Source organism: Luteitalea sp. (genome assembly GCF_022842525.1).
GTDB lineage: Bacteria > Acidobacteriota > Vicinamibacteria > Vicinamibacterales > Vicinamibacteraceae > Luteitalea.
In genome coordinates this window covers 57,356-115,026 of the sequence record NZ_JALHPM010000001.1, presented here as the reverse complement: position 1 = coordinate 115,026, position 57,671 = coordinate 57,356, and the positions used below count along the sequence as shown (strand labels likewise).

The 57,671-nt window shown below is 68.7% G+C and carries 47 protein-coding genes, 1 tRNA gene and 1 pseudogene (1 of these 49 cut by a window edge); 23 read left to right on the top strand and 26 right to left on the bottom strand.

What is annotated here, in order from left to right; genetic code table 11:
* From atpA to rpmH, 15 genes and pseudogenes are all read right to left on the bottom strand, one after another.
* Positions 1-1,436, bottom strand: partial view of a F0F1 ATP synthase subunit alpha gene (gene atpA, locus Q0C41_RS00510; protein ID WP_291980472.1) — the 5' portion only. It extends 82 nt beyond the left edge of the window; 1,436 of the gene's 1,518 nt are visible here — the first part of the coding sequence; it begins with the start codon at positions 1,434-1,436; its stop codon lies beyond the left edge, outside the window.
* A gap of 41 nt (positions 1,437-1,477) precedes the next feature.
* Positions 1,478-2,020 carry an ATP synthase F1 subunit delta gene (atpH, locus tag Q0C41_RS00505; RefSeq protein ID WP_291980471.1) on the bottom strand — a complete coding sequence of 181 codons (543 nt, stop codon included), beginning with the start codon at positions 2,018-2,020 and terminating at the stop codon, positions 1,478-1,480.
* Positions 2,017-2,769 carry an ATP synthase F0 subunit B gene (locus tag Q0C41_RS00500; RefSeq protein WP_291980470.1) on the bottom strand — a complete coding sequence of 251 codons (753 nt, stop codon included), beginning with the start codon at positions 2,767-2,769 and terminating at the stop codon, positions 2,017-2,019. The genes atpH and Q0C41_RS00500 overlap by 4 nt, the downstream gene beginning before the upstream one ends.
* Positions 2,770-2,777: 8 nt before the next feature.
* Entirely contained in the window at positions 2,778-3,200 is a 423-nt protein-coding gene (locus Q0C41_RS00495) for an ATP synthase F0 subunit B (RefSeq protein ID WP_291980469.1), read from the bottom strand.
* Positions 3,201-3,378: 178 nt separating this feature from the next.
* Positions 3,379-4,353: pseudogene (selD, locus tag Q0C41_RS00490) on the bottom strand (selenide, water dikinase SelD); the annotation flags it as partial.
* Positions 4,354-4,523: 170 nt separating this feature from the next.
* Positions 4,524-5,432, bottom strand: a complete 909-nt coding sequence (locus Q0C41_RS00485) for a ParB/RepB/Spo0J family partition protein (protein ID WP_291980468.1) — start codon at positions 5,430-5,432, stop codon at positions 4,524-4,526.
* Between the two features lie 11 nt (positions 5,433-5,443).
* Complete coding sequence (locus Q0C41_RS00480; RefSeq protein ID WP_291980467.1) at positions 5,444-6,232, bottom strand: ParA family protein; 789 nt, start codon at positions 6,230-6,232, stop codon at positions 5,444-5,446.
* Between the two features lie 678 nt (positions 6,233-6,910).
* Positions 6,911-7,546 carry a 16S rRNA (guanine(527)-N(7))-methyltransferase RsmG gene (rsmG, locus tag Q0C41_RS00475; protein ID WP_291980466.1) on the bottom strand — a complete coding sequence of 212 codons (636 nt, stop codon included), beginning with the start codon at positions 7,544-7,546 and terminating at the stop codon, positions 6,911-6,913.
* A gap of 57 nt (positions 7,547-7,603) precedes the next feature.
* Positions 7,604-9,490: a tRNA uridine-5-carboxymethylaminomethyl(34) synthesis enzyme MnmG gene (gene mnmG / locus Q0C41_RS00470; protein ID WP_367079065.1), complete on the bottom strand. Its 1,887-nt coding sequence runs from the start codon at positions 9,488-9,490 to the stop codon at positions 7,604-7,606.
* Positions 9,491-9,502: 12 nt separating this feature from the next.
* Entirely contained in the window at positions 9,503-10,861 is a 1,359-nt protein-coding gene (mnmE, locus tag Q0C41_RS00465; protein WP_291980464.1) for a tRNA uridine-5-carboxymethylaminomethyl(34) synthesis GTPase MnmE, read from the bottom strand.
* A gap of 14 nt (positions 10,862-10,875) precedes the next feature.
* Positions 10,876-11,334: a R3H domain-containing nucleic acid-binding protein gene (locus Q0C41_RS00460; protein ID WP_291980463.1), complete on the bottom strand. Its 459-nt coding sequence runs from the start codon at positions 11,332-11,334 to the stop codon at positions 10,876-10,878.
* A gap of 17 nt (positions 11,335-11,351) precedes the next feature.
* Entirely contained in the window at positions 11,352-13,028 is a 1,677-nt protein-coding gene (yidC, locus tag Q0C41_RS00455; protein ID WP_291980462.1) for a membrane protein insertase YidC, read from the bottom strand.
* A gap of 29 nt (positions 13,029-13,057) precedes the next feature.
* Positions 13,058-13,300 (bottom strand): membrane protein insertion efficiency factor YidD, encoded by a 243-nt coding sequence (yidD, locus tag Q0C41_RS00450; RefSeq protein ID WP_291980461.1) that lies wholly within the window; start codon positions 13,298-13,300, stop codon positions 13,058-13,060.
* Entirely contained in the window at positions 13,297-13,662 is a 366-nt protein-coding gene (gene rnpA, locus Q0C41_RS00445) for a ribonuclease P protein component (RefSeq protein WP_291980460.1), read from the bottom strand. Before rnpA ends, yidD begins: the two co-directional genes overlap by 4 nt.
* A gap of 13 nt (positions 13,663-13,675) precedes the next feature.
* Complete coding sequence (rpmH, locus tag Q0C41_RS00440; RefSeq protein WP_291980459.1) at positions 13,676-13,822, bottom strand: 50S ribosomal protein L34; 147 nt, start codon at positions 13,820-13,822, stop codon at positions 13,676-13,678.
* Between the two features lie 555 nt (positions 13,823-14,377).
* Here rpmH and dnaA point away from each other — a divergent pair.
* The 4 genes from dnaA (at position 14,378) to gyrA (ending at position 22,404) form a co-directional block, all read left to right on the top strand.
* Entirely contained in the window at positions 14,378-15,721 is a 1,344-nt protein-coding gene (gene dnaA, locus Q0C41_RS00435) for a chromosomal replication initiator protein DnaA (RefSeq protein WP_291980458.1), read from the top strand.
* Positions 15,722-16,012: 291 nt separating this feature from the next.
* On the top strand, positions 16,013-17,113 hold the full coding sequence (dnaN, locus tag Q0C41_RS00430) for a DNA polymerase III subunit beta (protein ID WP_291980457.1): 1,101 nt from the start codon (positions 16,013-16,015) through the stop codon (positions 17,111-17,113).
* A 148-nt stretch (positions 17,114-17,261) separates the two neighbouring features.
* On the top strand, positions 17,262-19,790 hold the full coding sequence (gene gyrB, locus Q0C41_RS00425; RefSeq protein ID WP_291980456.1) for a DNA topoisomerase (ATP-hydrolyzing) subunit B: 2,529 nt from the start codon (positions 17,262-17,264) through the stop codon (positions 19,788-19,790).
* A 4-nt stretch (positions 19,791-19,794) separates the two neighbouring features.
* Complete coding sequence (gene gyrA, locus Q0C41_RS00420; RefSeq protein WP_291980455.1) at positions 19,795-22,404, top strand: DNA gyrase subunit A; 2,610 nt, start codon at positions 19,795-19,797, stop codon at positions 22,402-22,404.
* A gap of 41 nt (positions 22,405-22,445) precedes the next feature.
* Here the strand turns inward: gyrA and Q0C41_RS00415 are convergent, their stop codons facing one another.
* Entirely contained in the window at positions 22,446-24,743 is a 2,298-nt protein-coding gene (locus Q0C41_RS00415) for an ATP-dependent helicase (RefSeq protein ID WP_291980454.1), read from the bottom strand.
* A gap of 123 nt (positions 24,744-24,866) precedes the next feature.
* On the opposite strand from Q0C41_RS00415, the gene Q0C41_RS00410 reads away from it, so the two are divergent.
* Complete coding sequence (locus Q0C41_RS00410) at positions 24,867-25,319, top strand: four helix bundle protein (protein WP_291980453.1); 453 nt, start codon at positions 24,867-24,869, stop codon at positions 25,317-25,319.
* A 41-nt stretch (positions 25,320-25,360) separates the two neighbouring features.
* Here the strand turns inward: Q0C41_RS00410 and glmS are convergent, their stop codons facing one another.
* Genes glmS through rsmI form a run of 3 tightly spaced genes read right to left on the bottom strand, consistent with a single transcriptional unit; the run spans position 25,361 to position 29,451 of the window.
* A complete protein-coding gene (glmS, locus tag Q0C41_RS00405; protein ID WP_291980452.1) occupies positions 25,361-27,205 on the bottom strand; it encodes a glutamine--fructose-6-phosphate transaminase (isomerizing) in 1,845 nt (614 codons plus the stop codon).
* A 15-nt stretch (positions 27,206-27,220) separates the two neighbouring features.
* The gene (gene glmU / locus Q0C41_RS00400) at positions 27,221-28,618 is read right to left on the bottom strand and encodes a bifunctional UDP-N-acetylglucosamine diphosphorylase/glucosamine-1-phosphate N-acetyltransferase GlmU (RefSeq protein ID WP_291980451.1); all 1,398 of its coding nucleotides are present in this window, start codon (positions 28,616-28,618) and stop codon (positions 27,221-27,223) included.
* The gene (gene rsmI / locus Q0C41_RS00395; protein WP_291980450.1) at positions 28,615-29,451 is read right to left on the bottom strand and encodes a 16S rRNA (cytidine(1402)-2'-O)-methyltransferase; all 837 of its coding nucleotides are present in this window, start codon (positions 29,449-29,451) and stop codon (positions 28,615-28,617) included. Before rsmI ends, glmU begins: the two co-directional genes overlap by 4 nt.
* Positions 29,452-29,557: 106 nt before the next feature.
* Here rsmI and Q0C41_RS00390 point away from each other — a divergent pair, with 106 nt between their 5' ends.
* Together Q0C41_RS00390 and Q0C41_RS00385 are read left to right on the top strand one after the other, a co-directional pair.
* On the top strand, positions 29,558-31,219 hold the full coding sequence (locus tag Q0C41_RS00390; RefSeq protein ID WP_291980449.1) for a DUF885 domain-containing protein: 1,662 nt from the start codon (positions 29,558-29,560) through the stop codon (positions 31,217-31,219).
* 47 nt (positions 31,220-31,266) lie between these two features.
* Complete coding sequence (locus tag Q0C41_RS00385) at positions 31,267-31,593, top strand: FmdB family zinc ribbon protein (RefSeq protein WP_291980448.1); 327 nt, start codon at positions 31,267-31,269, stop codon at positions 31,591-31,593.
* A 36-nt stretch (positions 31,594-31,629) separates the two neighbouring features.
* Here the strand turns inward: Q0C41_RS00385 and galU are convergent, their stop codons facing one another.
* Positions 31,630-32,496 (bottom strand): UTP--glucose-1-phosphate uridylyltransferase GalU, encoded by an 867-nt coding sequence (gene galU, locus Q0C41_RS00380; protein WP_291980447.1) that lies wholly within the window; start codon positions 32,494-32,496, stop codon positions 31,630-31,632.
* A gap of 141 nt (positions 32,497-32,637) precedes the next feature.
* Here galU and serS point away from each other — a divergent pair, with 141 nt between their 5' ends.
* The 5 genes from serS (at position 32,638) to Q0C41_RS00355 (ending at position 37,281) form a co-directional block, all read left to right on the top strand.
* Positions 32,638-33,918, top strand: coding sequence for a serine--tRNA ligase (gene serS, locus Q0C41_RS00375; protein ID WP_291980446.1), 1,281 nt, complete (start codon positions 32,638-32,640; stop codon positions 33,916-33,918).
* 250 nt (positions 33,919-34,168) lie between these two features.
* On the top strand, positions 34,169-35,695 hold the full coding sequence (gene adh / locus Q0C41_RS00370; protein WP_291980445.1) for an aldehyde dehydrogenase: 1,527 nt from the start codon (positions 34,169-34,171) through the stop codon (positions 35,693-35,695).
* On the top strand, positions 35,695-36,066 hold the full coding sequence (locus tag Q0C41_RS00365) for a DUF779 domain-containing protein (protein ID WP_291980444.1): 372 nt from the start codon (positions 35,695-35,697) through the stop codon (positions 36,064-36,066). Before adh ends, Q0C41_RS00365 begins: the two co-directional genes overlap by 1 nt.
* 58 nt (positions 36,067-36,124) lie before the next feature.
* The gene (pdxH, locus tag Q0C41_RS00360; protein WP_291980443.1) at positions 36,125-36,772 is read left to right on the top strand and encodes a pyridoxamine 5'-phosphate oxidase; all 648 of its coding nucleotides are present in this window, start codon (positions 36,125-36,127) and stop codon (positions 36,770-36,772) included.
* Entirely contained in the window at positions 36,769-37,281 is a 513-nt protein-coding gene (locus tag Q0C41_RS00355) for a DinB family protein (protein ID WP_291980442.1), read from the top strand. Before pdxH ends, Q0C41_RS00355 begins: the two co-directional genes overlap by 4 nt.
* On the opposite strand, the gene Q0C41_RS00350 is transcribed toward Q0C41_RS00355, so the two are convergent.
* The 3 genes from Q0C41_RS00350 to Q0C41_RS00340 are packed head-to-tail and all read right to left on the bottom strand — an operon-like array spanning position 37,278 to position 39,063.
* Positions 37,278-38,102: an arginase family protein gene (locus Q0C41_RS00350; protein ID WP_291980441.1), complete on the bottom strand. Its 825-nt coding sequence runs from the start codon at positions 38,100-38,102 to the stop codon at positions 37,278-37,280. The two genes, Q0C41_RS00355 and Q0C41_RS00350, sit on opposite strands and share 4 nt — an antisense overlap.
* A complete protein-coding gene (locus Q0C41_RS00345) occupies positions 38,099-38,305 on the bottom strand; it encodes a hypothetical protein (RefSeq protein WP_291980440.1) in 207 nt (68 codons plus the stop codon). The genes Q0C41_RS00350 and Q0C41_RS00345 overlap by 4 nt, the downstream gene beginning before the upstream one ends.
* A 23-nt stretch (positions 38,306-38,328) precedes the next feature.
* Positions 38,329-39,063: a GAF domain-containing protein gene (locus tag Q0C41_RS00340; RefSeq protein WP_291980439.1), complete on the bottom strand. Its 735-nt coding sequence runs from the start codon at positions 39,061-39,063 to the stop codon at positions 38,329-38,331.
* Positions 39,064-39,150: 87 nt separating this feature from the next.
* Between Q0C41_RS00340 and Q0C41_RS00335 the strand changes: the two genes are divergently transcribed.
* From Q0C41_RS00335 to Q0C41_RS00320, 4 genes are all read left to right on the top strand, one after another.
* Positions 39,151-39,240, top strand: a tRNA-Ser gene (locus Q0C41_RS00335).
* 191 nt (positions 39,241-39,431) lie between these two features.
* Positions 39,432-40,871, top strand: coding sequence for a 3-isopropylmalate dehydratase large subunit (leuC, locus tag Q0C41_RS00330; protein ID WP_291980438.1), 1,440 nt, complete (start codon positions 39,432-39,434; stop codon positions 40,869-40,871).
* Positions 40,868-41,476, top strand: coding sequence for a 3-isopropylmalate dehydratase small subunit 2 (locus tag Q0C41_RS00325; RefSeq protein ID WP_291980437.1), 609 nt, complete (start codon positions 40,868-40,870; stop codon positions 41,474-41,476). The genes leuC and Q0C41_RS00325 overlap by 4 nt, the downstream gene beginning before the upstream one ends.
* Before the next feature lie 6 nt (positions 41,477-41,482).
* Positions 41,483-42,757, top strand: coding sequence for a putative sensor domain DACNV-containing protein (locus Q0C41_RS00320; RefSeq protein WP_291980436.1), 1,275 nt, complete (start codon positions 41,483-41,485; stop codon positions 42,755-42,757).
* Between the two features lie 32 nt (positions 42,758-42,789).
* Here Q0C41_RS00320 and Q0C41_RS00315 read toward each other — a convergent pair whose 3' ends face one another.
* Positions 42,790-43,701, bottom strand: coding sequence for a LysR family transcriptional regulator (locus Q0C41_RS00315; RefSeq protein ID WP_291980435.1), 912 nt, complete (start codon positions 43,699-43,701; stop codon positions 42,790-42,792).
* A 120-nt stretch (positions 43,702-43,821) separates the two neighbouring features.
* Here Q0C41_RS00315 and Q0C41_RS00310 point away from each other — a divergent pair, with 120 nt between their 5' ends.
* From Q0C41_RS00310 to Q0C41_RS00285, 6 genes are all read left to right on the top strand, one after another.
* Positions 43,822-45,021: a 2-isopropylmalate synthase gene (locus tag Q0C41_RS00310; RefSeq protein ID WP_291980434.1), complete on the top strand. Its 1,200-nt coding sequence runs from the start codon at positions 43,822-43,824 to the stop codon at positions 45,019-45,021.
* A 498-nt stretch (positions 45,022-45,519) separates the two neighbouring features.
* Positions 45,520-46,752 carry an ISL3 family transposase gene (locus Q0C41_RS00305; protein WP_291980433.1) on the top strand — a complete coding sequence of 411 codons (1,233 nt, stop codon included), beginning with the start codon at positions 45,520-45,522 and terminating at the stop codon, positions 46,750-46,752.
* A gap of 223 nt (positions 46,753-46,975) precedes the next feature.
* Complete coding sequence (gene leuB, locus Q0C41_RS00300; protein WP_291980432.1) at positions 46,976-48,037, top strand: 3-isopropylmalate dehydrogenase; 1,062 nt, start codon at positions 46,976-46,978, stop codon at positions 48,035-48,037.
* A 65-nt stretch (positions 48,038-48,102) separates the two neighbouring features.
* On the top strand, positions 48,103-49,011 hold the full coding sequence (locus tag Q0C41_RS00295) for an amidohydrolase family protein (RefSeq protein ID WP_291980431.1): 909 nt from the start codon (positions 48,103-48,105) through the stop codon (positions 49,009-49,011).
* Positions 49,012-49,065: 54 nt separating this feature from the next.
* Entirely contained in the window at positions 49,066-50,283 is a 1,218-nt protein-coding gene (locus tag Q0C41_RS00290; protein ID WP_291980430.1) for an FAD-binding oxidoreductase, read from the top strand.
* A 9-nt stretch (positions 50,284-50,292) separates the two neighbouring features.
* A complete protein-coding gene (locus Q0C41_RS00285) occupies positions 50,293-52,050 on the top strand; it encodes a cation:proton antiporter (RefSeq protein ID WP_291980429.1) in 1,758 nt (585 codons plus the stop codon).
* On the opposite strand, the gene htpG is transcribed toward Q0C41_RS00285, so the two are convergent.
* Both htpG and Q0C41_RS00275 read right to left on the bottom strand, forming a co-directional pair.
* On the bottom strand, positions 52,024-53,958 hold the full coding sequence (htpG, locus tag Q0C41_RS00280; RefSeq protein WP_291980428.1) for a molecular chaperone HtpG: 1,935 nt from the start codon (positions 53,956-53,958) through the stop codon (positions 52,024-52,026). The genes Q0C41_RS00285 and htpG overlap by 27 nt on opposite strands.
* Positions 53,959-54,002: 44 nt before the next feature.
* Complete coding sequence (locus tag Q0C41_RS00275) at positions 54,003-57,263, bottom strand: SNF2-related protein (protein ID WP_291980427.1); 3,261 nt, start codon at positions 57,261-57,263, stop codon at positions 54,003-54,005.
* 82 nt (positions 57,264-57,345) lie between these two features.
* Between Q0C41_RS00275 and Q0C41_RS00270 the strand changes: the two genes are divergently transcribed.
* The gene (locus Q0C41_RS00270) at positions 57,346-57,657 is read left to right on the top strand and encodes a hypothetical protein (protein WP_291980426.1); all 312 of its coding nucleotides are present in this window, start codon (positions 57,346-57,348) and stop codon (positions 57,655-57,657) included.
* The last annotated feature ends 14 nt before the right edge of the window (positions 57,658-57,671 follow it).

Sequence of the window (57,671 nt, the reverse complement as noted above, 5' to 3'; positions counted from 1 at the left end):
TTCTGCTCGGTGATGCCGGAGAGGATGCCCGGACGCCGCGACTCGAGATAGCCGTAGAAACCGTCTTCCCACGCACCGACGTCGGGCAGCTCCACCTTGTCGAGGTAGCCGCGCGTCGCGACGAACAGGATGGCGACCTGCTTGGCCACCGACAGCGGACGGTACTGCGGCTGCTTCAGCACTTCCACCAGACGCACGCCGCGATGCAACTGCTGCTGCGTCGTCTTGTCGAGGTCGCTGCCGAACTGCGCGAAGGCCGCGAGGGCGCGGTACTGCGCCAGGTCGAGTCGGAGCGATCCGGCCACCTTGCGCATGGCCTTGATCTGCGCCGAGCCGCCGACGCGCGACACCGAGTTGCCGACGTTGATGGCCGGACGCACGCCCTGGTGGAACAGGTCGCTCTCGAGGAAGATCTGGCCGTCGGTGATCGAGATGACGTTGGTCGGGATGTACGCCGACAGGTCGCCGGCCTGCGTCTCGATGATCGGCAGCGCGGTCAGCGATCCGCCGCCCATGCTGTCGTTCAGCTTCGCCGCGCGCTCGAGCAGGCGCGAGTGCAGGTAGAACACGTCGCCCGGGTACGCCTCGCGACCGGGAGGACGCCGCAGCAGCAACGAGATCTCGCGGTACGCCATCGCGTGCTTCGACAGGTCGTCGTAGATCACCAGGGCGTGACGACCGCTGTCGCGGAAGAACTCGCCCATCGTGCAGCCGGAGTACGGGCTGATGTACAGCATCGGCGCCGGGTCGGACGCGCCCGCCGCAACGACGATGGTGTAGCGCATCGCGTCGTTCTCTTCGAGCGTGCGCACGACCTGGGCGATCGTCGACTGCTTCTGGCCAATCGCCACGTAGATGCAGATGACGCCGGTGTCCTTCTGGTTCAGGATGGCGTCGACCGCGACGGCGGTCTTGCCCGTCTGGCGGTCGCCGATCAGCAGCTCGCGCTGCCCACGGCCGATCGGCACCATGCCGTCGATGGCCTTGATGCCGGTCTGCAGCGGCTCGCGCACCGGCTGACGATCGACGACGCCCGGCGCGATGCGCTCGATGGGCGACATCTGCGACGTCAGGATCGGGCCCTTGCCATCGACCGGCTGGCCGAGGGCATTGACGACGCGGCCGAGCAGTTCGTCGCCGACGGGCACCGAGATGATGCGGCCGGTGCGACGCGCCTGGTCGCCTTCGCGAATCAGCTTGTAGTCACCGAGGAGCACCGTGCCCACCGAGTCCTCCTCGAGGTTCAGCGCGATGCCGAACACGCCGTGGGGGAACTCGATCATCTCGCCGGCCATGGCGCGCTCGACGCCCTGGAGGCGCGCGATGCCGTCGCCGATGGACAGCACCGTGCCGACCTCGGCCACGTCCACCGTGGACTGGAGGCCGCCGATCTGCTCGCGGATGATGCGGGAGATGTCGTCTGCTTTGATGGTCATGGTTCAGCGTTCGGTGTGAAAACCGCGGTACGCCCGAGGGGTCAGCCCTGCTGGACGAACTGCTCCTTGATGCGGGCGAGTTGCCGCGCGATGGTGCCGTCGTACACGACACTGCCGACGCGCGTGAGGGCACCACCGATGACGGCCGGATCGACGCGTGCCGAGAGGGTCACCTGCTGGCCCGTCGCCTGGGACAGGACCTCGCGCAGTTGGTCGATCTGCGCTGCGTCGAGCGCCACCGCGGTGGTCACCTCGGCATCGACGCGGCGCTCCTGCTTGTGTACCTGCGCCTTGAGCTCCTTCACGATGCCGGCCAGGCCGTCCATCTGATGACGCTCCGCGATCAGTTGCAGGGTGTGCCCCGCCGCCGGCCCGATGCCAAGCGCCGTGGACAACTGCCCGACGATGCCCCGCTTGGCGTCGCCGGTGACAAAGGGGGACAGCAGCGCCTTGCCGAGATCGGCGTGCTGCTCCACGAGCGCGGCGAAGGCGGTCAGGCCATCGAGCGTGAGGCGGGCCGTGCCGGCCTCCTGCGTCACCTCGTAGAGCGCGCGACCGGCGCGACGAGCATCCTGGGGCGTCACTGGACGTTCCTCATCTGGGCGGCGTACTGATCCACGAGCCCCGCCTGCTCGGCCGGGGTCAGCGTGGCCTTCAGGCGGGCCTCGGCGACACCCACGGCGAGCGTGGCGGCGTGCTCGCGCAGGTGCGCGCGCGCCTGGCGGGTCTGCGAGGCGATCTCGCGGCGGGCCTGCTCGACGAGGCGGTCGCGCTCGGCTTCCGCGGTGGCGCGGATGCGCGCACGCTCGGACTCGAGCTCCTCGCTGCCACGGCGACGAAGGGCATCGAGCTCGGCGGGCAGCGCGGCCAGCCTGGCTTCGATCTCGCCGAGGCGGGCGGTCGCGGTGGTGCGCATCTCGGCGGCATCCACGAGGTCCTTGCGAATCTGGGCATCGCGAGCGGCGAGGTGATCGGCAAAGGGCTTGCGGCCGAACCAGTACAGGACACCGGCGAGAATCGCGAAGTTGGCGATGCGGGCCAGCGTCACCCAGAGGCTTTCGCCGTGGGCCTCGCCATGCTCGCCGGCGGCGGCGCCATGCGCATCAGCCGCCGCGTGGTCGCCGGCCGGGGTTGCGGCGTGATCAGCGGCAGGCGCCGCATGATCGGCGGGCGGCGCCGGTGTGTCGTGTGCCGGCGTCTGCGCCGACGCCGTCGCCGGCTCGGCGTGTTGCGCCAGCGCGACCGGTGTGGCGATGGCGAGCATCCCCCCCACCAGACCCGCCGCGACCATCCGTTGCCGCATCCTGCGCTCCCCCATCTCCCTCTTCGTCATCGTCGACATCAACGCGTCCGGCCGGCGAGGCGATCGGCCAGCTGGTGACCGAGGTGCTGGGCGTCCTGCTCGAGCTGACCGCGGGCCTGCGCCGTGTCGGCCGCGAGCGTCAGGCGCGCCTGCTCGAGTTCGCGGTCGGCCTGCGCGCGGGCGTCGGCGACCATGGCTGCCCGCTCGTCCTGGCCGGTCTTGCGCATGTCGTCGAGCTCGCGGTAGAAGGCAGCACGGGCGGCGGTCGTCTTCGCGTCGAACTCCTCGCTGGCACGGCGCGCCTCGGCCGCACTGCGCTCCGCGAGCGCACGCGCCGACTGCACCGCATCCTCACGCGCATGGATCACGCGAAGGAGTGGCTTGAAGAACAACTGCTGCAGGATGGCCGTGAGCAGCAGTACGAGCGCGATGACCCACAGGACCGACAGGTCCGGTAACACGGTGCCTCCGGGAGTAACCAACAAGGACGGGGCGCACCCCGCCGCAGGCAAGACACGGGCACAGGGGCAAATCGGCGTGCCCGCCGAAACACTGATTTATACCACTATTTGCAAAATCGGTGCAATACGGTGCGCCTCTGCGTCGTATCTGCGGGCCGCGTGCTCGGGCGCGGACGCGTCAGCGAAGGCGGACGCGTGTCGTCCCGGCGGGCCCCAGCACGCTGCCGATGACGGCTGCGTCCACCCCGGCCGAGATGAGGGCGGCCAGGACGCGCGGGGCGGCCCCCGGGTCCACTGCGGCCAGCAGCCCTCCCGACGTCTGGGGGTCGAAGGCCAGGGCGACCAGATCCGCCGGGACGTCGCCTTCGTCGATCAGCGCGCCGAAATGTGCGCGGTTGTTGACCAGTCCGCCGGTGCGGTTGCCAAGGGCGAGCGCGAGGGCCCCCGGCAGCGCCGGTACGGCGGCCATGTCGATGACCAGAGTGACGTCACTGGCCGTGGCCATCTCGCAGCCGTGGCCGGCCAGGCCGAATCCGGTGACATCGGTGCAGCCGTGGACGGCTCCGCTGTCGATCAACACGTCAGCCGCGGCGCGGTTGGTCTGCTGCATCGAGGCCAGGGCCCCGGCGAGCACGGCCTCGTCGGTGCGCCCGAACTTGGCCGCGGTGGCGACGATGCCCGTGCCGATCGGCTTGGTGAGCACCAACACGTCGCCGGCTCGGGCCCCGCCGTTGGTCCACACGGCGGTCGGGTCCACGAGCCCGGTCACGGCATAGCCGAACTTGACCTCGGTGTCCTGGACGGTGTGTCCGCCGAGCAGGGCCACGCCGCACTCCTGCAACACCGACAGGCCACCCGCGAAAATCGCCTTGACGATGGCCTGGTCGAAGTCGCGGGCGGGAAAGGCCGCAATCGCCAGCGCGGTGATCGGTCTTGCGCCCATCGCGTAGACGTCACTGATCGCGTTGGCCGCAGCGATGCGCCCGTACGCGTACGGGTCGTCGACGATGGGCGTGAAGAAGTCGACCGTCTGCACCAGCGCCACGTCCCCGACGACGAACACACCGGCATCGTCCGCGTCCCGGAAATCGACCAGGACACGAGGATCGGACGGCACGGGCAGATCGCTCAGCACCTGAGCGAGCTCGCCAGCGGCGAGCTTGCTCGCTCAACCGGCGCAGGCGGCGTAGTCGGTCAGTCTCTTCATCGGTTCAGTGTCCGGCCTTGGGCCTTGGGCCTTCGGCGTGTGGGTCCTGGCGAGTGGGTAGGGCCGGCTCTCCGAGCCGGCCGACACGCCGCCATCGCGTTCAGCGTTTCAGCGTGTCACCGTTCGACGAGGTACTCGTACAGGCGAATCAGCTCGTCCTCGTTGACGAAATCGATCTCGACGCGCCCGCCCTTGCCCCGGCGATGGATGTTGACGCGGGTGCCGAGCACGACACGGAGACGCTCCTCGGCCTGCCGTGTGTGGACGTCTTTCTCGGGGACGTCGGGCTTCGGTTCGTCGGACGGGGGCTCGGACAACTTTCTGGCGAGCGCCTCGGTGGCGCGCACCGACAACCCGGCCGAGATCACCTGGTCGACGGCCTTGAGCAACGCGGCCGCATCCTCGACGGCCAGCAGGGCTCTCGCGTGGCCCATGGAGAGTTCCCCGCCAGCGACACGGGCGCGCACCTGCTCCGGCAGGCGGAGGAGGCGGAGGTGGTTGGCCACCGTCGCGCGGTCCTTGCCGACCGCGACGGCGATCTGCTCCTGGGTGAGGCCCGACTCCTCGCCAAGGCGCTTGTAGGCCAGGGCCTCCTCGATGGGATTGAGATCCTCGCGCTGGATGTTCTCGATGAGCGCGGTGCGCAGCAGGTTCTCGTCGCTGACGTCGGAGACGTGGACCGGCAGCTTCAGCAATCCGGCGATCTGCGCGGCGCGCCAGCGGCGCTCGCCGGCGACGATCTCGAACCGGTCGCCACGGCGGCGCACCACGATGGGCTGCACCAGCCCGGTGCTGCTTATGGACTCGGCCAGTTCCTGCAGACGAGCCTCATCGAAGCGCGTCCTCGGCTGCAACGGGTTGGGGTCGATCAGATCGAGATCTACCTCCCGTTGTAGTTGCTTGGCATCGAACCCCGCCACGGCGGCAGGCGCTGGAGCCGGGACGGGTGAGGCAGCGGGCTTCTCGGGAATGAGGGCGCTGAGCCCCCGGCCGAGGGCGGGTCGACGATCGGGTTTCTGGGCCACGGGTGTCCTGGTCAGGCCTTGGTCGCGGCGGCGCGACGAGGCACGGCGCCGTTGCGGGTCAGCAGTTCGTGCGCAAGCGAGACGTAGGCCTCGGCTCCGCGGGAACGGGGGTCGTAGAGCAGCACCGGCAGGCCATGACTGGGAGCCTCGGCCAGGCGGACGTTGCGCGGGATGACGGTGTCGAACACCTTCGACTCGAAGAACTCGCGAATCTCTCGCGCCACCTGCGCGCCCAGATTGGTCCGATCCCCGTACATCGTCAGGACGACGCCCTCGACGTCGAGGGTCGGGTTGAGATCCTGGCCGATGCGGGACAGCGTGGCCATCAAGTCCGCCAGGCCCTCGAGCGCGAAGTATTCGCAATGCAGCGGAATGAGCACGGTGTCGGCGGCGACCAGCGCGTTGAGCGTGAGCAGGCCGAGCGAGGGCGGCGTGTCGATGAGGATGAAGTCGTAGCGGTCGCGGAGCGGCGTGATGAGGCGCTTGAGGCGCTGCTCGCGCGCGTCCATGGTCACCAACTCCACCTCCGCGCCGGCGAGGTGACGGTCCGCGGGCACGAGATGGAGGTGATCGACGGCGGTCTGCAGGACGGGGAGTTCAGCGGCGCCGACGAGCGCCTCGTAGACGGTGTGCTCGGAACCGGCCTTCTGCCCCAGGCCGCTCGTCAGGTTGCCCTGCGGGTCCATGTCGATGACGAGCACGCGCTGATCGGCCATCGCCAGCGACGCGGCGAGGTTGATCGTCGTGGTCGTCTTGCCGACGCCACCCTTCTGGTTGGACACCGCGATGATCTTGCTCATGGCCGGATTGGAGGCGTCGAGGGGTCACGATGCCGCGCGCTGGCCGGGGAGCGGTCACGACGCGATGGCGGGCAGCGACCGACCCGAAGCGAAACGGCAGGATACCACTGGCGAACGGCCCTTGACGGCCCTCCTGCGGGGCCTGGTAAATGGAGATCCTCGCCAGCCCATGGGTTGTGCTCAGCTGTCTAGGGCAAGACAGTTTTAACAGGCTCAGGGTTCAAGGCTCAGGGCTCACGCATTGGCCTTGGGCCTTGGGCCTTGGGCACTGGGCCTTGGGCACTGGGCCTTGGGGCTTTGGGGCTGGGGGCTTTGAGTCAGTCGAGCGCTGGGCCTTGGACACTGGGGCGTGGGGCTGGGGCGTGGGGCTGGGAATTGGGGCTGGCGCTGGCCGGTGGTGTTTAGCGGGCCGGCAAAAGAAGCAACAGAGCCGGTGCGTGGGTGATTGTTCCACGTGGAACAATTCTCAAGCGAACCAGGCGACGGCGCTGCCCAGTCGATGACAAGGCGGTTGGCTGCATGAGCGCGTCCCACACCTTGTCCACGTCAGGAGTGGAGTGTTCCACGTGGAACACCAGCGATACCGGGCAGGCCCCAAGGAAGTCCAAGCCTGGCGACCTTGAGAGCAGCACCCAGGTCCGACAGGCGGTCAAGAGACGCGATGTTCCACGTGGAACATCACGTGTGCTTCCGGATCAACAGGAGCCTGCTGTCCAGGGCGGTCACCAGCGGCATTTCCCGCTCAATCTCCAGGGGCGCAAAGACCTCTGGTTGCGGTTGTCCGCCACTGAGGAACCACAGCTGCTGCCCCTGCCGGCGCAGGGCGGCTCCGAACAACTGCACGTGCTCGATGTCGGCCCGAACAGCCCGGATCGAGATGACATCCACGGATCCATGCATGCCAGGGCGAGACAACACCTGCTCGAAGCGGCCTGTCTCGACGGAGGCCTCCACCAGGCCAAGATGGCGCACGACCTCGCGCAGGAACACCGACTTGCGGGTCTTGACCTCGATCATGGTGAGCGCCAATTCCGGGCGGGCCACCTTGAGAGGAATCGCCGGCGAACCGCCTCCGGACCCGATATCGACCAGTACGCGGGCCGACGCATCGATGGCGGCCGACGCGACAACCGGCTCCACGATGAGGCGGTCCACCGCGTTGTCCGGTTCGTCCAGCGCCGTGAGGTTCATGCGCGCGTTCCAGCGCCTCAGCAGCGCCAGGTACTCGCCCAGTTGATGGAGCTGCGCGTCGTTGACTCTCGCCCCGGCACCCTGCAGCCGGTTCGCGATACGAGTGGTGTCGTCGTTCATCATGTGCACGCGGGTCGAACGCCAGACGAACCCTGCCTCCAGGCTGGAAGGCGGGACGTCTCAGTCCGCCGAGGTCCCTCCAGAAGAGATGCCGTCGCTGACTGCACGAGACGCTCCGGACCGGCGCGCAATCGCCACGGAGATGAGGGACAGCGCGGCCGGGGTGATGCCCGGAATGGACGATGCCAGCGCCACGGTGGCGGGGCGCGCCTCGGCGAGGCGCAGTTGAAGCTCGCGAGACAGACCGGGGAGCCCGTCGAACGAGAACTGCGCTGGTACTCGCTGCGATGCATACCGCTCGGCCCGAAGCACGTCCCGCTCCTCCCGCCGCAGATAGCCGACGTACCGGCAGTCTGCGTCCAGCGACGCGATGTCCAACGAGGGCGTCAGGGGGTCGAGGTCGAGCGCGAGACCACCCTCCCCTGCCACAAGGGCAGAGAGGCGGATCTCCGGATTTCGCAGGGCCTCCGACGCAGGTACGCGACCACCAGACGGCACGCGCACCAGTGTGCTCGCGAGCGTCACCGTGTTCCGTTCGTATCTGGCCTTTCGCGCCTCGAACCTGGCCCAACGGTCGTCCGTGACCGTCCCAAGCTCTCGACCCACCGGCGTCAGGCGGAGATCGGCGTTGTCGATGCGCAGGCGCAAGCGATGCTCCGCCCTGGACGTGAACATCCGGTAGGGTTCGAGACAGCCCCGCGTGACCAGATCGTCGACCAGGATGCCGATGTACGCCTCATGGCGCCCGAGCACGACGGGCGGACGGTCCGTCGCTCGCAGGCCGGCATTGGCCCCAGCCACCCACCCCTGTGCGGCCGCTTCCTCGTAGCCAGACGTTCCGTTGATTTGGCCCGCTAGATATAGCCCCACAACGCTCTTCACCTCCAACGTATGGTGGAGAGCCGTCGGCTGCACGAAGTCGTACTCCACCGCATAGCCAGGACGCATGAGCTCGGCGGACTCCAGCCCAGGCAACGCCCGGACCACATCCTGTTGGACCTCTGCCGGAAGGCTCATCGAGTATCCGTTGACGTAGACCTCGTCCACGTCCAGCCCCTCTGGTTCGAGGAACAGTTGATGCGTCTCCTTGTCGGGGAATCGCATGATCTTGTCCTCGAGCGACGGGCAGTACCGCGGGCCCGTCCCCGTGATCTGGCCGTTGTAGAGCGGAGACAACGCGATGTGCGTGCGCACGAGCGCATGCACCGCCGCGGTCGTCCGCACCGTGTGGCAGCAGATCTGCGGCAACGGCAACGACTCGGTCGCAAAGGACAACGGTACGGGCTCGGCATCACCCGGTTGCTCGTCGAGCACCGTGAAGTCGATCGACCGTCGGTGAATCCGCGGCGGCGTCCCGGTCTTCAGGCGCCCACCCGGCAACCCGAGGGCACGAATCGACGCGGCCAGCTCCACGGCCGCTGGTTCGTCGTAGCGGCCCGCCCGGCGCGTCAGCGGCCCGACGTGCACCAGGCCGTCCAGAAACGTCCCGGTCGTCACCACCACCTGCGCGGCCGTGATGACGTGACCGCCCTGCAAGCGGACGCCTCGGACGCGCCCGCCTTCGACGATGACGGCCGATACGTGTCCATAGGCCAGCGTGATCCCGGGGGCCTGCTCGAGTCTCGTGCGGACGGCGGCCGCGTACCGTCGCTTGTCGGCCTGTGCCCTCGGCGCCCAGACCGCCGGTCCACGACTCCGGTTGAGCAAGCGGAACTGGATGCCCGTGGCGTCGATCGCCTCGCCCATCAGCCCACCGAGCGCATCGATCTCCCGGACGAGGTGTCCTTTCGCCGTGCCACCGATGGCCGGATTGCACGGCATCTGCCCGATGGTCTCGGCAGACAGCGTACAGACCACCACGGCCGCGCCGAGACGCGCCGCGGCCCAGGCGGCCTCGACACCGGCATGACCGGCGCCAATCACCACGACATCCGCACGCGAAGGCAGGGGCTCAGGCATTCACTTGCCGATACAGAACGTCGCGAAGATCGTCTCCAGCACGTCTTCCGCGCTCTCCACTCCACGCAGATCGGACAGCGCTCTCAGCGCATCGCCCAGATCCGCCAGCACGTACTCCTCGGACCCGCCGGCTGCCGCGGTCTCTTCGGCGCGGGCGAGCGCGGCCGCGCACTCCCCTACCAGCGAGCGGTGACGCGCCCGCGTCAGCGTCTCGCCTTCCCACGTCACGCGCCCGAGCACTCCGGCGAGCGCCTCGCCGAGTCGGTCGATGCCGGTGCCTTCCGTGGCGCTCACCGGAATCGCGTCAGGCGGCGCCCACTCCGGACGGGCGGCGGCGGAAGCACCCCACACGTCCACCTTGTTCAGCACGCACACGCGGCCCCGGCCGTCGAGCGACTCCCAGAGCGACCGACCCTCCTCGAGCGCGTCCACGCCCGCCGACGGATCGACCACCACGATCACCAGGTCGGCGGCAGCCATGCTCTGCTCTGCCCGTGCCACCCCTTCGCGCTCGACGTGATCGTCGGTGTCGCGCAGTCCGGCCGTATCCGCCAACGTCACCGGCACCCCGCCAAGGGCGATCGACTCGGTCAGCAGGTCCCGCGTCGTCCCCGCCGTGGGCCCGACGATGGCGCGTGCGCGTCCCAGCAAGGCATTGAACACGCTCGACTTGCCGGCATTGGGGCGGCCCGCGACGACAACCAGGGCCCCGTCATGAAGGCGACGCCCGGCTGAGGCCGATCCGAGGAGACGCACGCATGTCTCCTGGAGCATCCGCAGCCGACCGACGACCGCCTCCGGTGCGATGAAATGAAAGCCTTCGTCGGGAAAATCCAGGGAGGCCTCGAGCAAGGCCCGCAAGGCGGCGATCTCGTCGCCCATGGCGCGAATCGCCTCGCTCAAGGTGCCGTCGAGGTGGGACGACGCCACCCGCACCTGCGCGGGGGTCGTCGCCGCCACCAGGTCGGCCACGGCCTCGGCCTGCAGAAGGTCGAGGCGCCCGTGGAGGTAGGCCCGATAGGTGAACTCGCCGGGACTGGCAAGGCGGGCCCCGGCCTCGAGGCAGGCCTGCAGCACGGCATCCACGATGACAGGGCTGCCGTGCGTGGTGATCTCCACGGCATCCTCGCCGGTGAACGAATGCGGCGCGACGTAGGTGGTGATCACCGCCGAGTCCGAGAGGTCGCCCGGCAACCGCAGCCTCGTGTGGGTGGCCACGCGCGGACGAAAGACCGGCCGACCGCTCAGACGCCTGGCGACGTCGAGCGCACCGTGTCCACTCAACCTCACGAGCGCGAGCGCGCCGCGCCCGGGAGGTGTGGCCAGCGCGACGATGAGGGACCCGGTCTCCGGGGCCATCGCACCGGAAGCCGTCAGCGCGGCGAGATGAGCACGGTCTTCACGAGACCATCGCCCTGGCTCTCGGACGTCACGTCCGGATCGAGCGACACCTCGAGGTGCACGAGCCGACGCGAATAGGAATTGAGCGGACCCATCTCCTGCGGTTGCCGCGTCATCTTCGCCCGCTCGATCATGAACTTGGCCATCTGCCGCAGCTCGGCGTCCTTGCCCTTCCGGAAGTCGAGGCAGTCGACCACGATGCGACCATCGCGCCCGGTCTGGTCGCGCCAGATGCTGTTGACCAGGTGCTGCAGCGCGTCGAGCGCTTCGCCCTTCCGCCGCACGAGGATCTCCCCTTCCTCGCCGCTGATGTCGACCCGCACGCCGTCCGCGGTGACCTGGGGCGTGACCGTCACGGTCAGGCCCATCGCCGTGACGACGTTGCGGACGAACTCGCCAATCTGCTCGTGAAGATTCGGGTCGTTGGTCATGGCTGCTGGTCCGGAGCTCAGGCGCGTGCCGGCTTCGCCGGTGCACCGACGATGCGGTTGGTAAGGTACTGCTGACCGATCGTCAGCAGGTTGCTGGTGAGCCAGTAGATGACCAGACCGCTCGGCGCCCAGAGGAAGAAGAAGGTGAACATCAGCGGCATGATCATCATCACGCGCTGCTGGGCCGGGTCCATGCCGGCGGCCGGCGTGATCCACTGCTGCCACAGCATCGTCAGGCCCATGATCACCGGGGTGATGTACAGCGGATCGTGCTGCGACAGATCCTGAATCCACAGGGTGAAGGGCGCGCCGCGCAGCTCGATGGCGACGCTGAGCAGCGCGTAGAAGGCAAACAGCACCGGCATCGTCAGGAGCATCGGCACGCAGCCGCTGGCGGGATTGACGCCGGCGGTCTTGTACAGCTCCATCATCTCGGTGTTCATCCGGGCCTTGGCCGGGTCGGTCGCCTTCAGGTGCGCGTAGCGCTCCTGGATGGCCTTCACCTTCGGCTGGATGTCCTGCATCTTGCGCATCGACACCACGCTCTTGTGACGGAGCGGGAAGATGGCGATGTTGATGAGGAACGTCAGCACGATGATCGACCAGCCGTAGTTGCCGACGAAGCGGTTGACCCACTTGAGCGCCCGCAGGAGCGGCACCACGAGCCAGGCAAACCAGCCGAAGTTGATCGTGCGCACGAGCTGCTGGTCCGACTGCTGCAGCTGGTCGAAGTCCTTCGGCCCGAAGTAGAACTTCACCTCGCTCGGCGGCTGGGCGAAGCTGAGGGCATACGACACGAGGGTGCGGGGCCCGGCCGTCGTCTGCACCGGGTGGGTGGCGTACTCGACGCGCGTCTGGCGATCGAGGAGGGCGGCGCCGAGGAAATAGTGGTCGTCGCTGCCCGCGTACTCGAGGTTGCCGTCGAACACCCGCTGCTCGGCCAGGCTGTCGGTCGTGGTGCGGGTGATCTCGTCGCTGAAGGTGATGGCTTCGGGCGCCTGATAGTAGCTGCCGAACATCATGCCGCCCGAGGGCTGCGCCCGTTCGATGTCGCCAATGCCGGGGCCCGAGTGGATCGTGAAGTTCTGCGCCTGCCCGTTGCGCAGCACCTGCGCCGAGAAGCCGAGCAGGAAGGGCTGCCCGTCGCGCTCGAAGGTGAAGACCTTGGTGGCACGCAGGCCGGCCCCATCGGTGTAGTCGAACCGCAGGGCCCGCGGGCCAGTGCCTCGGAGGTCCAGCGCCGTGGCACTGGGCGTGAACGATGCGGCGGCGAGCGTGTTGTTGATGGTCTCGTCGGCCGTCGTCACCGAGAACGCCGCTGGCGCCTTGACGTCGGTGGCCACGGGCAGCAGGTCGAGCGCGTGTCCGTGTGCGCCGGGGTAGGTCTTGAGCGTCCAGCTCAGGAGTACCGCGCCGCGGGTCGAGAACTCGGCGCGAAACTGATCCGACTCCACGACCACCCGTGCGCCTCCGGCCGAGGCCACGCTGGCCGGCAGGGCCGCTGCCGGCACGGCGGGCCCCATCGGCGGGGTCGGCACGGCACTGCCTGCGGCCGCAGGCGTGGAGGCCCCGGTCGCCTTGCTCGACGCCGCCGGTGCGGCGGGCTCGGGTTGGCGACGTGGAGCGAAGAAGCTCTGGTACAGGAGCAGCACCGCCAGCGACAGCAGGACGGCGTGCAACACACGCTTTTCCATGGATGGTGTACCTGGGGAACTTGGCGCAGTCATCGAGACGGCGGTGGCGGCACGGGGTCGAGCCCCGATCCGCCGAGAGGGTGACAGCGCGCGAGCCGCCGGATGGCGAGCCACGCGCCCCTGAGGAGACCATGCTGCTCGAGAGCCGACATGGCGTACCGGGAGCAGGACGGCTCGAAGCGGCAACTGCCGGCAAAGAGCGGCGACAGGGTCAGCTGGTAGGCGCGCACCAGCGCCATGGCCACGCGTGCGCCAGGACCTGGGCGCGTCACGGCGTCGCGCCTTGCCCGGGGACGAGCGGCACGCGGAGGCGACGCAGCGCGCCGAGGAAGTCGGTGACGAGATCCGTGAACGGGATCGAGTCGAAGCCGCGGCGCGGGATGATGACGAGGTCGACGCCGGGCATGGGCTTGTGGTGCCGGAAGAGCTCGCGGGCGCGTCGCTTGGCCTTGTTGCGGACGACGGCCGGCCCGAACTTGCGGGTGGCGGAGACGCCCAGGCGGGCCGCTGGCGTGGCCGACTCGCAGGCGAACATCGTCATGAAGCGGGCGTGATGCTTGCGCCCGTGCTCGTAGGCATGCAGGAACTCGGGCCGACGACGGACCCGCTCGTGTGGCTGGAGCGTGCGCCGCATGGCGGCTGGCGCCCTAGCCCTCCGACGAGACGGTGAGACGCTTGCGGCCCTTGGCGCGACGGCGCTTCAGGACGAGGCGGCCGTTCTTCGTGCTCATGCGCACGAGGAAGCCGTGGGTCTTCGCGCGGCGACGGTTGTTGGGCTGGAAAGTACGCTTCATGGCTGCTTGAAATCCGGGAGCGGAACCGGGACTGCCGGGCGCTCGAATGTCAGCGGCCACACCTCGACCGCGAACTGCCGATGGTAGTTCACACCATCTGCGATGTCAACGGCGTCGCGTGCGGTGGTCGGCCGGTCGGTGGACAGGTCGGTGGGTGTCCCACACCGAGTCCGGAATTGCCACCGCAGAGACCGGATGTCGACTTTTGCCCTGTGTTCGCTACAGAACGGTGGGCCTTCCGGCTCCCATGCCCCTCTGCTACACTCGCCGTCCGGCGCGGCCCGACCAGCAGTTTCCGACCACTTTTCCACAGCTGTGGAAAAAACTGTGGAAAACATTGCGGTTTCGCCTGCCGGTAACGCCCTCGACTGCGGAATTTCGGCCATGGTCGTGTAAGCGAAGGCAGAAACAAGCAGAAATCAGGCGTTTTTCTCAGTTTCGCCCGGTCACATCCTGGTTACATCCAGACGAGCCTTCGGCGAAAGTCGCCCCTGAAAATGACTACAGGGCGGCCCGGGCGCGGCGTTCGAGGCAGAAGGTAGCGGTCGAGATCCGATGAGCGAGCACATCTGGGAACGCGTCCTCGCACGGGTCGAAGCCAAGCTGAACCGCCATACCTTCCTCACCTGGTTCAAGCCGACCCGCTTCATCCGGGAAAATGGCGACACCCTCATCGTCGAGGTGCCCGACGGGACGGTCCGTGACTGGCTCCTGCGACACTACGGGTCGATTCTCGCCGAAGCGCTGGCCGAAGCCGGTCGGCCCGGCGCCGTGGTCTCGTTCGTGCCCGCCGACGGCACGGACGTCCCGGAGCCGTCCCCGGCGGAAGACATCCTCATCCGGCAGCACGAGGACCCGACGGCAGCCGCGCCGACGCCTCAGGGCCCGTCCGGACTGAACCACCGCTACACGTTCGAGACGTTCGTGGTCGGTCCCTCGAACCAGTTCGCCAACGCCGCGGCCCGCGCCGTCGCCGAAGCGCCGGGGCGTTCCTACAACCCGCTCTTCCTCTATGGCGGGGTGGGGCTCGGCAAGACGCACCTGATGCACGCGATCGGCCAGTACGTCGACCGCCATCACCGGCAGTCGGCGTTGACGTACATCTCGTCGGAACGCTTCATGAACGAGATGATCAACGCCATCCGGTACGAGCGAATCATCGAGTTCCGCGAACGCTACCGCAACGTCGACGTCCTGCTGGTGGACGACGCGCAGTTCCTGGCCGGCAAGGAAGCGACGCAGAACGAGTTCTTCCACACGTTCAATGCGCTGTACGACGCCGGCAAGCAGATCGTGCTGAGCAGCGACCGCCCGCCGCACGAGATCCCCGCCCTCGAGGAGCGACTGCGCTCGCGGTTCAACTGGGGCCTGATCGCGGACATCCAGGCGCCCGACCTCGAGACGAAGGTCGCGATTCTCAAGAAGAAGGCCGACGCCGACGGCGTGCCCCTGCCCGACAACGTGGCGCTGTTCATCGCCACGAAGATCAAGTCGAACATCCGGGACCTCGAGGGATCGCTGATCCGCCTGGTCGCCTATGCCTCGCTGACGGGCAAGGACATCACGCTGGCGCTGGCACAGGACGTCCTGCGCAGCATCATCGGCAGCGAGGAGAAGGCCATCACCATCGATGCCCTCCTCAAGTTCGTGGCCGAGTACTACGGCGTACGCCCGAGCGAGCTCAAGACCACCAGCAACTCGCGCAACGTCGTCATCCCCCGCCAGGTGGCCATGTACATGTGCAAGACGCTGACGTCGGCCTCGCTGCCCGACATCGGCCGGGCGTTCGGCAAGCACCACTCCACGGTCATCCACTCGATCCGGAAGGTCGAGGAGGACCGGAAGAAGGACGCCGACTTCAACAGCCAGATCAACGCCATGCTCGACAATTTTCGCTAGGCCGCATTGGCGTCGCGCCGGTTTTGCACAGCCTGCGCGGCGCGGGCCTGTGCACATCGTGTGGACGTGGGCGGCGGTGCCGGATGCCCACAGGATCGGCCCGACTTTTCCACAACTGGTGTCCACAGGGTAAGTCGCTGTTGGAAAGGGATTTAAGGGCGCTCTTCACAGCTTCAACCGCCCTTTGATCTCTGATATACTTCTTTTCTTGCGATCCCTTTGGAGAAACTACTCCTAGGGGCGTCGCGTGTGTCGGTCAGGCTCCGCTCCCGTTCACGAGGTACCGGCTGCATGGAACTGGTGGTCCGCAAGAACGATCTGCTTCGCGAGCTGCAACTGTTTCAGGGCATCGTCGAGCGCAAGAACACGATGCCCGTGCTCGCCAACGTGCTGATGCGGGCCGATGGCAACCAGGTCGAGCTCATCGCCACCGATCTCGACGTCGGTCTCCGCAGCACGTGTGTGGCGCAGAGCCTGGCCAAGCCAGGCACCCTGACGCTCCCGGCCAAGAAGCTCTTCGAAATCGTCAAGGCCCTTCCCGAGACCGACATCCGCATCGAGCAGAACCGCTCGGGCGTGACGGTGGCGGCGGAGCGGTTCGAATCGCATCTGTCGACGTTGCCGGCCGACGACTTCCCGCAGTTGCCGGTCGTCGGCGAGCTGGTGGCGACGCTGCCGCGCGAGCCCATCAAGCAGATGGTCTCCAAGACGATGTTCGCCATCACGGGCGAGGACACGCGCTACTACCTGAACGGTGCGTTGTTCGTCCTCAAGCCCGACAGCATGAGCCTGGTCGCCACCGACGGGCACCGGCTGGCGCTGGTCACCGTGACGGCCGAGACCGGCGCGGCCGAGAGCAAGGCCCTGCTGCCGAAGAAGACGATGCAGGAGCTGAGTCGTCTGCTGGCCGATGGCGACGGCGACGTGGTGTTCGAGCGCGCCGAGAACCACCTCTTCTTCACCGTGGGTGGGCGGCGGCTGTTCTCCCGGATGATCGACGCGCAGTTCCCGGCCTACGAGCGCGTCATCCCCCGGAACAACGACAAGGCGATCGAGTTCGAGCGCGATCGGCTCACCAGTGCCATCCGCCGTGTCTCGCTGCTCTCCAACGAGCGCTCGCGGGCGGTCCGCTTCCTCATCAGCAGCGGCAAGGTCGAGGTCACGTCGCAGAGTCCCGACCTCGGCGACGCCAAGGAAGAGCTGCTCGTGACCTACGACGGTCCCGACGTGCAGATCTGCTTCAACGCGCAGTACGTCACCGATTTCCTGGCGGCCGTGGAGACGGATCAGGTCAGCCTCTCCTTCCGCGACGAAATGAGCCAGGCCGTCATGAAGCCAGTGGGCGCCGACGGGTACGACTACACGTACGTGATCATGCCGATGCGGCCCTAGGCCCCGCGCCGCCGCATCCGCCGCGGTCCGCCCTCTCCCGGGCGAGGCCGCCGCTCGTGGCCGGGGCCGCATGCAGGCCCCGGTGAACGACCCTTTGCGAGTCCCGATGGAACCGATTACCACCCCGAATACCGAGTCCCAGACCCCGATGCGCACCGCCACCGGGGCGGCCGAAGACTACGGCGCCGAATCCATCAAGGTGCTCGAAGGCCTCGAGGCCGTGCGCAAGCGGCCCGGCATGTACATCGGGACGACCGGTGAGGCCGGGCTTCACCACCTGGTCTACGAGGTGGTCGACAACTCGGTCGACGAAGCCCTGGCGGGCCACTGCTCGGAAGTCAACGTCACCATCCACGTCGACGACTCGATCACGGTGGTCGACGACGGGCGCGGCATCCCGGTCGACATGCACGAGAGCGGCAAGTCGGCGGCCGAGGTGGTGCTGACGGTGCTGCACGCCGGCGGCAAGTTCAACCAGGAAGGCAGCGCCTACAAGGTGTCTGGCGGCCTGCACGGCGTCGGTGTCTCGGTGGTCAACGCCCTCTCGGAACTGCTCGAACTCGAGATCTGGCGCAACGCCCACGTCTACCAGCAGGCGTACTCGCGCGGCGTGCCGCAGCAGCCACTGGCCGAGACCGGGACGACCAAGAAGCGCGGGACGAAGGTCCACTTCAAGCCCGACGCCACCGTCTTCGAAGCGACGACCTTCAGCTTCGACACGCTCAACAACCGCCTCCGCGAGCTGGCCTTCCTCAACGCCGGCATCGTCATCACGCTCGAGGACGAGCGCGGCGACGGGAAATCGGTACGTTACGAGTACAAGGGCGGCATCGTCGAGTACGTGCAGTTCATGAACAAGGCGAGGCGCGCCGTCAACGACCCGCCGATCTACATGCGCGGCGTCCGCAACGAGATCGAAGTCGAGATCGCGCTGCAGTGGAACGACTCGTACGACGAGAGCCTCTACACCTTCGCCAACAACATCAACACGCACGAGGGCGGCTTCCATCTCTCCGGCTTCAAGGCGGCGCTGACCCGTACCCTCAACGCGTACATCGCCAGCGCCAACCTGCCGAAGGACCTCAAGGACACGCCGATCAGCGGCGACGATGCGCGTGAGGGCCTGGCCGGGGTGATCAGCGTCAAGATCCCCAACCCGCAGTTCGAAGGCCAGACCAAGACCAAGCTCGGCAACACCGAGGTCAAGGGCATCGTCGAGGCCATCGTCAACGAGCGACTGGGGGCGTTCTTCGAGGAGAATCCCGCCGTCGCCAAGTCGATCGTCGCCAAGGCGGCCGATGCCGCCCGCGCGCGCGAGGCGGCCCGCAAGGCGCGCGACCTGGTGCGGCGCAAGGGCGCGCTCGACGGCAGTTCGCTGCCCGGCAAGCTCGCCGACTGCCAGGAGCGCGATCCGGCGCAGAGCGAGATCTACATCGTCGAGGGTGACTCGGCCGGTGGCTCGGCCAAGCAGGGGCGTGATCGCCGCTTCCAGGCCATCCTGCCGATCAAGGGCAAGATTCTCAACGTCGAGAAGGCCCGCTTCGACAAGATGCTCAGCAGCGACGAGATCAAGACGATGATCGCGGCGCTCGGCACCGGCATCGGGCGCAAGCGCGAGGAAACCGACCGTGACGGCTTCGATCTCTCGAAGCTGCGGTACCACCGCGTCATCATCATGACCGACGCCGACGTCGATGGGTCCCACATCCGGACGCTGCTGCTGACGTTCTTCTATCGGCAGATGCGCGAGCTGATCGACAACGGTCACATCTACATCGCCCAGCCGCCCCTGTACCGCGCCAAGCGCGGCAAGCAGGAAGTCTTCATCAAGAACGAGGCGGACCTCGAGGCGTACCTGATCAAGCGCGCCACCGACTCGCGCGTGCTGCGGCTGTTCAACCCCGATCGCGAGTACAGCGGCGAGGCGCTCGAGGCCCTGCTGCACAAGCTGATCTCGTTCGACCGCAATCTCCGGCACGTCGAGCGCCGGGGCGTGCCGCAGGACATCGTCCGCATCCTGCTGAAGGAGGCGGCCCGCGATCGCGCGTTCTACGGCGACCGCGACCGCATGCAGGCCCTGGCGGCGACCCTCAACCGCGACGACCGCATCGTCACGGTGGTGGTGGACGAAGAGCACAACGCGTTCATGTTCGAGATCGACGACCGCAGCGCCGGCTATCCCCGGGTGTCGCGTGCCGGCCTCGAGTTCGCCCAGACGCCGGACTTCCGCGCGCTCCTCAACAGTTACCGTGACGTCTCCGGCATCGAGGGACGCATGGTCATCGCCCAGGTTGGCGCGACGCACGAGGAGACCGAGGATGCCGTCCTCGAGGTCGCTGCGGCCGCCGAGGCCGAACCGGCCGCCGAGCCCGTGCGGCGCACGGCGCGCAAGGACGCCGACCAGGAAGTCCAGTCACTGTCGGGTCTGGTGGCCTACTTCCTCGAGATCGGGCGCAAGGGCGTGGCCATCAACCGGTACAAGGGTCTGGGCGAGATGAACCCGGACACGTTGTGGGAGACCACGATGAAGCCGGAAGTGCGCACGCTGCTGCAGGTGCGGGCCGAGGACCAGGCCGAGGCCGACCTGATGTTCTCGACCCTGATGGGCGACCAGGTGGAGCCCCGCCGGAAGTTCATCGAGGACAACGCGCTCGACGTGAAGAACCTCGACGTCTAGACCCATGACTACTATCTCGAACCGCGTTCCCGTCAACATCGAAGACGAGATGCGCCGCTCGTACATGGATTACGCGATGAGCGTGATCATCGGGCGTGCCCTGCCCGACGTACGGGACGGTCTGAAGCCGTCGCATCGGCGCGTGCTGTTCGCCATGCGGCAGATGGGTCTGTCGGCGTCGCGGCCGTACCGCAAGTGCGCCAAGATCGTCGGCGAGGTCATCGGCAACTACCACCCGCATGGCGATGCGCCGGCGTACGACACCCTCGTGCGTCTCGCGCAGGGCTTCAACATGCGGTACACGCTGGTCGACGGCCAGGGCAACTTCGGCAGCGTCGACGGCGACCGCCCGGCCGCCTACCGCTACACCGAGGCCCGCCTCGAAGCGCTCGCCGAAGCGCTGATGGCCGACCTCGACAAGGACACCGTCGACTTCGTCCCCAACTTCGACGAGACGACGACGGAACCGTCGGTCCTGCCGACGCCGATCCCGAACCTCCTCGTCAACGGATCGTCGGGCATCGCCGTCGGCATGGCGACCAACATCCCGCCGCACAACCTCACCGAGGTCGTCGACGGGATCATCTCGATCGCCGATCCGGAGCAGGCGTTCACGATCGACGAAGAGGGTCGTCCGCAGCCGCTCAGTCGCGACGAGAAGCGCCGGCGCCTCGCGCAGCACATCACGGGCCCCGACTTCCCGACCGGCGGTGTGCTGGTCGGCCGGGCCGGCATCGCCTCGGCCTATGCGACCGGTCGCGGCACCGTCATCGTGCGGGCACGCAGCGAGGTCGAGCCGCTCGGTCGCGGCAGCGACCGGCAGGCGATCGTCATCACCGAGATCCCCTATCAGGTCAACAAGGCGAAGCTGATCGAGCGCATCGCCGACCTGGTGCGCGAGAAGACGCTCGAGGGCATCTCCGACATCCGCGACGAATCCGACCGCCAGGGCATGCGTGTCGTGATCGAACTCAAGCGCGGCGAGATGCCGGAGGTGGTGCTCAACAACCTCTACAAGCACACGCCGCTGCAGTCGTCCTTCGGCATCATCATGCTGGCCATCGTCGATGGCCGGCCGCGCGTGTTGCCGCTGCTCGAGCTCATCGAGCGGTTCGTCGAGTTCCGCCGCGACGTCGTGCGGCGACGCACCGAGTTCGAACTGCGCAAGGCGGAGGCGCGGGCCCACATCCTGGAAGGTCTGCGCATCGCGCTCGACAACCTCGATGCGGTGATCACGCTGATTCGCAGCGCGAAGAATCCCGCCGAGGCCCGCGAGGGCCTGATGTCGAACTTCGGCCTGTCGCAGATTCAGGCGCAGGCGATTCTCGACATGCAGCTCCAGCGCCTCACTGGCCTGGAACGTCAGAAGATCCTCGACGAGCTCGCCGAACTGCTGAAGGAGATCGAGCGCCTGCGCGCCATTCTCGGCAGCGAGCGCCTGGTCATGGAGATCGTGATCAACGAGCTCAAGAACGCCCGCGACCGCTTCGGCGACGCGCGCCGCACCGAGATCATCGAGGACACGAGCGACATCAACATCCTCGACCTGATCGCCGACGAGGACATGGCGATCACGGTGAGCCACAAGGGCTACATCAAGCGCACGTCGCTCGACGAGTACCGCTTCCAGGGGCGCGGCGGCGCCGGCACGATCGGCATGCGCCTGCCGGACGACGACTACGTCCACCACCTGTTCGTGGCGTCGACGCATGCGTACCTGATCGTCTACTCGGACCGCGGCCGGGCCTACTGGCTGCGCGTGCACGAGATTCCCGATGCCGGTCGTGACGCCCGCGGCAAGTCGATTGCCAACCTCGTGCAGATGGCGGCCGGCGAGAAGGTCGCCGACGTCGTGTCGGTGCGCGAGTTCCCGTCCGAGGAAGGGCAGCGCTTCGTCGTCATGGGCACCCGCAAGGGTGTGATCAAGAAGACCGACCTCAAGGCGTACTCGAACCCGCGCGTCGGCGGCATCATCGCCATGGGCGTGGAGGAGGACGACGAGGTCATCGCCGTGCAGCTCTCGACGGGCTCCGAGCACGTCTTCATCGGCACGCGCAACGGCGTGGCCCTGCGCTTCCCCGAGGGGCGGGTCCGCACCATGGGACGCACGGCGTACGGCGTGCGCGGCATCAACCTGCGCGACGGCGACGAGGTCGTGGCCATGGAGCTGGTCGGCGAGACGGGCACCATGCTCACCGTGACCGCCAACGGCTACGGCAAGCGGACGCCGCTTGCCGAGTACCGCATCACCGGTCGCGGCGGCCTCGGCATCCGCAACATCCAGCCGTCGGATCGCAACGGCCCCGTGGTCGGCGTGACGCACGTCACCGACGACAACCAGGTGCTGATCATCACCAAGGACGGCATGGTGATCCGCATGGCCGTGGCGCCACTGCGGCCGATCGGACGCAGCACGCAGGGCGTCCGCCTGATCCGGCTGGACGATGGTGATCGCGTCGAAGCGCTGGCGCGCCTGGACATCGCGGAGGTCGCGGTGGATTCGTCGGAGGTCGTCGCTCCGCTCGAGACCGAAGGCGCCGTCGAGGAGCCGCTCGACGAGCCCGAAGACGACGTCACCGCCGACGACAGCGACGACGAGCCCGACGAGGTGTAGGCGTCGGCCCCCGCCGGACTGAAGTCCGGCGGCTACACCGGCTACACCGGCTGCAGGCGGGCGTACTTCGCGATCAGCTTCTTGGTGCCCACGGTGGCGAAGTGCACGGTGAGCTTCATGTCCTCACCCTTGCCGTCGACTTCGCGCACCGTGCCGACGCCGAACTGCGCGTGCCGGACCTTCTGCCCAGGCTTGGGCCGCGAGCCGTCGCTCGACTGGTCCTCTTCCTCGTACTTGTAGGTCGACGCCGGCGCGTCTTCGCGCGCCGGGGTGCGCCGTCCATACGGATTGGGTCGCGCTTCGTACGAGGCCCGGCCGCCATACGTCGTGTTGCCGTACGACGGCCGTGCGCGCGTGTAGGACGGCGTCTCGAGCACCAGCTCCTTCGGGATCTCGTCGAGGAAGCGTGACGGCTCGGTCGACTGGTACTCGCCGAAGACGCGGCGCCGCGCCGCGCTGGTGAGCAGCAGGCGCGACTCGGCGCGGGTCATGCCGACGTAGCACAGGCGCCGCTCCTCCTCCATCTGCTCCTGGTCCTGCCCGGCCCTCGAGTGCGGGAAGAGCCCTTCCTCGAGACCCGCGATCGCCACCACCGGGAACTCCAGTCCCTTGGCCGCATGCATGGTCATCAGCCACACGCGCGCATGGCTGGCGCCCTGCGACTCGTCGGCCTCGGAGAGCAGCGACAGGCGATCGACGAAGCCGCCGATCGAGGCGTCGGACTCGCGCTCCTCGTACTCGCGCGCCGACGAGACGAACTCGGCGAGGTTCTGGATGCGACTCTCGGCTTCTTCGGAGTTCTCTTCACGCAACGCCTTCAGATAGCCGGACTGGTCGAGCATCTTGCCGATGACCGTCGACACCGGTTCCTGCCGCGCCAGCACGATCAGCGCGTCGATGAGCTCGACGAACTGCTTGAGCGCGTTGTGTCCCCGCCCGGGAAGCGAGCGGGAGGTGAGCAACTGAGTGGCCCGCACCCACAGTGACTGCGAGCCGACCACCTCGAACAGGCCGGCCGCCATCATCGGCGGGGCGTTGCCGCCGCTGCCGGATCCGTCCTCGCGTTCGAGCGCATCCATCACGCCCTTGCCGATGCCGCGCGTCGGCACGTTCACCACCCGCCGGAAGCTCACATCGTCGTGCGGGTTGATGATCAGCTTCAGGTAGGACAGGGCGTCCTTGACTTCCTTGCGCTCGTAGAAGCGCACGCCGCCGATGATCTTGTAGGGCGTGCCGTCCCGCATCAGCTGATCTTCGAGGGCGCGCGACTGCGAGTTGAGTCGATAGAGGATGGCCACGGTCGCGTCACGGCGCGACGTCATCTCCTTGCGCAGTTCGCGGGCGATGAACGACGCCTCCTCGAGTTCGTCCTCGCCGCGGAAGCACGTGATCAGGTCGCCCCGGCCCTGCTCGGTCCACAGCCGCTTCTCCTTGCGGTCCGTGTTGTTGGCGATGACGGCCGACGCGGCGTCGAGGATGTTCTGGGTCGAGCGGTAGTTCCGCTCGAGGCGCACGGTGGCGGCCTCGGGAAAATCCTGTTCGAAGTCGAGGATGTTGCGCAGGTCCGCGCCACGCCACTTGTAGATCGACTGATCGGGATCGCCGACCACCGCGAGGTTGTGCGCCTTGCCGACCAGATGCTTGATCAGCAGGTACTGCGGCCGGTTGGTGTCCTGGTACTCGTCGATCATCACGTAGCGGAACTGGCGCTGGTACCTGGCGCGCACGCCCTCGTGCTCGAACAACTCGACGGTCTTCAGCAGCAGGTCGTCGAAGTCGAGCGCGTTGGCTCGCTCGAGCGCCTTGACGTAGCCGTCGTAGATCTTGGCGACCTGCTCGTCGCGATAGGTGCCGTTGCCGACCTTGTCGGGCGCCTCCATGCGGTTCTTCGCCTGGCTGATGCGCCCGAGCACCTGACGCGGCTGGATGATCTTGTCGTCGATCTGCAGGTCGCGCATCACCTGCTTGACGGCACTCTGCTGATCGCTGCTGTCGTAGATGACGAAGTCGCGCGACAGGCCGATGGCCGGCGCCTCGCGGCGCAGCAGCCGTGCGCACAGCGAGTGGAACGTCGACACCCACACGTCCTTGGCCTCGGCCCCGATCAGCTTGGTGACGCGCTCGCGCATCTCCTCGGCGGCCTTGTTGGTGAAGGTCACCGCCAGCACTTCGAAGGGACGCGCGAGTCCGTTGCCGATCAGGTACGCGATGCGATAGGCGATGACCCGCGTCTTGCCCGAACCCGCACCGGCCAGGATGAGCAGCGGTCCCTCGGTGTGCAGCACGGCCTCGCGCTGCTCGGGGTTGAGGGAGGAGAGAAAATCATCGGCCTTCGTCATTCGGCCGTCGGCCTTCGGAACATCACCAGGAGCGAACATCGCCCTCGTCGCCATGCAAAGTCGGTTGTCGGGAGTGCACGCTTCAGCAACGCGCCAGGTTGGCCATGATCGCAGGAACTGCCATTGCGGACAGGGACCTCAGAAAGTATACGTCTGCGATGGCACGCCAGCACTGGCGCGCGACTTGCTCGAGTCGGAGCCACGCGTGTCACCTCCTTTCGCGATCTCGAGGTCTGGCGGTTGTCGATGGATCTGGCGCGGCGGGTGTACGGCGCCACGGCCTCGATGCCCTGGCCGCACCGCACGGAGCTTGGCGGCCAGATGCGCCGTGCGAGCGTCTCGACTCCCTCGAACATCGCCGAAGGATTCCGGCAAGGCTCGCTGCGGGCGTACTTGCGGCACGTGCGCATTGCGGCGGGTTCCGCCGCAGAACTCGAGACGAAAGCCGAGCTGGCCAGTGACCTCAACCTCTGGCCGGAGGTCGAAGGCACGGAGATCCGCGCCATGGCCGCTCGGACCGGTCGCATGCTCACGGGTCTGGCGCTCGCGCTCGAGGATCGCGCTGGGCGACCATGACGGCCCCACGGCCCACGGCCCAATCCCGAAGGCCCAGCTGCCTACTCCACCGTCACGCTCTTCGCCAGGTTGCGCGGCTGGTCGACGTCGCAGCCGCGACGAATGGCGACGTGGTACGCCAGCAACTGCAGCGGCACGGTCATGGTGATGGGAGACATCAGCGGATGCACGGGCGGCAGCACGAGTCTGGCATCCCGCTGCGGGTCGAGCAGCGACCACAGGTGCGGCTCGCCTTCCTCGGTGATGGCGATGACCGACCCGCCGCGTGCCTTGACCTCCTGCACGTTGCCCAGCATCTTCTCGAAGACGTGATCGCGGGGGGCGAGGGCCACCACGGGCAGCTTCTCGTCGATGAGCGCGATGGGCCCGTGCTTCATCTCCCCGGCCGGGTAGCCCTCGGCGTGGATGTACGAGATCTCCTTCAGCTTGAGCGCCCCTTCGAGGGCAATCGGGTAGTGGACGCCACGGCCGAGGAACAGGAAGTCCGAGCACTGATAGAAACGCCGCGCGATGTCCTCGACGTACGGCGCGCACGACAGCACCTGCTCGACGTGCCGCGGCAGTTCGGTGAGCGCCTGCAGCACGGGACGCACCTGATCGGCCGTCATCGCGCCGCGCGCGCGTGCCAGGCGCAGCGCGAGCAGCACGAGCGCGACCAACTGCGTGGTGAAGGCCTTGGTCGACGCCACGCCGATCTCCGGACCGGCATGCGTCTGGATGGTGCCTTCGGCCTCGCGCGTGGCCATGCTGCCGACGACATTGCAGATGGCGAGGCTGCGAGCGCCGTGCCGACGCGCCTCGCGCAGCGCCGCCAGGGTGTCGGCGGTCTCGCCCGACTGCGTGATCACCACCACGAGATCCGAGGACGAGGCGATCGGCTGCCGATAGCGATACTCGGAGCCGTAGTCCACCTCCACGGGCACGCGCGCCAACTGCTCGATCAGGAACTTCCCCACCAGCGCCGCATGCCACGAGGTCCCGCACGCGAGCAGCACGACGCGCGACAGGCCGGCCAGCGTCGCCGAATCGAGATTGATCTCCGGCAGATGGACGTCGCCCTGCTCCATCGACAGCCGTCCGACCAGCGTCTCCTTGATCGCCCACGGCTGCTCGAAGATCTCCTTGAGCATGAAGTGCTTGTACCCGGCCTTCTCGGCCATGACCGGGTCCCACGTGATGCGCTGCGCGTGGCGCGCCACGGACTGCCCCGCCGCGTCGAAGAACTGCACGCCGTCGGCCCGCAGCACGGCGACCTGCCCATCTTCGAGAAACACCACATCCCTGGTGTGGGCAAGGATGGCGGGAATGTCTGACGCGACGAAGTACTCCTGGTCGCCGAGCCCGACGACCACCGGCGGACCGTTCCTGACCGCGACGATGGTGCCGGGATCGGCGGAGGAGACGACCACGAGCGCAAACAGCCCGCGCAGACGCGTCAGGGCTCGCGTCACCGCGGCATGCAGGCCGTCGTCGCCCAGCTCCAGACCCACGAGATGCGCCACCACCTCGGTGTCGGTCTCGGTGCGGAAGGTGATGCCGCGGCCCTGCAACTCGCGCTTGAGCTCGAGGTAGTTCTCGATGATGCCGTTGTGGACGAGCACCACGCGTCCGCTCTGGTCGCGGTGGGGATGCGCGTTCTCTTCGGTCGGTCGGCCGTGGGTGGCCCAGCGGGTGTGGCCGATGCCGTAGGCGCCGGTGAGCGGGCGGTCGCGCAGGACGGCTTCGAGGTTGGACAACTTGCCGGCGCTGCGCCGGACGTCGATCCCGTCGGGGCCGACGACGGCGATGCCGGCCGAGTCGTAGCCGCGGTACTCGAGGCGACGGAGGCCGTCGAGCACGACCGGGACGACATCCTGATGGCCGACGTATCCGATGATGCCGCACATGGCGTGATCCCTTCCCTACTCTCCCGCGCGTCGTTTGCGGGCCCAGCCGTCCTTGTTCTCCTGGCGGCTTCGGGCGATGCCGAGGCCTTCGTCCGGGACGTCCTTCGTGATCGACGAGCCGGCCGCCACGAACGCGCCGCGACCGACGGTCACCGGCGCCACCAGCTGCGAGTCACTGCCGATGAAGGCGCCGTCGCCGATGACGGTCTGGTGCTTGTGCGTCCCGTCGTAGTTGCAGGTGATCACACCGGCACCGACGTTGACGTCCTCACCAATCGTGGCGTCGCCCAGATACGTCAGGTGGCTCGCCTTGGACTTGCGGCCGAGACGTGTCTTCTTCAGCTCGACGAAGTTGCCGATGCGGGCATCCTCGCCGACCACACTGCCCGGGCGGATGTGCGCGAACGGGCCGAGCTGGGCCTGGGCGTGCACGTGCGAGTCGGTGATGACGCAGTAGTTGAGCACCACGACGTGGTCCTCGAGCGTGGCGTCGACGAGGCGGCAGCCGGCGTGAATCTCGCAGGCTGCGCCGATGCGGGTGCGGCCTTCGAGGTAGACGTTGGGGTGCAGCACCGTGTCGTGGCCCACCTCGACATCCGGGCCGACGTAGGTCGTCGCCGGGTCGATGATGGTGACCCCGGCAGACATCAGTTCCTCGCACTTGGCTTGTCGCATGATGGCGCTGGCCTCGGCCAGTTCGGTCTGGCTGTTGATGCCGCGGACCTCGTGCGGCACCTTCGCGGTGATGGTGTCGATCTCGTGGCCGAGTCGTCGAAGGGCGGCCACGAACTCGCCGAGCGACCGCTCGCGCTCGACGTTGTCCCACGAAAACGCCGCCAGCCCCTCACGCAGGGCGGCGGGCGTGCAGGCGAAGACCCCGCTCGTGCACTCCCGGATGGCGCGCTGGGGCTTGGAGGCCTCCTTCTCGGAGATGAGGCCGACCACGTCCCCGCCGTCGCTGCGCAGCACCCGCATCAGGCCGTACGGCCGGTCGGCAACGGCGGCCACGACCGTGAGGACGGACGTCGCCTGGGCGCGGTGGGCCAGCAGCGCCCTCAGCGTCTCGGCCCCGAGCATGGGGACGTCCGCCGGGAACACCAGCACCGTCCCATCGTCCTGGCTGGCGAAGTCCGGGTCTTCGGCGAGGGCGGTCAGGGCATGGACCGGGCCGAGGAGCGGCGCCTTGGTCAGCACGCGAACATCACGGCCGCCGATGAGGGTCGTGACAGAATTTGCCGAATAACCTAGAATCGCGCTCGTTCGATCTGGTGCCAGGGAGGCGACCGAGCGGAAGACCCACTCGAGGAGGGGGCGACCCGCCAGGGGCAGCAGCACCTTGGGGGTGCGCGTGCCCATCCGGAGGCCTCGACCCCCGGCCAGGATGACGACGTGCAGCGAAGGGGCCTCGGTCACGACGGCTCCGCGCTCTGCTTGCGTCGTTCGAGGGCGTCGAACACATCCCGGGTGCGCACGTGGAACCGTCTGGCCACTTCGCTCATCGCCGCTCGCCGTTCGAAGGTGCCATTTTCGGTTATTCGGTCGAATTCACTGACCAGGTCAGTTTCTCCGACCTGAACGGTCGCGTCAGCGACATCAGGCACCTCGATGACACACGTGAACTCGCCCACGGGGTCCACGACCGCCCCGTGGGCGACCACCTCGGCGAGCGGCCCTCGGATCAGTTCCTCGTGCTTCTTCGTAATCTCGCGACAGACGGCGACTCGTCGCGTCGGGCCCGTCGACTCCAGCAGGACTTCGAGCGTCTGACGGATGCGATGGGGGGCTTCGAAGAAGACCACGGGATGTCGGTACGCGGCGGCTTCCTCGCACCAGCGCCGACGCGGCCCCATCTTTACAGGCGGAAACCCTAAAAACGTGAACTGGCTCGACGGCACACCGCTCATCGTCAGGGCCGCCAGCACCGCGCTGGCGCCGGGCACCGGCTCCACGGCGATGCCCTCGTCCAGGGCCGCACGAATCAGATGATCACCGGGGTCGGACAGGAGGGGCGTGCCTGCGTCGGTCACGAGCGCGACGGGCTCGCCGGCTCTGAGGCGCTCCAGCAGGGCTGGCAGGCGAGCCACCTCGTTGTGGGCGTGGAGGCTCACCATGGGCGTCTCGATTCCGGCGTGCGCGAGCAGGCGGGACGTCCGACGCGTATCCTCGGCGGCAATCACGCGCACCTCGCGCAGGACCCGCAGCGCGCGCACCGTGATGTCCTCCAGGTTGCCGATGGGGGTCGCCACGACGTACAAACGTCCAGGCGCCGGCCGGGGGAACACGGAAGGTATTGTACATTGGGAGATTGGGCCGCGCCGGCCCTTCGGCCAACCACCCTGTCCGTGCGAGCGCATGCGATCTGCTGAGACACTTCCGCACTTTGCGGCTGACTACCTGGCCTGGCGCCACGAGGTGCAACCGACTGCGGCCACCTTCGACGGCGTGCACGTCCACGACGACCTGCTCGAGGACTTCAGCCGGGCCGCGATCGATCGTCAGATCCGCGACCTGAACGGCTTCGCCCGTCGTCTGGCCTCGATGTCGTCGGACGCCATCCCGGCCGCCGACCGCGCCGATCACTCGGCGCTGATGGCCAATGCCCAGGCGCGTCTGCACGAGCTCGAGGTCATCCGCACCTGGGAACGCGACCCGCAGCTCTACGCCGACACGATCGCCACCAGCCTGGCCGCGCAGGCCATCTTCACCTATGCCCCGGCACCCGAACGGGCGCGTCGCCTGCTCTCCAAGCTGCGCCAGGTCACGGGCGTCCTCGACGCCGCCCGCACCAACGTCCGGGAACCGGCCGGCATCTTCATCAAGACCGCGGCCGAGACCCTGCGCGGCGTGGTCAGCTTCCTGAACCGCGATCTGCCCCGCGCCCTGCGCGAGGTCGACGACCTCTCCCTCCTCGCCGATCTGGACGATGCGACGACGATGGCGCGGGACGCGATCGAGCGCTATGTGCGCGACCTCGAGGAGGAGCAGGCGCCGCGGGCCAAGGCCACCTTCCGCATCGGCAAGGACAAGATCGAGCAGAAGCTGAAGCTCGAGGACGGCGTGACGCTCGACACCGACGCGCTGCTCCGCATCGCCGAGCGCGAACTCTCGGCGACGCGCGAGCGGTTCGCCGCAGTGGCCGGCAAGGTGGGCAAGGGCGCGGCCGATCAGGTGTGGGCGAAGGTGAAGGCCACGCACGTCGAGCCCGGGGGCCTGGTCACGCGGGTTCGCGAGCAGTGCGCCTCGCTGTACACCTTCCTGCGCGACTCCGGCATCGTCACCGTCCCGGACGCCGACGCGCTCGTGATCGCGCCGACGCCGCCGTTCTATCGCTGGACGTTTGCCAGCCTCTGGGCGCCCGGCCCCCTCGAGGCGCGCCCGCAGCGCTCGTTCTACTACATCACCGACGTCGATCAGAACTGGCCGCAGGAGCGTCAGGACGAGCACCTGCGCGACATGAACGACGCCGTGCTCTGGTCGATCTCGATGCACGAGGCGCTGCCCGGGCACTTCCTCCACTTCGAGCACCTGCGCAAGGTCGCCTCCCCGTGGCGCAAGGCCATGGTCGTGGCCCCGGTGTCGGTGCTCGAGGGATGGGCCCACTACGCCGAGCACGTCGTGGTGGAGCAGGGCTTCGCGAAGAAGGATCCGGTCATCGAACTCGGGCAACTGGCCGAGACGCTGGTCCGTCTCTGCCGGCTCGTCGTCGGCCTGCGCCTGCATGCCGAGGACCTGTCGGTCGAGCAGGGCGTGCGGTTCTTCCGCGAGGAGGCGATGCTCGAAGAGGGCAGTGCCCGCCGCGAGGCCGAGCGTGGCGCGTTCGACCCGGGCTACGTGATCTACGCCCTGGGCAAGCTGATGCTGCTCAAGCTGCGCAAGGACGTCGAGGCCCACCAGGGCGCCGGGTTCGACCTGCGTCGCTTCCACGACGATTTCCTCGGGCAGGGCCTGCTGCCGTTCAACGTCCTCCGCCAGCAGATGCTCGGCGAGGCCAACGACGGCGTCGTCCTGGCCTGAGTCGAGCCATCCCTGTCAACGCGATCCACGTGTGAGAGTCAGACCCGATGCCACTCTACGAGTACGAATGTGACAACTGCGGCCACCGCTTCGAGGTGATCCAGAAGTTCTCCGACAGCCCCATCACCGAGTGCCCCAAGTGCCAGGGCTCGGTGCACAAGCTGTTCTCGTCACCAGCGATCCAGTTCAAGGGGTCGGGCTGGTACATCACCGACTACGCCAAGAAGAGCGGCACGGCGGCCGGATCGAGCAAGAGCGAGGGCTCCGGCGACAAGAGCGAGAAGTCGGGCGACTCGGCCAGCGGGAGCAGCAGCTCGGGTGACGGTGGCGCCAAGGCGGACACGGCCACCAAGACGACGACCCCCTCGTCGTAGGTCGACAGGCGCGGCGGTCCAACCTGCCGCGCCTCGTCAGCGGTATCGCGCCGGATCCTCGCCGAGCAGCGTCCGCAGATATGCGCCGAGCGGCTCCCGCAGTTCGCCGCGCTGCATCGCGAAGTACATCGACGCCTTCAGGAAGCCCAGCATCGTGCCCGTGTCGTGCCGGGTGCCACGCACCTCGTACGCATAGAGGGGACGTTGGCGGAGCAGTTCCCGCAGTCCGCTGGTGAGCTGGATCTCGCCGGTGCGGTCCTCGCGCACGCCGGCCAGTACCGCGAAGATGTCGGGCGTGAGGACGTAGCGACCCATGATCGCGAGGTCGGACGGCGCCTGATCGCGCGACGGCTTCTCGACCAGGTCGGTGATGCGATGGACGCCATCGCCGAGCGGCTCGGCGCGGACGACGCCATACCGGCTGATCTGATCCAGCGGCACCCGCTCGACGGCGACCACCGGGCCCTGCACCCGATCGAAGACGTCGATGAGCTGGCGAATCGCCGGCGGGTCGGCATCGATGACGTCGTCGGCCAGCACCACGGCGAAGGGCTGGTCGCCGACGAGGTCGCGGGTGATGCAGACGGCGTGACCCAGACCGAGGGGCGGGCCCTGCCGCACGGCGCCGATCCGGGCCAGCGACGACACGTGCCGGACGGCCGCGAGCTGATCGAGCTTGCCGCGCTCCTCGAGGAAGGTCTCGAGCTCGACGTCGATGTCGAAGTGGTCGATCATCGCCGTCTTGCCGCGCGCGGTGACCATGACGATCTGGTCGATGCCGGCCGCCACGGCCTCTTCCACGGCGTACTGGATGATCGGTTTGTCGACGAGCGGCAGCATCTCCTTCGGCATCGTCTTGGTGGCCGGCAGGAACCGGGTGCCAAGGCCTGCCGCCGGAAACACGGCTGTTCTGACGCTGAGTGTCACGCAGAGCCCTTTCCCGCGCAGGAGCGCGCCTGCACGGTAGCACAGGGCCTTCCAGCCACGATGCCGCGGCACCACGCGTGCCCGTGGTCGCGCGGAATCCGTACAATGAGCGCCAGCATGCTCGACACCGCCCAACTGAGGGATGCCTTCGACGAGACCCGCCGCCGCCTCCAGACGCGAGGTCCCGGCGCCGACGCCGTGCTCGACCGCCTGCAGGACCTCGACCGCCTGCGGCGCGATCTGCTGCCACGCGTCGAAGGGCTCAAGGCGGATCGCAATCGCCTCGGCGAGCAGGTCGCCAGGGCGAAGCGGGCCGGCGAGGACGCCACCGCGCTGCTGGCGGAGAGCAAGCAGCGGGCCGACGAAATCAAGGCGCTCGATGCCCAGCTCGCCGAGTTGGAGGACGAGCGTACCCCGCTCTTGATGGCGCTGCCCAATACACCGCACGCCAGCGTGCCCGAGGGGCGCAGCGCGGACGACAACGTCGAGGTCAGGCGATGGGGCACGCCACGCACGTTCACGTTCGAGCCCAGGGCGCACTGGGACCTCGGCCCGGCGCTCGGCATCATCGACTTCGAACGCGCCGCGCGCATGTCCGGCGCCAGGTTCGCCGTGCTGATGAAGGAGGGCGCCCGCCTGTCCCGCGCCCTCATCAGCTTCATGCTCGACCTCCACACCCGCGAACACGGCTACACCGAGGTGGAGCCGCCGTACCTGGTCAACCACACCGCGCTCGAAGGCACGGGCAACCTGCCGAAGTTCGAACAGGACCTGTTCAAGATCGCGGGGGAGTGGGACCTGTTCCTGATCCCCACGGCCGAGGTGCCGCTGACCAACCTGCACCGCGAGGAAACGCTCGAGGCCGCCGACCTGCCGCGCCGCTACACCGCGTATACGCCCTGCTTCCGGAGCGAGGCGGGCAGCTACGGCGCCGACGTCCGCGGCCTCATCCGACAGCATCAGTTCGCCAAGGTGGAGCTGATGACGTTCGCGGCCCCCGACCAGTCGTTCGACGAACTCGAGCGCCTGACCGCCTGCGCCGAGAAGGTGCTGCAACTCCTCGAGCTGCCGCACCGGACGATGCTGCTGTGCACCGGGGACATGGGGTTCGCCTCGGCCAAGACGTACGACATCGAGGTGTGGCTCCCGGCCCAGGGCTCCTATCGCGAGATCTCGTCCTGCAGCAACACGGAGGCCTTCCAGGCGCGCCGGGCCGGCATCCGGTACCGCCCCGCGGGCGGCGGCAAGCTGACGCATGCGCACACGCTGAACGGATCCGGCCTCGCGGTCGGCCGCACGCTGATCGCGATCATGGAGAACTACCAGGAGGCGGATGGCAGCATCCGCATCCCCGAGGTGCTGGTGCCCTACATGGGCGGCGTGACGCGCATCGGGTAGGCGACACGGCCCAGCCGCCCGCCGGAACGGCGGCGGGGATGGGAGGGCCGGCTCGCCGAGCCGGCAGGCACCGGGTCATCTGCATGTGGTGATGCGTGGCGAGTGGATGCGCGTGGGCGCCCGCTGGATACTCGGGGGGATCCGCCTGTCCTCTCGGTCCCGAACCACCTGGCGCGCTCCACCTGGGGCGAGGTCCCTGCGGTCCGTCCGGGTCTGACCAGAACGGCATGGGCGACACCCAGGAGGCCGCATGTCCACGATCACGCCACAACAACACCCTGCGCTCGCGGCGCACCCGTACAAGGCCCGCTACGGCAACTTCATCGGCGGCCGGTGGGTCGACCCGATCAACGGGCGCTACTTCGAGAACGTCTCGCCGATCACGGGCAAGCCGCTGTGCGAGGTGCCGCGGAGCGACAAGGACGACATCGAGCTCGCGCTCGACGCGGCGCACGCGGCCCGCGCCGCCTGGGGCCGCACCAGCGTGACCGAGCGGGCGATCATCCTCAACAAGATCGCCCAGCGCATGGAGGACGCCCTCCCCCAGCTCGCCCTCGCCGAGACCTGGGACAACGGCAAGCCGATTCGCGAGACGACGGCCGCCGACCTTCCGCTCGCCATCGATCACTTCCGCTACTTCGCCGGCGTCATCCGTGCCCAGGAGGGCACGATGGGCGAGCTCGATGCCGACACGGTGTCGTACCAGTTCCTCGAACCGCTCGGCGTGGTCGGCCAGATCATCCCGTGGAACTTCCCGCTGCTGATGGCCACGTGGAAGCTGGCGCCGGCCCTCGCCGCCGGCAACTGCGTGGTGCTGAAACCGGCGGAGCAGACCCCGGCCAGCATCCTCGTCTGGGCCGAACTGGTGGCCGACCTTCTCCCGCCCGGCGTCCTCAACATCGTCAACGGCTTCGGCCTGGAAGCGGGCAAGCCCCTGGCGTCGAGCCCGCGCATCGCCAAGATCGCGTTCACCGGCGAGACCACGACGGGCCGGCTGATCATGCAGTACGCCAGCCAGAACATCATCCCGGTCACGCTCGAACTCGGCGGCAAGTCGCCGAACCTGTTCTTCGCCGACGTCCTGGCCGCAGACGACGACTTCTTCGACAAGGCGATCGAGGGCTTCGTGCTGTTCGCGTTGAACCAGGGTGAGGTCTGCACGTGTCCGAGCCGGGCCCTGATCCAGGAGTCGATCTACGACCGCTTCATGGAGCGCGCGCTGAAGCGCGTCGCCGCCATCACGCAGGGCAGTCCGCTCGATCCGACGACCATGGTCGGCGCGCAGGCGTCGAGTGAACAGCTCGAGAAGATCCTCAGCTACATCGACATCGGCAAGCAGGAGGGGGCCGAGGTACTGATCGGGGGCGCCCGCAAGGAGCAGCCCGGTGAACTCGCCGGCGGGTTCTACATGCAGCCGACGGTCTTCCGCGGCCACAACAAGATGCGGGTCTTCCAGGAGGAGATCTTCGGGCCCGTGGTCTCGGTCACCACGTTCAAGGACCATGACGACGCCCTCGCGATCGCCAACGACACGCTGTACGGGCTGGGCGCCGGGGTGTGGAGCCGCGATGCCAACACCTGCTACCGCATGGGCCGCGGCATCCAGGCGGGGCGTGTCTGGACCAACTGCTACCACGCGTACCCGGCGCACGCCGCGTTCGGCGGCTACAAGGCGTCTGGCATCGGCCGCGAGAACCACAAGATGATGCTGTCGCACTACCAGCAGACCAAGAACCTGCTCGTGAGCTACAGCCCGAAGAAACTCGGCTTCTTCTGATGACCATGCCTGTGGCCCGCGTCACCGCGACGGCCGCGGCCGAGGAGCTCGTGCGCACGCTGCAGGCCGAGCATGGTGCGCTCCTGTTCCACCAGTCCGGTGGCTGCTGCGACGGGTCCTCGCCGATGTGCTATCCGCAGTCCGACTTCATGGTGGGCGACAGTGACGTGCGCCTCGGCGACATCGCCGGGGCGCCGTTCTACATGAGCCGTGCCCAGTTCGAGTACTGGCAGCACACGCACCTCATCATCGACGTCGTCCCCGGCCGCGGCGGCATGTTCTCGCTCGAGAACGGTCGGGAGCTGCGTTTTCTGACTCGATCGCGGCTGTTCACGCCGGAGGAGGCCGCCAACCTGGCCCCTCTCTCGTAGCGATGGACTCGCCGGCCCAACACTCAGCGCCGACCTGGTGCAGGATCAGGGGGACGTCATGAGCGAGCATCCCCCCCTTCCGGACCTGCGCAAGAACTACGAACTCGGCACCCTCGAGGACCACGACGTTCACGGCGAGCCGTTGCTGCAGTTCCGCGACTGGCTGTCGGCGGCCCTGGCCGCCGGCATCCCCGAGCCCAACGCGATGACGCTCGCCACGGTCGGCGCCGATGGCCGCCCCTCGTGCCGACCGGTCCTGATCAAGGACTACGACGATCGCGGCATCGTCTTCTACACCAACTACGACAGCCGCAAGGGGCGCGAACTCGCCGCGCACCCATTCGCCGCCCTGCAGTTCCACTGGGTGGAGCAGGAGCGCGTCGTCCGCATCGAGGGCCGCGTGGAGAAGGTGTCGGCCGAGGAATCTGACGCCTACTACGTCACGCGCCCGCTGGGCAGCCGCATCGGCGCGTGGGCGTCGCCGCAGAGTCAGGTCATTGCCGGCCGCGGCACGATCGTCGCCCGCGCGGCCGAGTACGGCCTCACGCTGGGGCTGCATCCCCCGCGTCCTCCGCACTGGGGAGGCTATCGCCTCGCGCCCGATTACTGGGAGTTCTGGCAGGGCCGTGCCTCGCGCCTGCACGACCGCATCGCCTATCGCCTGCAGCCCGATGGCTCCTGGCTGCGTGAGCGCCTTGCACCATGACCTCACCCGACCTTCCCGAAGTCTGGCTGCGCGGCCCCGTCGAGGGCTACGCCGCCGAACTGCAACCCGTCGTCCATGCGCTGCTGCAGGTGCGTGAAGAGGTCGAACGGCACGCCGCCGACCTCACGCCCGAGGAACTCTGGGCGCAACCGGGTGGCGCCGGCTCCATCGGCTTCCACCTGCGACACATCGCCGGCAGCCTCGATCGTCTGCTCACGTATGCGCGCGGCGACGCCCTCACGCCGGCGCAAGTGGTGTGGCTGAAGACCGAAGCCGAGCCGGGCCTGCCTGTGGCGACGGCCGACGAGACGGTCGCGCTCGCACAGGCCGGTATCGATCGCGCGCTCGAAGAGGTGAGGGGGCTCGACATCGCAACCTGGCTGGCCGCGCGCGCCGTCGGCCGCGCGCGCCTGCCGACCACGGTCATCGGCCTCGTCTTCCACGCCGCGGAGCACGCCAGCCGTCACGCGGGACAGATCGCGACGACGCGTAAGGTCGTGCGGGGCTAGGACCGCTCGAGTCGCGCAAGGAGCGGCTCGATGGCGTCGATGAGTGGGGCCGGCGACACGGGAGTGCCGCCGTCATGCCACATGTGCTCGAACTCGGCGATCTCGAGTCCCACCACCTCGCCCTCGGCGAGAGCCTCGCACGTGGCGCGCAACTGCTCGAACGTCAGGCCGTCGTCGGCCACGTAGTCGGTGGGCACGAGGTCGGGATCGAGGACGTCGCAGTCCAGGTGCACGTAGACCGGACGTCCGTCGATGGCCTCGCGCAGCGCGTCGACGACGTTGGCGTCTGCCTTGACGACCTGCACGTGGTGGGTGTCGATCACGTGCTGTTCCGTGGGATCCACGTCGCGAGTGCCGACCAGGACGACGTGCGACAGATCGTGGCCGGTGCCCAGCCCTGCGTGCCACAGCCCGGCCGCACCCGCCAGCGCCATCCCTCCGAGATATCCACTCGGCGTCGTGAGCGGCGTGTTGAGGTCGGCGTGCGCGTCGAACCACACGACGCAGGCGCGTGGGTGGTGACGAGCGATCACGGGCAGCGTGGCGAGGGCGGCGGCGCAGCGGGTGAGTGCGGTGACGGGCCGACGTCCCGCCGCCGCGGCGGCCTCCACGGCCTCGGCCAGCAGTCGCAGCTCGCCGCGCGCGGCGTCCAGTTCGACATCCCAGTGCGTGTTCAGGATGGGCGCCGCCTCTGCCACGACGGTTGGCGCGATGCCGAAACGCGCCTCGAGGGCCTCACCGATCGCACGGGCCCCGGCGATGGCGCGCGTGTTGTGATCGCCCGCCAGGCCCTGATAGACAGTCACCGCGACGGGACTCATCGCGGCAGGGGCGTGGCACGCCCGTCGTCGTCGGGGGCAGGCGAGGCGAGGGATGTGGGCTCGAGGAACTGTCGTTCGATGGCCTCGCGCACGGCCTGCGAGATGGTGAGGCGTTCGAGGCGGATCGGGGCGCCGAGGCGCGACACGGTGTGGCGGCTCGAGACCGCAGGTGGGCGAGTGCTGGGCTGATCGGTACTGGTCACGTCGTGACGGGCCTCGTGTGGCGTCAAGCGTACCGCTCGGCCACATACCGCGCAACGCCGACTGCGGCGCGAAGAATCAGGTCCTGTCGGGACTCGGTGAAGAAGCCTGGCTCGCGCGCGTCGAGGTACAGGATGCCCTCGATGCGGGTCCCCGAGGCCAGGGGCACGGCCATCCAGCTCATGGACGCCGGGTCGACCCGGCGAGCCTGCGGCTCCGAGTACGCCCACTGCTCGACGAGGTCGCGGACGTAGGCCTCGTAGTCGCCGTCCTGGCGCTGCGCGTGGTAGGCGTCGCCGGTGCGATAGACATGACCCGCGATGCCGCAGTGCACGGGAAGGCGACGGCCGGACGTGCGGCCCCCGCGGGTGTCGCCGACATAGTCGAGCACCTGCACGAGTTCGCGATGGTCGGCGCTCGGCACGTGCACCGTCAGGCGCAGCCCGGTGCGCACCACCTCGCCGGGACGGTCGGTCTCGACCAGCAGGGCATGCAGGGTCATCAGGCAGCCCCGCAGTTCATGCAGCGACTCGCGCCCGGCCTGCTTCGTCCAGGCCACCACGGCGCGCGTGATGGTGAAGACGCAGGTCAGCACCGCGCAGCTTCCGGCAATCCACGCCGCGCCGGCGCGGCCCGACTCGGCCAGCGTCGCCACGCCGGTGGTGCCCGCCACCAGTGCCGTGAGCGCGATCAGGACGTCCCAGGTCTGGCTGGCGTGGAGGGCTCTGCGCAGCCAGCGCTCGCGGACGGGGATGGCCATGGTCGTCGGCGAGAGGACGCGCGGGCGTCGTCGAGTCTGACGATTCGGCGTGGAGACCCGAACTCGCGGTCGGCTACACTCGGGAGCGGAGGGATGGCCGAGTGGTTTAAGGCTGCGGTCTTGAAAACCGCCGTACGGGAAACTGTACCGTGGGTTCGAATCCCACTCCCTCCGCCAGCCTCGCAACGCTCGGCTGGCGTCGGTCGTGGGCTCCTGGCACGACAGGTCAGGCGACCTGTCGTCCGAATCCCACTCCTCACCCTTCATTCCTGAACTCTGAGCGGCAGCGAAGGGCGCCTGCATCCCGGTTGACATTAGCAGGGCTTATTCGGCCCCTTGCTGCGCTCGCGTGGCGTTATACTTCCGCCGTGGGACACACGCTTCTCCAAAAGGTCTGGGACCAGCATTCGGTGCGGACGCTCCCGACGGGGCAGACGCAACTCTTCATCGGACTGCACCTGGTGCACGAGGTGACGACGCCGCAGGCGTTCGATGACCTGCGTCGGCGGGGCTGGCCGGTGCGGTTTCCGGAGCGCACCTTCGCCACCGTCGATCACATCGTGCCGACCGGCAGCCTCGCGCGGCCGTTCCAGGACACGATGGCCGAGGCCATGCTCGCGGCGCTCGAGCGCAACTGCCGCGACTTCGGCGTGCCGCTCTACGACCACTCGACGGGTCGGCAGGGCATTGTCCATGTGATCGGCCCGGAACTCGGGCTCACCCAGCCGGGGATGACGATTGCGTGCGGCGACAGCCACACGTCCACGCACGGGGCCTTCGGTGCCGTCGCGTTCGGCATCGGCACCTCGCAGGTGCGCGACGTGCTCGCGAGCCAGTGCCTGGCCATGGAGCCGCTCAAGGTGCGGCGCATCCGCGTCGAGGGCGCGCTGCAGCGCGGCGTCTACGCCAAGGACGTGATCCTCAAGATCATCCAGGTGCTCGGCGTGAAGGGCGGCGTCGGCTACGCCTACGAGTACGCCGGGTCCGCCGTCGACGCGATGTCGATGGACGAGCGCATGACCATGTGCAACATGTCCATCGAGGGTGGCGCGCGCGTCGGGTACGTGAATCCTGACGAGACGACGTTCGCCTACATGGAGGGGCGTCCGTTTGCGCCCCAGGGCGAGGCCTTCGACCGTGCCAAGGGCTGGTGGCGCTCGATCGCCAGCGACGCCGACGCGCGCTACGACGACGATGTCGAGTTGCGGGCCGACACGTTGAGTCCGGTCGTCACGTGGGGGTTGCACCCCGGCCAGTCGGTGGGTGTCGACGAGCGTGTGCCGACGGTGGGGGAGGTGGCGGCCGAAGATCGGCCGCTGGTCGAGGAGGCGCTGCAGTTCATGGGCTTCGCGCCTGGCCAGGCCATCGAGGGCACGCCGATCGACGTCGCGTTCGTCGGCTCGTGCACCAACTCGCGGCTGTCCGATCTGCGCGAGGCCGCCCGCTTCGTGCGCGGGCAGAAGGTCGCCAAGTCCGTCCGCGCGATGGTCGTCCCGGGATCCCAGGCGGTGCGTGCGCAGGCCGAAGCCGAGGGCCTGCACGAAGTCTTCATCGACGCCGGCTTCGACTGGCGCGGCTCGGGGTGTTCGATGTGCCTCGGCATGAACCCGGACAAGCTGCAGGGCCGCGAGATCAGTGCCTCGTCGTCCAATCGCAACTTCAAGGGACGGCAGGGCAGCCCGACGGGCCGCACGCTGCTCATGAGCCCGGCGATGGTCGCGGCGGCGGCGGTCGCCGGCCAGGTCGTGGACATTCGCAAGTTCGAGCCGGCCGCGATCGACGCGTCGCTCGTGGGAGGTCGCGCATGAGCGCCGTCGTCCGCATCGCACGCGTCGAAGGGCGGGTGATTCCGCTGCGTGGTCTCGACATCGACACCGATCGCATCATCCCGGCGCGATTCCTGCGCGTGATCACCTTCGAGGGCCTCGAGCAGCACGTCTTCGAGGACGACATCGCCTCGCGCGCCGAGAAGGGCGACCCGCATCCCTTCGCGCAGGAACGCTACGCCGGCGCCCGCATCCTGGTGGTCAACCGCAATTTCGGCTGCGGCTCGTCGCGCGAGCATGCGCCCCAGGCGCTGCAGCGCTGGGGCATCGCGGCGGTCGTCGGCGAGTCGTTCTCCGAGATCTTCTTCGGCAACAGCATCGCCATCGGCCTGCCGTGCGTCACCGCGTCGGCCGACGACCTCGAATGGCTGCAGGCGAGGGCCGAAGCGGACCCGACCGCAACAGCCACCCTCGACCTCACGACTACCACCCTGCAGGCGGGAGACCGTCGCATCGCCATCTCGGCGCCAGCGTCGGCCATCGAGGCCTTCGTCACCGGCGCCTGGGATGCCACGGGCTTGCTGCTCGAGGACGCGGCGGCCGTCAAGGCGACGGCGGCCCGGCTGCCATACGTCAGCGGATTCTGACGCATCGTGGCGCGTGCGTATCCGCCCGAGGTCTCGGCGCGGCTGACCAGCCGCTGGAACGACGGCGGACCCTCGGTGGTCCGCCTGCCCGCCCCGCGCGCCCTGCACGAGATCATCGAGACCGCCTACCACGCCAGCTTTCTGCACGAGGAAGCGCGATCCCTGCGCTTCCGCCTGCTCGTCGCCTCCCCGGCGGCCCTGCAGGCCTGCATGCCCGCCTCCGCGCAGCTCCAGATTCTCGAGTTCGACCCCTCGCGCCGGCTCTCCGATGACGAACTGCGTCGGCTCGCCCCGGCCGCCGACTTCGAGCGCACCCTGATTGGCGTGCACGCCGAAGGGGAGGGCGCCCCGTTCATCTGGGGGCTCGCCTCGTCGGGCGTGCAGTGGCTGCGCCGGCTGCAGAGCGGGCGGCACGACGGCGACGAACCGCTGCCGGACGCCCTCGTGTTGCACGTCCTGTCGCCGGGCCAGGTGCTGATTGCGCGCGGATCCACGCCGCTGGTCGAACTGCACGCCGGCCGCCTCCGCGAGAGTGGCCATGACGTGTTCCGGTCGGTGTGGATGCCGCGGCTGTTCGCCCCCGTGCGGGCCGAGGTGATGCGTGGCGTCGACGACGCCCTCGCTGCCGCGGCGCGCCCGACGGTGAGCGATGACGTCGTGGGTGCGGTGGCGCAGCACCTCATGCGCCGCGCGCTCGGCGCCATCCGCCGCGCACGTCATGGCGGCACGTTGTTGAGCGTGCCGTCCGACGATGTGGGCGACCTCGTCGTGCCCGGCGTCACGCTGAAGTACCGCTTCGCCGACCACGACACGCGCCGCCGGTTCCGCCACCTGATTCTCTCGATCGTCGCCACCTTGCAGGACGAGGCGGCGCGTCACGGCATCGCGCACGTGGACTGGGCGTTCTACCAGCAGCGCGAGGATGCCGAGCTTCGGCGTCTCGAAGAGGCGGTCGTCGAACTCGCGCAGCTGGTGGCGTCGCTGGCCGCCGTGGACGGCGCCGTCGTCATGAACCGGCGCTTCGAGCTGCTCGGGTTCGGCGGCGAGATCACGGTGGCCGACGCCGTGCCGCAGATCCGCCGCGCGGTGGACCTCGAGGCGACCCAGACGACGCCGGAGATGGTGGACGGGGTAGGGACGCGGCACCGGTCCGTGTACCGGCTCTGCCACGCCCATCCCGGCACACTCGGGTTCGTCGTCTCCCAGGACGGCGGCATCACCGTCGTCCACGCCCGCGACGGCCAGGTGATCTGCTGGGACCAGCAGACGTTCGGGTTGTAGTTTCTGGGGCCCCTGAGCCCTGAGCCTTGAGCCTACTCGACCGGTGTGATGTCCCTGGCGACGTCCTTCTCGAACTTGCGCGCGACCTCGATGAACGCGAGGGCCGCGTGCGAGAGCTGCGCCTGTTCCGGATAGACCAGCCGCAGGTGGCGGGGCAGGCGAACCTGCGCGACCGGCACGGCCGCCAGACGACCACTCGTGATCTCGGCGATGGCGCACCGGCGGGGCAGCAGCGCCACGCCCAGGTCCATCTCCACGGCGCGCTTGATGCCATCCAGGCTCGGCAGGGCGAGAGTGATGTTGAGCTGCTCGTGACGCTGCTCGAAGAGGCGGAGCACGCGCTCGCGGGCCGGTGAGGCCTCGTTGTGCGCGATGACGTTCTGGCGGCCGAACTCGGCCATCGTCACCTGGGTCCGGCCGGCCAGCGGGTGCCCGGGCGAGGCCAGCATGACGAGCTCGTCGTCGCCGATCAGCACGGACGCCAGGCCCTTCTCGGCCGGCGGAAAGCTCAGCACGCCGACGTCGAGACTGCGCTGGAGCACTTCGACGCCGATCTGGCGGCTGGGCACGCGCCTGATGTCGACCTGCACCCGTGGGTGGGCCGCGCGAAACTGCTCGACCACCGGCAGCACGACGTGGACCGCGGCCTCGTTGGCGCCCACGAGCACGCGACCGCGCTGCAGGTCCCGCAGCTCGCGCACGGCGCTGTCGGCCTCCTCGGCCAGGCGCATCAGGCGCTGGGCGTAGTCGAGCAGCACCCGGCCGGCCTCGGTCAGCTTGCCATCCTTGGCGGCGCGGTCGAACAGACGCTCGCCGAGGTGGTCCTCCAGCCGTCGGATCGCCTGGCTCACCGCCGGCTGCGTGCGATGCAGACGCGCGGCCGCCTTCGAGAAGCTGCGCTCCGAGGCGACGGTCAGAAACACCTGTAGTTCAGCGAGATCCATGGATTCACCTGTGGCCGCCAGCGAAGCGGGGCCGCACGTCAGATTATAATTCCAGAAAGATTATAACCTTGACTAACAGGTGGCCATGCGAGGAATGTGGCATGCAGGAGACCTGTCCACATGCCGAACGATGTCCTCGTCTTCGATACGACCCTCCGGGATGGGGAGCAAGCCCCGGGCTTCTCGTTGCGCGTGCCCGAGAAGCTCTCGCTCGCCCGTCGCCTCGAGGCGCTCGGGGTGGACATCATCGAAGCCGGATTTCCGATCGCGTCGGCCGACGATGCCGAGTCGGTGCGGCGGATTGCGCAGGACGTGCAAGGCCCGATCATCGCCGCCCTCGCCCGCTGTACCGCTGCCGACATCGAATGCGCCGGCAAGGCCATCGCCCCCGCCCGCAAGGGACGCATCCACACCTTCATCGCGACCTCGGACCTGCACCTCGAGCGCAAGCTGCGCATCTCGCGCGAGCAGTGCCTCGAGACGGCCGTCAAGGCCATCACCCAGGCGCGGCAGTTCACCGATGACGTCCAGTTCTCGGCCGAGGATGCCACGCGCAGCGACATCCCGTTCCTGACGCAGGTCATCGAGGCGGTCATCGACGCCGGCGCCACGACGATCAACCTGCCGGACACCGTCGGCTACTCGACGCCCGACGAGATCCACGACTACTTCCAGACGATCATCGCCGCCGTCCGCGGCAGCGATCGCGTCGTCTTCAGCACCCACTGCCACGACGACCTCGGGCTGGCCGTCGCCAACAGCATCTCGGCGCTGCACGGCGGTGCGCGTCAGGTGGAGTGCACCATCAACGGCATCGGCGAGCGTGCCGGCAACGCCGCGCTCGAAGAGATCGTGATGATCACGAAGGTGCGCGCCGATCGCGCACCGTTCACCACGCGCATCGACCCGCGCGAACTGTTCGGCGTCAGTCAGCTGCTCACTGAGCTGACCGGCGAAGCCGTGCAGGCCAACAAGGCGATCGTCGGGCGCAATGCGTTCGCGCACGAGTCCGGCATCCACCAGGACGGGATGCTGAAGGACCGCCGGACCTACGAGATCATGTCGCCCGACAGCGTCGGCGTGCCCAAGACCACGCTGGTGCTCGGCAAGCACTCGGGCCGCCATGCCGTGGCGCAGAAGTGCGAGGCGCTCGGCTACGCCTTCAGCAAGCGTGAGCTCGATCAGGTCTATCGCCAGATGATCGCGCTGGCCGACACCCAGAAGCACGTCTCGGACGAGGACCTGGCGGCCATTGCCGCGCAGGTGAAGGCCGAGAACGCCCACGTCGCGACGCCGGTGGGCTACGGGCACGGGGTCTAGGAATTCAGGCTCCCTCCGCTGACATTCATCATTCGGAATGAAGCGCGGGGCCTGCAACGCCACGCCGCCGAGTTAAGGCTGTACACCACGCTGAATTCGGGCTCCCCAGGTCGGCACCGGCGTGGCGAATACCGCGCGTGATGCCGGCAATGTGGCTCAATCCGCAGCATTGCTCTGGCCCCGGCAGATGCGACCCTGTTCGCCCCTCCCTTCATTCTGAATTCTTGATGTCAGCGAAGCCCGCCTGAATGGCTCTTGGCTCGGCAGATCCGACCCGGTTCGCCCCGCGCTGCATTCTGAATTCTGAATGTCAGTGAAACCCGCCTGAATGGCTCTGGCCCCGGCAGATGCGACCCGGTTCGCCCCTCCCTTCATTCTGAATTCTGGTCCTTCCGGGAATGGCGTGGGCAGCTCGGGCCGGCTGCGCGGGCCACTCGGCGGGTGAGCGGCCTGCTCGCCGGCCTTGCGCCGAGGAGAGCGGTGACGTAGAACCGCCGGATGCAGGACACGAAGCTCTTTGAAACGATCCTCGGGTTGCAGGCGCCGTGGCATATCGCGCGGGTGGCGCTGGACACCTCCGGCGAGCGGGTGGATCTCTGGGTCGAGCACGCGGCGGACGCGGCCTGGGTCTGCCCGGCGTGCCAGCAGCCGTGCCCCGGCCACGACCACGCCGAGGAGCGCGTCTGGCGCCACTTGGATACGTGCCAGTACCAGACCTTCCTGCATGCCCGGGTGCCGCGCGTCGACTGTCCCACGCACGGCGTGCGGCAGGTCGGGGTGCCGTGGGCCGCGCCGCGCAGCCGGTTCACGCTGTTGCTCGAGCGGCTCATCATCGACCTCATCACGCAGTGCAGCACGGTGACGGGCGCGTGTCGTATTGCGCGGGTCACGTGGGACGAGGCCTGGGGCGTGATGGACCGCGCGGTGACGCGTGGTCTCCAGCGGCGGACCGCGGCGCCGCGCCGCTATCTGGGCGTCGACGAGAAGGCGTTTCGCAAGGGGCAGCGGTATCACACGATCGTGTGTGACCTCGAGACGGCGACCGTGCAGTACGTCGCGGCGGACCGCACCGCCGCAAGCCTGCAGGGTTGCTACGCACAGCTCACCGCCGAGCAGCGCGAGGCGCTGCAGGCCGTCGCGATGGACATGTGGCCGGCCTACATCCGTGCGACGGTCGATGGCTTGCCCGAGGGCGACACCAAGATCGTGTTCGATCGGTTCCACATCATGCGGGAGATGACGCGTGCCGTGGACACGGTGCGCAAGCAGGAGCATCGCGCCTTGCTGCGCGAGCAGGGCACCTCGCCACTCACGGGCAGCAAGTACCTCTGGCTCTATGGCGAGGAGCGGGTGCCCGCCGATCGCACCGAGGCCTTCGCGGCGCTGCAGACTCAGCACCTGAAAGTCGGCCGCGCCTGGGCCATCAAAGAGCTGTTACGCGACCTCTGGACCTACCGACAGGACGCGGCGGTCCGGCGCTTCTTCTCCCGCTGGTACGGGTGGGCCATCCGCTCACGCCTGGAGCCCGTCAAGCAGGTCGCCCGCATGCTGCGCCGGCATCTCGACGGGGTGCTGCGCTACGTCAAGCACCCGATCACCAACGGGGTCGCCGAAGGCCTCAACAGCAAGATCATGAGCATCAAGCGCAAGGCCGGCGGCTTTCGGAACGCCGAACACTTCACCACCGCCATCTACTTTCACTGCGGCGGCCTGGACCTCTACCCACGCTGATCCCGGAAGAGGCTGAATTCTGAATGTCAGCGAAGCCCGCCTGAATTGCTCTGGCCCCGCAGATCCGACCCTGCCCGCCCCGCGCTGCATTCTGAACCTTGAATGTCAGCGAAGCCCGCCCGAATTGCTCTCACTTCGGCAGATCCGACCCTGCCCGCCCCGCGCTTCATTGTGAATGCCGAATGTCAGTGAAACCCGCCTGAATTCAGTACAGAATCTCCCCATGACTCGCTCGCTCGTGCTGCTACCCGGCGATGGCATCGGCCCTGAGGTCGTCGCTGCCGCCGAGGTCGTCCTCCAGGCCGTCTGTCGCAAGTTCTCCCACCAGGTCGACACTCGCACCTGCACCATCGGGGGCGCCGCGTTGCGCGCCGGTCTGCCGGTCTACCCCGACGACACCCGGGCTGCCTGCACCGCCGGCGACCCGGTACTGCTCGGCGCCGTCGGCGATCCGGCCTTCGACCATCTGCCGCGCGAGCAGAAGATCGAGACCGGCCTGCTGGCGTTGCGGTCCTCGATGGGGGTCTACGCGAACCTGCGGCCCGCGCGTGCCTGGGAAGGGCTCGAGGACGCGACGCCCTTCAAGCCGCAGCGCACGGCCGGCACCGACCTGATCATCGTGCGCGAGCTGCTCGGCGGCCTGTACTTCGGCGAACCCCGCGGCATGGCTGCCGACGGCCAGTCGGCGTTCAACACCATGAAGTACAGCGTCGGCGAAGTGCAGCGCGTCGCGCGCGTCGCGTTCGGCCTGGCGCACTCCCGCTCGAAGCGCCTGCTCTCGGTGGACAAGGCCAATGTCCTCGAGACCTCGCAGCTGTGGCGCAAGACGGTGACGGCGATGGCCGCCGACTACCCCGATGTCGCGCTCGAGCACCAGTACGTCGACGCCTTCGCGATGAACCTGGCGCTCAACCCGACACGCTACGACGTCGTGCTCACCGAGAACCTGTTCGGCGACATCCTCTCGGACGAAGCCGGCGCCGTCAGCGGGTCGCTTGGCCTGCTGCCGTCGGCCAGCCTCGGCGACGGCCAGGCGCTCTACGAGCCCGTCCACGGCTCGGCGCCGACGCTGGCCGGCCGCGACGTCGCCAACCCGGCGGGCGCGATCGGCTCCCTCGCGCTCGTCTTCCGCCACAGCTGGCAGGCCGAAGAGGAAGCCCGCGCCATCGAGTCGGCGCTCGCGCGCACCATCCGCGAGGGCTACCGCACCGCCGACCTCATGACGGCCGGACACACCGGGACGTCCTGCTCGCAGTTCGCCCGCCTCGTCGCGGAACGCCTCTGATGCGACCCGAACCGACGGCCGGCTCGGCGAGCCGGCCCTCCCAGCAACACGTCCGAGACCTCCGTATGCGACTCACACGATCGGTCACCGTCTCCCTCTGGGCCGCCACGCTCGGCGCGGTCCTGCTGACCACGGCGCGCCCGGTCTCCCTCTCCGCGCAGCAGGCCGTGCCGAAGCGCTTCGTGATCGACGCGCACCAGCACTTCCGCGCCACGCCGGACTACATCCCGACCCTGGTGAAGACGTATCGCGCCCGCAACGCGATGGCCTGCGTGCTGACCCGCCTCGAGCATCTCGATGCGGTGGTCGCGGCCGCGAAGGCGCACCCGGACGTCATCATCCCGTACGGACATCTCGACGTCGATCACCCCGCGGCGCTGGCCCACATCGAGACCTTCGCGAAGGCCGGCGTGAAGGGCATCAAGATGCACACGCCGAAGCACAACTGGGACGACTTCGGCTACTTCCCGCTCTACGCGCGCATGCAGGCCCTGGGCATCGTCGCGCTCTTCCACACCGGCATCGTCTCGGGCAACGGCAGCGGCCAGCCCGAGCAGTCGTCGATGGCGCGGATGCGGCCCTCGTTCCTGCACACCATCGCGCGGTCGTTCCCGACGCTGAAGATTCAGGGCGCGCATCTCGGCAACCCCTGGTACGACGAGGCTGCGGAGGCCGCGCGCTGGTCGCCGAACCTGTACTTCGATGTCACCGGCTCGACGCTGCAGAAGAAGCAACACGACCTGACCGTGTTCCGCGACTTCCTGTGGTGGGACGGCCCGGCCGAGCACAGCCCGTCGTCGGCCGTCTACGCCTTCGAGAAGCTGGTGTTCGGCACCGACGAATCGCCGGAGGCGCTGGGCAGCGTGCTCGAGAAGTACGAGGCGATGCTCGAGGCCAACAAGGTGCCCGAGGCCAGCCGCCGCAAGATCTACGGCGAGACGATGGCTCGCCTGCTGGGCATCACGCCACGCTGACGCCAGCCCGACCGTCGTGACGCCGGAGCCGCCACCGGCGTCACAACGCTCGCCATGAGTGTCACCCGCCATCGCGATCTCCGAACCGGGCGATCCGTCTGGTTCCACCGCCGCGGCGTGCCGGTCCCGCACGCCCCACTCACCCGCGACCTGTCCACCGACATCATCGTCGTCGGTGCCGGCATCAGTGGCGCGATGGTCGCCGAATCCCTGGCCGACGCCGGGCGTCGCGTCGTCATCGTCGACCGCCGCCCACCCGTGCTCGGGTCCACGCCAGCCTCCACCGCATTGCTGCAGTACGAGATCGACACGCCGATGACGCACCTGGCGCGTCTCGTCGGCGTGACGCGCGCCGAACGTCTCTGGCGCCGATCGAAGCTGGCGCTGGATGCCCTCGGCGAGCGCGTCCGTCACCTCGGCATCGAGGCGTCGACGCAGACGCGCGGCTCGCTCTACCTCGACGGCAACGTGCTCGACGCGGGCGCCCTGCGGGCCGAGGGCGACGCGCGCCGGCGGGCCGGCTTCGAGGTCGCCTACCTGCCCCCGAGACTCGTCGAGGCGCGGACCGGCATCAGGCGACGGCATGCGCTGCTGGGCCACGGCAACATGACGGCGGACCCGCGACGCCTCGCCGCGGGCTTCCTCAACGCCGCCATCCGACGAGGGGCCCGCATCTGCAGCCCCGTCGTGATCGATGCCGTCGAGGCCGGGCGCTCCGGCGTCGTCGTGGCCACGGCCGAGGGCCCCGTGCTGCGGGCCGCGACCCTGGTCTTCGCCACAGGTTACGAGCTGCCGAAGGGCGTGCCCCGATCGCATCACACCATCGTGTCCACGTATGCCATCGCGACGCGACCGCAGCCGCGAGCGATCTGGCCCGACGGGTCGCTGATCTGGGAGGCCTCCGATCCCTACCTCTACATGAGGCCCGGGCCAGACGGCCGGATCATCTGCGGCGGCGAAGACGAAGACTTCTCCGACGCGACGACCAGAGACGCCCTGCTCGCCGCCAAGACGACGACCATCGAGCGCAAGCTCGCGGCACTGCTGCCCGGCGTCGACGCCCGGGCCGACTATGCCTGGTGCGGCACGTTCGGCGCCTCCGACACCGGCACGCCGTCGATCGGTCCGGTGCCCCGCATGCCGGGCTGCTACGCCGTGCTCGGGTATGGCGGCAACGGGATCACGTTCTCGGCGCTGGCGGCACAACTGCTGCGCAATCAGATCACCGGCGACGGCGACCCCGACAGCGATCTCTTCTCGTTCCGGAGATAGGCTGGTGGCATGCATGCGTACGACCTCATCCTCACGCTGACGGGAGGGCTCGGCGCGGCGCTCGTGCTGGGATACATCACCCAGCGGCTGGGCTTGTCGCCGATCGTCGGCTATCTGCTGGCCGGCACGCTGGTCGGCCCGCACACGCCGGGCTTCGTCGCCGACGCCTCGCTCGCCGAGCAACTGGCCGAGATTGGCGTCATCCTGCTGATGTTCGGGGTCGGCCTGCAGTTCCACGTCGAGGAACTGCTGGCCGTGCGCCGGGTGGCGATTCCGGGGGCCATCGCCCAGAGCGGCGTCGCCACGGTGCTGGGCACCGCCCTCGGGTACGCGCTCGGGTGGGACTGGTCGGCCGGACTGATCTTCGGGATGGCGCTGGCGGTGGCCAGTACGGTCGTGCTGATCCGCGTGCTGGCCGACAACAACGACCTGCACACCCAGGCTGGCCACATCGCCGTCGGCTGGCTGGTCGTCGAGGACCTGTTCACCGTGGTGGCCCTCGTGCTGCTGCCGGCGCTGTTCGGATCGGCGGCGGGGCAGTCGTCGTTGCCGCTCGCCCTGTCGTTGACGGCACTCAAGGTCGCGGGGCTCGTGGCCTTCACCGCCCTCGTCGGGGCGCGGGTCATCCCCTGGCTGCTCGATCATGTGGCGGCCACCAGGTCGCGCGAGCTGTTCACGCTGACCGTGCTGGTGATCGCGCTGGGCATCGCCGTCGGGTCGGCTCTCGTCTTCAGCGTCTCGATGGCGCTCGGCGCCTTCCTCGCCGGGATGGTCGTCGGGCGATCGGACTACAGCCTGCGCGCGGCCTCGGAGGCTCTGCCCATGCGCGACGCGTTCGCCGTCCTGTTCTTCGTCTCCGTCGGCATGCTGCTGGATCCCGAGGCACTGGTCAGCTCATGGCGACTGGTGCTGGGCGCGCTCGCGATCGTCCTCGTGGCCAAACCGCTCGTAGCGCTGCTGTTCGTGTGGCTGCTGCGGTATCCATTCAGGACGGCACTCACGGCCGGCATCGCCCTGGCGCAGATCGGCGAGTTCTCCTTCATCCTCGCCGCGATGGGACGTGATCTCGGCGTCTTCTCGCTGACCGCGACCAACGCGCTGGCCGCAACCGCCATCGTCTCGATCGTGCTCAACCCGGTGGCGTACCGGACGATCCGCCCCATCGAGCGCTGGGTGGCCGCACGCCCGCGCCTGCGTGCGGTGCTCGACCGCACGCCGCGCGAAGAGACGCCCACACCGGCGCGAGGCGAACGCAAGAGCGACCCAACCTATCGCGCCGTTGTCGTCGGCTACGGCCCCACGGGCCGAGCCGTCGTGCGTCTGTTGCGCGACAACGGCATCACCCCCACGGTCATCGATCTCAACATGGAGACCATCCGCAGGCTTCGCGAGGAAGGCGTCGAGGGCGTCTACGGCGACGCCACGCGCGAGGACACCCTGACCGCTGCAGGGGTCGATCGCGCCGGCAGCCTGATTCTGGGATCGGCGGGCATGGCGGAGGGCACAGAGGTGATCCGCCTGGCGCGGACGCTGCAGCCCACCATCCGCGTCCTGGCGAGGGCGGCGTACCTGCGCGACGTTCCGGTGCTGCGGCAGGCCGGTGCCAACGCCGTGTACTCCGGTGAAGGCGAGGTCGCGCTGGCCTTCGTGACGGCCATCCTCGAGGCGCTGGGCGCGACGCCCGATCAGATCGACCGCGAGCAGGCGCGGGCCCGCGAGGAGCTCGCGGGCCCGGTGCCGTCAGGTGCCGGGCATCCAGACGCGTGAGGGGCCGGCCCCCGCCAGCGTCAACATCAACGCGTTCAGCCGGGTGACGAACGCCGCCGTGTCCTCGATCTGCCCGCCCTCGGCCAGCGTCGCCTGGTCGAACAGCACCTGACTCCAGTCGCCGAAGGTGGTCGGGTCGGTTTCCTCGGCGAGCCGCCGCACGATCGGATGCGATGGATTGATCTCGAGGATCGGCTTCGAGGCCGGCACCGCCTGCCCGGCCTCCCTGAGGATCCGTTCGAGGTTCGTGCTCAGGCCGCTGTCGTTGCTCACGAGACAGGCCGGCGAATCGGTCAGACGATTGGTCACCCGCACCAGGCTGGCCCGGTCCGTGAGCGCGGCCTGCATGCGCTCGAGCAGCGAGGCGTGCTCGCCGGTGGGCGTCGCCTCCTGCGGGGCGGGCGCCTGACCGCCGATGGCGCTGAGATCGAGATCCTTCGCCGCTGCCGACTGCAGCCGCTTGCCGTCGAACTCGTGCAGCGACGACATCACCCACTCGTCGATGCGCTCATGCAGCAGCAGCACCTCGACGCCGAGCGTGCGGAAGATTTCGAGGTGTGGGCTGTGGCGCGCCGCGGCGTAGCCATCCGCCGTGATGTAGTAGATGACGGTCTGGCCGTCCTTCATGCGCCCGATGTAGTCGGCGAGCGACACGGTCTGCGCCTCATCCGCGTTGTGGGTGGACGAGAACCGCAGCAGCTTGGCCAGGCGGTCGTGGTTGGCCCGATCCTCGGGGAGGCCTTCCTTGAGCACACGACCGAACGTCTTCCAGAACGTCTCGTACTTCGACGGGTCCTTCTCAGCCAGCTCCTCGAGCAGGGTCAGCACGCGCTTGACGGCCGCCGTGCGGATCGCCTGCACGTCCTTCGATTGCTGCAGGATCTCCCGCGAGACGTTGAGCGGCAGGTCGTTCGAGTCGACCACGCCGCGGATGAAGCGCAGGTAGGCCGGCAGGAGCTGCTCCGCGTCGTCCATGATGAAGACGCGGCGGACGTACAGCTTCACGCCGCGCCGATGCTCGCGGTCCCACAAGTCGAATGGCGCGCGTGCCGGCACGTAAAGAAGCAGCGTGAACTCCTGCCGACCTTCGACCCGGGCGTGCGTGTAGGCCAGCGGCGCGTCGGCGTCGTGCGCCACGTGCCGGTAGAGCTCGTGATACTGCTCCTCGGTGATGTCGCTCTTGGCGCGCGCCCACAGCGCCGAGGCCCGATTGACCTGTTCGTCCTCGTCGGTGACCACTTGCTTGCTGGCCTCGCTGTCCCACTCCTCCTTCTTCATCAGGATGGGGATGGCGATGTGGTCGGAGTACTTGCGCAGGATCTCCCGCAGGCGATAGCCCGAGAGCAGGTCGTCTTCCTCGGGCCGCAGGTGCAGGATGATGTCGGTGCCGCGCGTGGCCTTCTCGACGCTCTCGACGGTGTAGCTGCCTTCGCCCGTGCTCTCCCACCGCACGCCGTGCTCTGGCGTCAGGCCGGCCCGTCTGGTGACGAGCGTCACCCGGTCGGCGACGATGAACGCGGCGTAGAAGCCGACGCCGAACTGTCCGATGAGGTGTGCGTCCTTCGCGCGGTCGGCCGTCAACTGGGCGAGGAACTCGCGCGTCCCCGACTTGGCGATGGTGCCGATGTTGTCGACGACGTCCTGTCGGGACATGCCGATGCCGTTGTCGGACACCGTGATGGTGCGCGCCGCCACGTCGTAGCTGACACGGATGCGCGGCGCGGGGTCGTTCTCCATCAGCGCGCTGTCGGTCATCGCCTCGAACCGCAGCTTGTCGGCGGCATCCGACGCGTTCGAGATGAGCTCGCGCAGGAAGATCTCCTTGTTGCCGTACAAGGAGTGAATCATCAGCTTCAGGAGCTGAGAGACCTCGGCCTGAAATCCCAGGGTTTCCTTCGTCGTATCCACGCCTGCAGTATAGCCAGTGGCGTGCCGCGCGAACCCTGGATGGGCTACGCCAGCAGCAGTTCGAGGTCCTCTCGCCGCAGGTCGCCGATCAACCGTTCATCGGCGCGGACGATGGCGTCGGCGAGCGAGCGCTTGGTGGCCTGCAGCTCCAGCACCTTCTCCTCGACCGTGTCGCGGGCGATGAGCCGCACGGCGAAGACGCGGCGCGACTGGCCGATGCGGTGGGCGCGATCGATGGCCTGGGCTTCGACGGCGGGATTCCACCACGGATCCAGCAGGAACACGTGATCGGCGGCCGTGAGGTTGAGTCCCACGCCACCGGCCTTGAGGCTGATCAGGAACAGCGGCGGGCCGTCCGGTCCCTGGAAGCGTTCGACGCGGGCCTGCCGGTCGCGCGTGCGCCCGTCCAGATACTCGTACGCCAGACCGGCCTCGTCGAGCCGCGTGCGCAGCAGCCCGAGCAGCGTGGTGAACTGCGAGAACACCAGCACCTTGCGACCGTCCTCGACGAGCTCTTCGAGCCTGGGCACCAGCAGGTCGAGCTTGGCCGAGGGTTCGGCGGCGCGCGCCGGATCGATGAGGCCCGGATGACACGCCGCCTGTCGCAGGCGCAGCAGGCCTTCGAGGACCTGGAGCTTCGTGCGCCCCATCCCTTCCGTGTCGACGCGGCCGAGCAGCAGCGCCCGGTAGTGGTCGCGCAGCTGGTCGTAGAGCGCGCGCTGGGTCGGCTCGAGGTCGCAGAAGATCGTCTGCTCGGTGCGCGCGGGCAGATCCGACGCCACCTGTTCCTTGGTGCGCCGGAGGATGAACGGCCGCACCCCCTTGGCGATCAGCGACAGCGTCGCGTCCTGCTCGTTCGCGGGAGCCGCCATGTCCTGGCCGATGGAGCGCAGCGTGCCGAGCATGCCGGGGTTGAGGAACTCGAACAGGCTCCACAACTCGCCGATGTGGTTCTCCACCGGCGTGCCGGTCAGGGCCAGGCGGTGGTCGCCCTTCAGCAGCTTGGCCGCCCGCGCCGTGTGGCTGGCGCGGTTCTTGATGGCCTGAGCCTCGTCAAGGATGACGTAATCGAAGGTCCGCTCCGCCAGCAGAGGGACGTCTCGCCGCAGCGTGCCGTACGTCGTGATCACGAGATCGTGCCGGTCGATCGCATCGGTGCCGGCGCGTCGGTCGGCGCCGGTGAAGTCCAGCACGCGCAGGGCCGGCGCGAAACGGGTCGCTTCGCGCGTCCAGTTGAACACGAGCGATCGCGGGACGACGACGAGGGCGGGGCGGGGCGGTTCCCCGGCGGCCTCGCGTTCGAGGCGGCGGGCCTCGAGCGTCGCCAGCACCATCACCGTCTTGCCGAGGCCCATCTCGTCAGCCAGGCAGCCGCCGAAACCGAAGCGGCGCAGGAACGCGAACCACCCGAGCGCCTCGCGCTGATAGCCGCGCAGCACGCCACCGAACCCTGGTGGCGGCTCCACGCCGCTGATGCGATCGAACTGCGCCAGTTCGGCCCGCATGCGCGCGAAGCCCTCGTCCACCGCGATCTGCGGTTCGTCCTCCAGCCAGGCGTCGAGCAGCGCGCCCTGCGAGCGATCGAAGCGCACGCCCGTGCCGTCCACGGTGCCCAGGGCGGCCACGCGGCTCACGCGCTGCAGCCACGCCTCTGGCAGCACGCCGAAGGTGCCATCGCCGAGGCGCACCATCGTGTCGCGGCGTCGGATGGCCTCGAGCAGCGCCGGCACGTCCACGCGCACGTCCCCGAAGTCCGCGCTGCCGTGCAGCTCGAACCAGTCGATGCCGCTGCTCACCTCGAGCGAGAACGCGCTCGGCTTGACGTAGCGCTGTCCCTCGGCCTCGACGCGCCAGCCCTCGACGATCAGGGTGCGCACGATGGCCGGGACGGCGGACGCCGCGACGTCGAAGCGCGTGCCTCCACGTTCCCAGTCGGCGAGTCGACGCACGCCGAGCCCTTCGAGCCGGGCCAGCGCCGCGTGTTCCGCGGTCAGGTCGCGCCGCCAGGCCTCCTGCGTCGCCGGATCGAAGACGAGGCGCTGCGACGCGCGCGCGTCCACCTCGCTGGTGCCATACGTGAACGTGATGTCGGCGTCGAGCCGATCCGGTGGTGTCGTCGCCCACCGGCGCCGCTCCGAGTCCCTGATGGAGAAGCGGACGCACGGGCGGGGCGCCTCGGACCGTGGTGTCACGCGCAGCGCGGGCGGACAGTCGACGCGGGACACCTCGCTGGCGGCCACGGCCTCGGCCAGGGCGTGGCTTCCGGCCGCGGGCACGGTGACCGGACCCCCACGCCGCAGTTCGTTCAGCCAGCGGGACGCGCCGCCGCTGTCGAACGGCGACAGGCGCGGCAGCGCGTCGCGCTCGGCGGGCCGCCAGAGCACCAGGGCCTCGCTGACGAAGAGCACGTCCCCGAGCGGCACCGTCTGCGCGCCGCAGGCAAACGTGCCGTCGATGCGGTAGTCCTCGCCCGACGGGTCGATGCGCAGCGTGAACGTGGCCGGCGTGGCATCCCACACCAGGCCCACGTATCCCGGCTCGCCCTTGCGCGTCACCCCCGAGCCCGGCACGCGCAGGAGCATCCGACCCGTCTCGCACATCGCCGGCACGAGATCCTGCTGGAGCACCGGCGACAGCACCACCTCGAGCGGCACCGGCATGCGAGGCATGTAGGACTGGCCGTCGGAGCTCTCGGCACCACACAGGCGCTCCAGCAGGTGGCGGTCGCGCGGGTCGGGCAGCGCCGCGATGTCCTGACGGCCCATCCGCGCCGGCTTGGGGCGTCCCCAGACGCCGGACTTCCGTCGCGTCCGGGTGAGCAGCTCCACCCGCAGATCCCCGTACGGCGGCAGTCGGGGTCCATCCACCACGTAGACCAGCGCACCGAGCGGCGACTGGGGCGTGACGGCGTCCTGCGCATCCGGCGCCACCCGCGCCAGCAGCGCGCGCCAGGGCTCGACGACGGCCTCGAGGGTCGGCACGGGGCGCGGGGCCACCGCGTTCAACCAGAGGTGATCGGGCACATCGAGGCTGCGCGCCTGGCTGGCCGTCAGGACCGCCGCCCAGACGTGCTTGCAGGCGCCGACCGTGCTGGCAAAGCGCGGGCAGCTGCACGAGGCGACCAGCGCCGTGCCGTCGATCGACAACGACACGTCGTAGGGGCGAGTGCCCCGCACCACGGCGACAAAGCGCGTCCGGTCGCCTCCGACCGTGGTGACGCGGCCCGTCCGGAAGTACTGATCGCCCCTGGCGCGGACGGAGGCGCCCACATACGGCGCGAGCACGATGGCGAGAGGAGAGGACACGGGCAATCGACCATGGTGTCCTGCCGGAGGGAAGTCGGCAAGCCCTCATGCGTCGTCCCTGCGGGACTACCATGGAGAGACCGTGACAGACCCGCAGGCGCAGACCGTCTTCTGGCACCGTGACTTGCCGCCTCTCGAGGCCAACGTCATCGGCGCCCACATCGTCGAGGCCACCAGCAAGCGCATCCAGGGCACCCTGGCCCGCCACGATGACTTGTGGAAGGAGTGCGAGCGTGATCTGATGGCCGTCATCGAAGCGCGCCTGCAGGAGGAGATGGCCCGGCTCGGAGGTCGATATGCCCATGTGCGGGAAGAGCACATCGACTCGCACCACAGCGAGGCGACCGGCGAGGCGTGGCTGCAAGGGCGGTTCGGCTACACGCTGTACAGCTGAGCGATCGCCTGCCT

What these genes read in the sequence shown, in the direction of transcription:
- Q0C41_RS00500 (WP_291980470.1), bottom strand. Translation starts at nt 2,769, where the DNA reads ATGACGAAGAGGGAGATGGGGGAGCGCAGGATGCGGCAACGGATGGTC.
- Q0C41_RS00480 (WP_291980467.1), bottom strand. Translation starts at nt 6,232, where the DNA reads ATGAGCAAGATCATCGCGGTGTCCAACCAGAAGGGTGGCGTCGGCAAG.
- rsmG (WP_291980466.1), bottom strand. Translation starts at nt 7,546, where the DNA reads ATGATGAACGACGACACCACTCGTATCGCGAACCGGCTGCAGGGTGCC.
- mnmE (WP_291980464.1), bottom strand. Translation starts at nt 10,861, where the DNA reads ATGGCCCCGGAGACCGGGTCCCTCATCGTCGCGCTGGCCACACCTCCC.
- Q0C41_RS00460 (WP_291980463.1), bottom strand. Translation starts at nt 11,334, where the DNA reads ATGACCAACGACCCGAATCTTCACGAGCAGATTGGCGAGTTCGTCCGC.
- yidC (WP_291980462.1), bottom strand. Translation starts at nt 13,028, where the DNA reads ATGGAAAAGCGTGTGTTGCACGCCGTCCTGCTGTCGCTGGCGGTGCTG.
- rnpA (WP_291980460.1), bottom strand. Translation starts at nt 13,662, where the DNA reads ATGCGGCGCACGCTCCAGCCACACGAGCGGGTCCGTCGTCGGCCCGAG.
- rpmH (WP_291980459.1), bottom strand. Translation starts at nt 13,822, where the DNA reads ATGAAGCGTACTTTCCAGCCCAACAACCGTCGCCGCGCGAAGACCCAC.
- dnaA (WP_291980458.1), top strand. Translation starts at nt 14,378, where the DNA reads ATGAGCGAGCACATCTGGGAACGCGTCCTCGCACGGGTCGAAGCCAAG.
- dnaN (WP_291980457.1), top strand. Translation starts at nt 16,013, where the DNA reads ATGGAACTGGTGGTCCGCAAGAACGATCTGCTTCGCGAGCTGCAACTG.
- gyrB (WP_291980456.1), top strand. Translation starts at nt 17,262, where the DNA reads ATGCGCACCGCCACCGGGGCGGCCGAAGACTACGGCGCCGAATCCATC.
- gyrA (WP_291980455.1), top strand. Translation starts at nt 19,795, where the DNA reads ATGACTACTATCTCGAACCGCGTTCCCGTCAACATCGAAGACGAGATG.
- Q0C41_RS00415 (WP_291980454.1), bottom strand. Translation starts at nt 24,743, where the DNA reads ATGACGAAGGCCGATGATTTTCTCTCCTCCCTCAACCCCGAGCAGCGC.
- glmS (WP_291980452.1), bottom strand. Translation starts at nt 27,205, where the DNA reads ATGTGCGGCATCATCGGATACGTCGGCCATCAGGATGTCGTCCCGGTC.
- Q0C41_RS00390 (WP_291980449.1), top strand. Translation starts at nt 29,558, where the DNA reads ATGCGATCTGCTGAGACACTTCCGCACTTTGCGGCTGACTACCTGGCC.
- Q0C41_RS00385 (WP_291980448.1), top strand. Translation starts at nt 31,267, where the DNA reads ATGCCACTCTACGAGTACGAATGTGACAACTGCGGCCACCGCTTCGAG.
- serS (WP_291980446.1), top strand. Translation starts at nt 32,638, where the DNA reads ATGCTCGACACCGCCCAACTGAGGGATGCCTTCGACGAGACCCGCCGC.
- adh (WP_291980445.1), top strand. Translation starts at nt 34,169, where the DNA reads ATGTCCACGATCACGCCACAACAACACCCTGCGCTCGCGGCGCACCCG.
- Q0C41_RS00365 (WP_291980444.1), top strand. Translation starts at nt 35,695, where the DNA reads ATGACCATGCCTGTGGCCCGCGTCACCGCGACGGCCGCGGCCGAGGAG.
- pdxH (WP_291980443.1), top strand. Translation starts at nt 36,125, where the DNA reads ATGAGCGAGCATCCCCCCCTTCCGGACCTGCGCAAGAACTACGAACTC.
- Q0C41_RS00355 (WP_291980442.1), top strand. Translation starts at nt 36,769, where the DNA reads ATGACCTCACCCGACCTTCCCGAAGTCTGGCTGCGCGGCCCCGTCGAG.
- Q0C41_RS00350 (WP_291980441.1), bottom strand. Translation starts at nt 38,102, where the DNA reads ATGAGTCCCGTCGCGGTGACTGTCTATCAGGGCCTGGCGGGCGATCAC.
- Q0C41_RS00340 (WP_291980439.1), bottom strand. Translation starts at nt 39,063, where the DNA reads ATGGCCATCCCCGTCCGCGAGCGCTGGCTGCGCAGAGCCCTCCACGCC.
- Q0C41_RS00325 (WP_291980437.1), top strand. Translation starts at nt 40,868, where the DNA reads ATGAGCGCCGTCGTCCGCATCGCACGCGTCGAAGGGCGGGTGATTCCG.
- Q0C41_RS00315 (WP_291980435.1), bottom strand. Translation starts at nt 43,701, where the DNA reads ATGGATCTCGCTGAACTACAGGTGTTTCTGACCGTCGCCTCGGAGCGC.
- Q0C41_RS00310 (WP_291980434.1), top strand. Translation starts at nt 43,822, where the DNA reads ATGCCGAACGATGTCCTCGTCTTCGATACGACCCTCCGGGATGGGGAG.
- Q0C41_RS00305 (WP_291980433.1), top strand. Translation starts at nt 45,520, where the DNA reads ATGCAGGACACGAAGCTCTTTGAAACGATCCTCGGGTTGCAGGCGCCG.
- leuB (WP_291980432.1), top strand. Translation starts at nt 46,976, where the DNA reads ATGACTCGCTCGCTCGTGCTGCTACCCGGCGATGGCATCGGCCCTGAG.
- Q0C41_RS00295 (WP_291980431.1), top strand. Translation starts at nt 48,103, where the DNA reads ATGCGACTCACACGATCGGTCACCGTCTCCCTCTGGGCCGCCACGCTC.
- Q0C41_RS00290 (WP_291980430.1), top strand. Translation starts at nt 49,066, where the DNA reads ATGAGTGTCACCCGCCATCGCGATCTCCGAACCGGGCGATCCGTCTGG.
- Q0C41_RS00285 (WP_291980429.1), top strand. Translation starts at nt 50,293, where the DNA reads ATGCATGCGTACGACCTCATCCTCACGCTGACGGGAGGGCTCGGCGCG.